Genomic DNA, 57,671 nt, shown 5'->3' with positions numbered 1-57,671 from the left:
GGCCTGAATCCATAAGAGTTCGGATCGGCGGTGGTTTCCGCTATTGGTTCCAGAGCCAGTAAATGAAGCGCCTGCATGGCCCGGCATTTCATCGCGGGAATTCCGAGAGGTCTAGTCTTGCCGTTTTTCTTCGGAATGAGGACTCTCCGAAGCGGGAGCGACGAGTAACCTCGCCGCGTCAACGACTCTATCGCGCCGAGCTTGGCCCTAGGCGTATTCCTAGTAACCTTGTCCACGCCGGGGGTATTTTTGCCTTTGTTTTCAGACACCCGTTTCACGGCAAATGCCTTGCCGCTGAACGAGTGAGTCAGCAGCCATTGCAGGGCTTTCACCTTGTTATGTCTGCCATCTTGTACAGCCTTCACAATACGCGCTTGCAGCCCTCTGACACGACGTTGTACGGCGATCCAATCGATGCAGTCCCACGACGTGCCGGAAGGTGCACACGCCAATGCTGCTGCGTTCATTTGCTCTCCTTCCGTTGAAAGGGTTCTACCTACTCTCGTGTGAAGAGAGACCATGAGGACGTCTGCCCGCTTTCGCGTGAAGTGATATTTCAACCTCTATCCAACCCATTACAGGACGGCGTTCGCTTTTTCCTCGTTCCTTCGCCCGCACCGCCATGGGCAGTTTTTACAAACGGCTTTCCCTGACGGGAGCGATACGGGATTTCCACGTTCCGCCTACTGAAGTGCGTCGGGTTAGGTGCCTGCTATCGACCGGGAGGCATGTGGGTCACGAGTGCGTAGTCGAAAGACGCAATTCCCACCCCCATTACCGTTTTGGTTCGAGCGTGTAAGCCATTTCCGCTCGTTCAACTTAACGATCGTTGCGCAGATTCACATGTGTTCACCATACCGACTATCTAGCACTTGTCCGGCTATGGCTGCCAGAAGGGTACGCCTCTCACGATTAGTACCCCGCACCTGCGGTGCCTCGTTCCATTGTCGAAGGCGCTCTTGATTCAGCCTTCTAGATTCACCCGGTGACACGGGTGGTTCCCTCCAAGGGGAACAACTTCTGTAAGCGACTTCGTGTCGCACCTCGACGTGGTTGTTGTCGATGGGCAAGGCACCGTCGTCCAGGTAGCGCGTCAGCGCTACCCAGCGTTTCAGGCTGTAATCGAGAGCCTTAGCGATGGCCGAGCCTTCGGGCACCAGCTCGCGCTGGGTCAGCATCCAGTCATGCAGTTTTTCAGCGATGGGAACCGCATCCCGCTGACGTATTCGCCGGCGGTCTTCTTCGCGCATGTCCTTGGCCTGCCGTTCGACCTCGTAGAGCGCACCAATCGTTAGAAGCGCCTGCTCGGCCAACTGACTCTTGTTCGCCGCATGCAAGTCAAAGAACTTGCGGCGCGCATGTGTTCGTGACACACGATGGTCGGCGAACTTCGCAATCATGACGTGGGCCAACAAACCAGCAGTCGGGATGCCCTTGTCGATCACCTGCGCCGGCACCGGGGTCTGGATCAGCGTTTCGCAACTGTCGCAGACCCACTTGCCACGAATATGGCGCTCCACGGTGAATACGCCCGGTGTGTAATCAAGCTTCTCGCTGACATCTTCACCGATACGTTTGAGTGCGCAGCCACAAGTGCAATCGGTATTGTCCGGTTCATGATGAATCAGCGTGCGGGGAAACTCGGGCGGTAAGGCACGACGTTTAGGCTTCTGCTTTTCTTGGCCGGGTGCCGGAGTGACCCGCAGCGACTCCAGTTCCGCTTCGATGGCGGCGATATCGGTATCGATAAGGTCATCGAGCAAGCTGGCCTGCTCAGGGCTCATTTGCTCGCTACGCTTGGCGAACTTGAAGCGCTTGAGCTGGGCGATCTCGTGGCTGAGTTTTTCGATCAGCGTTTTGTCGTGATGGATCTTCTTGTCCATGACCTGAACGGTCTTGCCCATCGTCTCGACTTGCTCGTCGAGCGCCGAGACACGTTGTAGCAACTGCGCCGCCAGAGCGCGCAGTTGTTCGGGTTCAGTTGGTCGAGGTCGGGGATCGAAGTCATGCCGCCGATCTTGCCAGATCAGCGTAAACAGGACGACAGACTGATCGGACAATTGCACTGCCGGATGGGGCATGACTTGGCTTAGAGGATGGAAATGGCGTTTCCAGGGCCAACTCTTTGCCAAGGCAGCCCCAGTATCAAGGCATGATGGGCCAGAAATGGTGTCCACTAAAATTAGGTGGACACCATCGCCTTCCGCGGTTGCGGCAGGAAGATGTGTTGGCCGGACGGATACAGTACAAGGGCCGCACGGCGCTAAACCCGGTAGTAGTAGCGACTACAAAGAAATTGATGGCGGATGGGATGGCCAAGCCTCCTGTTGCCTACACTCTATAAGTATCTAGCTGCTTGGCGCCCATTGAGCGCTCGGATGGCTGAGATAACGCTACAGAAACTACACACCGGAGCAAGCGAGGTCGTGAAGATGGTTGATAATCAGATCGAGGAGTTCCCCAGAGAGATTCAGGAGGCGGCAGAGCAAGCGGTCGCGGTTGCCGGTATTGAGGTGCGAGATATGTGTGCAGCCCTGTATCGGGAAATAGTGGTGGCAGTGGCGAACAGCAGGAGGCAAGAGAAGCTAGAGCGAATAGCCCTGGGAATTGCACGGGCCAAAGCGCTAGGTAAGTACAAAGGCAGGCAGCCAAATAAGCTTTTACACCAGAGGATTCTGGAGTGCCTTAATAGCGGTAAGACTATTCGACGCACCGCAAAAGAGGTGAATTGCGCCAAGTCCACCGTGCAGAGGGTCAAAGATGCGCACGGACTCGAAATCAAGACTCCTTCATCGACTACGGTAGAACCCAAGCAGGATAAGGTTAGTGCGGGGCTAAGAGCTCTTGGACATTACTGAGCGGCGTATCCCTGCACCACCAACAGAGAGGCCCTGGAGGGAGTCCAACGGGGCCCAGGTATCTCTGGGGGGCAGGCTTCCTGCAGCGTCCCTGGTATCTACGCCAGTGCCTGAGACGTCAAGCCCCTCCGCGAACGCGGGGAGAATTCAGTCAACTACTCAATCAGCCCCAAACCCAACGGTCTTCCCTCCGCGCCTCCCTCAGAATCAAGCGCTTACCACCAGTTCTCCGATTCCACTCAGGGCATCGGCAAGGCGGCATGTGCCGCGCTTGGCATTTGACCTCGTACAAACCGCCAATTGAGTGCAGTGCCTGTTCGGCCAACTGTAAGCGTTTGCTAATCACACCTTGCGACTTTAGCTGGCGCTACGCCTTGGATAAAAATCGTTCGGTGATCATCGCCACCGCCTGTTCCGGAGACGTCAGGGCTGTGTCTATATTAAACGGAGCGCTTTCCCACGCGTAAGCGTCCGGCGAACTCACCTTCCGAACTCCAGCATTAAGGGCGATGGTGTCCGCGTATTTTTAAGCGGACGCGATCACCCTTATCGCCAGGATTTCTATGCGCCAACGAAGCTCTTATCCGAAACCGTTCAAAGCCCAGGTCGTTCAGGAATGCCTGCAACCTGGCGCAACCGTGTCCAGTGTCGCCATCAACCACGGCATCAATGCCAACGTCATCCGCAAATGGCTGCCGCTCTATCGAGATCAGCCCGCAGCGGCTTCACTACCAGCTTTCGTCCCGCTAAAAGCCGCACCTAAACGGCCAGTCGAAGCGTCAGTGATCATCGAGTTGCCCGTGGCCGGGCAAGTGATCACGGTGAAATGGCCAGCCTCGGATCCCGAGGGTTGTGCGCAATTTATTCGGGCTTTCGCTCAATGATCCGCATCGATGCCATCTGGCTGGCCACCGAGCCGATGGACATGCGCGCTGGCACCGAGACAGCATTAGCTCGGGTGATTGCGGTGTTCGGTGCGGCGAAGCCGCACTGCGCTTATCTGTTCGCCAATCGCCAGGCTAACCGGATGAAAGTGCTGGTGCACGATGGCGTCGGTGTCTGGCTGGCAGCGCGTCGACTGAACCAAGGCAAGTTCCACTGGCCCGGCATTCGCCACGGCTGCGAGGTCGAACTCGACAGCGAACAACTCCAGGCGTTGGTGCTGGGCCTGCCGTGGCAGCGCGTCGGTGCAGGCGGTGTGATTAGCATGCTGTAAACGCCGGCCATTTGGCCGGTCTACTTGTCGTCGCCCCGCGCCTGCTCTGGCACAATCGGCGGCATGACTTTCTCGCCCAACCTCGACCAGATGACCCCGGAACAGCTTCGTGCCTTGGCGGCACAGGCGTTGCAATTGCAATCCCAGGTCGAGGCGATGAGCAGGAAGATTCAGAACGATGAAATCCTCATCGAACAGTTCAAGTTCGAAATCGCCCTGCTCAAACGGCACAAGTTTGCCAAGCGCAGCGAGCAAATCAGCCCGGCGCAAAGCAGCTTGCTGGATGACCTGCTCGACACAGACCTTGAAGCTATCGAGGCCGAGCTAAAACAGCTTCTCCCAGATGCGCCACAGGCCGAACCACGACAATCCCCGAAACGTGCGCCTTTGCCGCCGCAGTTTCCACGCACGGTGATTCGTCACGAACCCGAAAACACCCAGTGCGTCTGTGGCTGCCAACTTCAACGCATCGGCGAAGACGTCAGCGAGAAGCTGGATTACACGCCGGGCGTGTTTACCGTCGAGCAACATGTGCGGGGCAAATGGGCCTGTCGCCAGTGCGAAACCCTGATCCAGGCCCCGGTGCCAGCCCAGGTTATCGACAAAGGTATCCCGACCACAGGTTTGTTGGCCCACGTGATGGTGGCCAAGTTTGCCGATCACTTGCCGCTGTACCGGCAGGAGAAAATCTTTGGCCGTGCCGGGCTGGCAATTGCTCGCTCGACCCTGGCGCAGTGGGTCGGACAAACCGGCGTGCGGCTTCAGCCACTGGTCGATGCACTGCGTGAAGCCGTGCTGAACCAGGGCGTGATCCACGCTGATGAGACACCGGTGCAAATGCTTGCGCCAGGCGAGAAGAAAACCCACCGGGCCTATGTCTGGGCGTACAGCACGACGCCGTTTTCAGGGCTCAACGCGGTGGTTTACGACTTCAGCCCAAGCCGTGCTGGCGAACATGCGCGCAACTTCCTGGGTGACTGGAACGGCAAGTTGGTCTGCGACGACTTCGCTGGCTACAAAGCCGGTTTCGAACAAGGCATCACTGAAATCGGCTGCATGGCCCACGCCCGGCGCAAGTTCTTTGATTTGCACGTGGCGAACAAAAGTCAGCTGGCTGAACAGGCCCTGCACTCGATCAGCGGCTTGTACGAGGTCGAACGTCAGGCGCGGGACATGAGTGATGAAGAGCGCTGGCGAATACGACAAGAATTGGCGGTGCCGATCCTCAAAACACTGCATGACTGGATGTTGGCCCAGCGCGACTTGGTGCCCAACGGATCAGCCACGGCCAAAGCCCTCGATTACAGCCTGAAACGCTGGGTAGCGCTGACCCGCTACCTGGATGATGGGGCTGTGCCCATCGACAACAACCAGGTCGAAAACCAGATACGGCCATGGGCACTCGGGCGCTCGAACTGGTTATTTGCGGGATCCCTGCGCAGCGGTAAGCGGGCTGCGGCAATCATGAGTTTGATCCAGTCGGCGCGCATGAATGGGCATGATCCGTATGCCTATCTCAAAGATGTGCTGACGCGGCTGCCGACCCAACGGGCCAGTGAGATCGGACAGTTGCTGCCGCATCAGTGGGTGCCGGCCTGACTTACGCAAGGTGAGTTCGCCGGACGCTTACTCCCACGCCTCGTATTCATGATCCAGTACAGACTGCCAGGTTGGTGGAGTCAGCCCAGGAATATCAATCTTTCTGGTTTCTACCCGGCGCTGATGTTCATGCTTATCAGAGCAGAGCACTTGGATATTCACTAATGGAGCACCAGAGCGTGTGGCGATATCGCTCCAAGCCTTTCGGCTTTCGATTACTGGGTTAACACAGTCAACTATGACCGTGCTGCCAAAACGAAGATTGCTCAGAGCAAGCTCATTGGCGACCATGTAACCGCTCCGCCCTACGTCTTGTGCAAGAGCACCGGAGTCTCGAATAGCTTGCTCAATCGTATCGATCCGCAGATACACGGCACCTGTTCTGGTGGCAAGGTCACTTGCGATAGTCGTTTTTCCGGTACCTGGAAGGCCGCTGAAGACAATGAGCATTCTATGTCCTTAGGTTAGTGTCTTAACCCAGTTTAGGCGGCTGCCAGTTATGCAGCAGCAACTGGTCGATTTTACTCGCCCGCTGTGTCGGCAGCCGCGTGAGAACATCCTTCAAATAAGCATACGGATCATGCCCATTCATACGCGCCGATTGGATCAAACTCATGATCGCCGCCGCCCGTTTACCGCTGCGAAGCGACCCGGCAAACAACCAGTTGGAACGTCCAAGCGCCCATGGCCTGATCTGATTGTCGGGTAGTCAGACGCGGTTACCCGCGTCCAACCCCCTAAGAACCGTGCATGCGAGTTTCCCAGCACACGGCTCATGCTGCCCGCCTCGCGTGTTAGTACCCATAAGCTACCAAGGTTTTGAAGCCATCACTGCCCTAGACTGACTAACTGCTTCAGTCACTGCCAACTAACCCCAACAGGATCTGTTCCAAACGATCCGCCTCGGAAGCTACAGAGCAAGCGATAAATTCAAGCTCCTCGTTATTCAGATGGGCTATCGGATGACATGCCCTCACTGCCAACTGGCCATGCTCATCAATGTGAAAATCCACCAAATCGAACGCCAGATTACGCCTCAGCGTGTGTGTTATCAGAGGGCAGCCTGCGATGGATTTATCCACCTGTGCGAGTGCCAAGGTTTTATGCTTATCGAGCACGACTGAAGAGAAAACCACATGCGAGCCGCTCAGGCACCAGTCGACCGGCTGCTTTCGGCCTTCGTGATGGAAAGTAAACAAAAGACGGCTATCGGCCTCTTCGTAGATGCTGACTCGACCATTTACCTTGCAAAGTGCTTTGACCTTTTGCCGAATCCCATCCCATTGTTGACTGGGAGAGTCATTTTCAGCTACAGCCCCCAATACTCGCTGGTAGATGTCATCCACTTCGATGCTGATCAGCACCTCTTCACCGCCCGCATAGACCTCTGTGTTGCGTTTGAGCTTCGCCGCCCCAGTGGCAGAGTCATAGCTGTCCCATTGCAAACGAACCAGCGGGGCTTTTTGCAATTCACGTAGCCAGTTCACTCGACTGGACGCGTGCAATTCGCTGTACGAGCAATCAATAGCTGCAAGGGATGTTGCCGATATCAGAAGCCTGGCTAGCCCCTTGGCGCTGCGCACTTGGAAAGCAACAGGCGCCGCCCCATTGCCATCCCAACCCCACCCATTGGTTGTCTCTTGCAGACGTACTGGCGTGGTCGAATCGTCAAGCAACTGGCTCAGGCAGTGCTCGACCTGACTGCGGACATGAGCTAACCGGCGAACCACCCCACCCTGTTCTGTTTGGAGCAAAGAGCGGAAGTCCTCACCAATTAGATCCTCCGTACTGATCTTAAAAAGGCTCTCAAGCGGCTCGGTGATTTGGGGTTCAATGGCGCTCGACTTAGCCAGTTGTTCGCGCATGTCAATGCTTTGCTGGATGGTCGCGCTGCCATCCCCAAGCCTATGGAGTGAGCGCTGAAAGGCATTCAAGTTAGCTGCGGCCTGCCGCACCTGGAAAAACTCAAGGCTCTCTCGAATATGGGGATAGCCCACCTGGATGAAGTGCTGTCCATATAGCTCACCGGCACTCCCCATGCGTCGATGTGCCATGGATGCAATGCGGTCAACCCGACCTACCTTTTGCTCCAAGGCTATTGGGCTGGCTGAGATACCGTAGTGCTGGATGCTGTCGCAGAAGGTGTGGAGATCCTCTCCTTCCTGAAAGACATCCGTTGAGATCAAAACGCGTGGGTAGCCAGGCATTCTGAATTTTCGGGCCAAGGGTGAGCGGTTGGTGCTGTTCTCACCTGTAGCCCCGCTGACTGGTGACAACGGATTGAGCTGGGCTGTTAGGTAGCGGGTCAGCTTGTCTGCCGAGGTATGGTACGCATCGGCAAAGTTGAGCTTGATGAGCAGGTCTAAGTTACAAGCAAGGTCATACAGGATTTGAAAGGAGCTGAAGCCTGCACCGGAGCTACGTTGTTTCATGAGTAGCTCGACAAAGCCGGTGATCAAATTGCTGTCGGCATCCGTCTCGGTGTCCCCTCTGCGTGCGCTGCGCAATGAGTAGAGATCAATGAATGGATGGTCGACTCGACACGCCACAGCCAATAACTCGGTATGCGTCAGAATCCGGCGTACGGCACGTTCTGCGACCAGCTCATCCTGGGTTGCTAATAGCTGGAAAGTCTCATTACTCCAGGCAGGCGCTATGCTGGCCAGCTCCGATAAAGAGTGCGTTACGTCCCAGAATGTTTTGCGCTCCAGTTCAGCATGGAGAGCGGTCAAGTCTGCCAGGTCAACCTCTGCTTTGAAGCCTTCAAATGCGGTCGACAGAATGCGTCCAGCTGCAATTTTGGCCTGAACCCCGCCTTGCGCTTGAACCGTCTTGAGATAGGCATACTGCGCTAAACGGAAACGCAGCTGCGGTGTGGGCTTTGTCTTTCCATTGCTGTGAATCCATTCCTGCCATTGAATTTGGCAGTCAGCCACGCTTGGCATGCCTTCCAGCGTGGCCCAGTTTGGCTCGAACATGTAGCTGTTCTGCGCCAAGGCATTCCTGAAGTTGAATGGCAATTGCATCAGTTGCTCTGCACCTAGCTCCAGCTCGGCATTTTTACCCCTGTAGAACCAGGTGAAGAAATTCTCGCTACTAGCCCTGGCCTCCCCGTCCTCGCCAACCTCATCAGTTAATGCCTGGTTTCGATCACGAACCTGGGCGCTGTACTTGTCAAACCAGTGGGCGACAGCAGAGTCACTTCGTATGTAGTCCCCCAGCCATGCATCATAAGCACGTTCCAGCTTGAACTTGAGCTCAGAAACACTCCTGACCCGACGTACGAATATCAGCTGCTTCTTGCCCTTCCCGAAGCTAAGCTCATGCGTCTTATCTGCCACCCAGTCCATCTTGGGGTGTGGTGGGGTGGTCTTGAACTCCTGATTGAAATCGTCGATCAGGCTTTCAACCACATGACGATCTTGAGCATCACGTTTATTGCCTTCAATCGGCTGGTCATCCTGGCCATCGAACTCAATGGCTTTGTTTTTTTCGCCTGGCAGGTAGCTTTCGAACGAGGCCAGCATGCCAAGCTCAAAGCGTCCTGCGCAGTTCTCCTGCAAGTACTCACTGACCTTCTTCTGCATCAGGGCAGCAAAAAGGTGCTGCTCAATGGTCATCTGTACTTCAGCAGACGTACCAGTTCGATGCTCTTGGCGGTACATGTTGCGGGTGTGGATCTTGCCACCTAACTCAATGGCATTGAGTCGGCGGACGATTAGCCTCCCCAATGCTGCTTGGGCCGAGTCAGAGGTACAGTCGTTGCCGGAGGGTAAAGCTGCTTCACGGGAAAGGCCGAAAAGGTTCAGTTGATTGTGTAGGTGATTCAGTTGCCGGTCGAACGGTGTAGCCGACAGCAATAGCAACCGCCCAACGCGATTGGTGTGTTCTGAGTCAGCACCCAGAAGCATGGCTAGCAACTGGTTGCGGTCACTGGTGTCTCGCCCCTTCTTCAGGTTGTGTGCTTCATCGACTACGACAAGATCGAAGCGTGGAAGGATGTCGTTTAAGGCCTTTGCCCAAGCAGCTTTCACTTTGTTCTTCAGCTTTGAAAACTCAGATCCCGATAACCCATCGTGGAGTTCAGCCCGCAGCTTGTTGGCTGCCTCCATGTGTTGTGGCAGCAGTCGAGCGAACTGACTCAATGATGCTCTTAGGTCAGCGACGGTATTGCCCAGCGCAAAACTGAATGCTGACGTACAGATGAAGTAGTCACGGTTACTGCTGGTAGCAACGGCCTGAATCAGCTCCGGTAAACCAAGGCATACTAGATAAGGTGCAACGGGTTGGTTGCCGAGCCCCTTTACCGAAAGGTCACGTGGGACATAGTTGTACTCGACGAAGCTCCTGTAGTCCTTGACCCATTTGTCGCGTACATTGTTCTTGGGCAATAGGTAAAGCACGCGTAATGAGGGGTTAAAGCGCCTCATCAACGCAGCTACTCCCAGGGCGATATATGTTTTACCCATGCCGACCTCATCAGCAAGGTAGGCTACCCGGTGATCTGCCAGTCGATTATGCAGGGCGACAGTCCCTTCAAGCTGCTGCACTGCAAGTTGCTCTAGTTCTTGCTTGCCAGCAGAAAAATCAATCAGGCTCGCAGCCGTGGCTTGGTTAATCCTTTGCAAAGCAATCCCCTTCCCTGCTTGGGCGCGTCATCGTCGCAACAGGCTCAAAAAACTTGGCTTTAAACCAGCGTAAAAATTGTTCGCCCTTTTCTTCGTCGAGCTGAGGCAGAAGCTCTCCCTGCTCCAAGGTCAGGAGTGCTGTTTCTGCATCTTCGAGCAATGACGCATCCGCATGCTTGTTAAAGCGCTTCAGTAGATCAGAAACGCTCAGTAACGTCAGGTAACGTACGATCAACGATGGAGACTGTTTGCCGGGGGGCTTAGTAATGGTCTCAAGCAACTTCCTTAAGGAATCAGGTTGTTGGCCGCGCAGGTAGTACGTCAAGGTCTGTGTGTCACCGCCCTGCTCAGCTTTTTGTAAGCGGCCTGCGAGCTCCCAAAATGCCCCGTTAACCTGGGAAAATTCGGAGAAGAAGCTCTCATAGGATCCCTCAGACGTGAGCTCAGGTAGAAACTCATCCTTAAGGCCCTCCTCTTGACTGGCATGAAGCAGCCGGACAGCCAAGTCACCAAATAGCTCCAGGCGACGCGCCTCATGCATGCCTATGAAAATCCTGAGCAGTGCCTGCAAGTCCAGAGGGGGCAGATGAGTCGGCCTACAGAAGAGATTACGTTGCGAGATCAATATCGTGCCGATGGCATGCTTTCCATCCGAGTGCCAGCGCGCCTGGATCAGTGATGATCCTTGAAGGTGCTGCTTCAGCTGTGAGGCTGGAATAGCTTGGTCTTCCTGGGCATTGAGCCGTACGTCGAGTAATACGTCCAATGCACTGCTGAGTAATGTGAGCGAGCCCGGTTTAGCGGTCGTCAGATGAAGGGTTTCGCTCTGCCAGTCAAACAGCGCATGGATGGCTGGCATTTCCTCGCTGCTAAGGTTGCTCTGACTTTGGGCCTCAGGCTCTACCTTAAACTTGTCTGGTGGTGCCTGAAGTGGCGCGAGCAAGCACTTTGTTGCATGCCCACGAAGTAAGAAGCCGGCTTCCACATTTTGGCGAAAGGCTTTGAAACTCAGGTTAACTGAGCCCACGAATGCCCAAGGATCGCTCCCCAGAGACTGGTAGATTTTGGCATGGAGCTTTCGGTGACCGGCTTTAGGGTCGAGGTGATTCTTGCGAATGGATTCAGTCCAGCGCCCCCAACTGATCGTCTCGTTGGATAAAGCCTCGTAAACCGACTCTCGATCAACCAAAGCCTGACCATGCTCATCTAGTGGTAACAGCACAGTGGTTGATGGGTGGCGCTTGAGTAGGTTTATGATGACCTGATTGTCACCTTCGGCAGCAAAGAACGGACTGATCACTTCTAGCGGCGCATCAGCGTTGGTCTGCTCGATGATGAATGCGTCGAATTGAGTTCGCCCTTCGCCACTACTTGAGAAGTAGAAAGCACAGCTGGGGTCGGCAGCAGTGGACTCGAAGGATCGCGCCACATCAAGGATGGCCTCCAGCACAGGCGCAGGTGTCTGAGCCTGGAAGAAATGCAGCGCATCCAGCAATGGCTTATGGATGTTGCTGGGGGCAAAGCCTTGGCTCAGTTCGACCCAATGGCCGACCTCAAGATTTTCCCACCAGCCCGCCTTGGTCAGATTGAAAGAGCCAGCCCCTAAAACGATGCTCAGTTGCTCGGATTTGCGTTCACGAACGACAAGCACCATGAGTTTGGCATGTTGGCAGGCACCTCCTACTCGCATCGGCAAGTAGTCAACCTCAAGTCGAGGCGCCAGCTGGGGATCAAATACGTCCAGGTCGTACACAACTGCCAAGCGCCCAGTGTGTTTGCGCATCAGGCTCTGCAACTGGTAGTAACGGATAGTTTCGTTGCTGGAAAGGGCTGGACTTCCCAATAGTAGGGGTAGGACTTCGAGCTCAAAAAAATCTGGCTCAAAGCTGTACGTGCTGAAGAATGCCTGCATGACCTCCCGCTCGCCAATGGTTGCGCGGAAAGCTTCACTTATGGTCATGGCCTTCATTGCACGGCCTGCCTGGCAATCTGTAGAAACGAGCCAATGAAATAGGTATTCCGCCACGTACCTTGGCAGTACGTACTTAGGGATGCCGGGATAGATGCACGATCATTGGCGACGCGCACTCTCAAGACATCACCCTGCCATTCAAGCCACGCAGCTCCGCCCCGCTGCTGCATGACTAGCTTGTTTTGCTCCAACACGCAGTTGATCAGGGCATCAGCATCAGGCGCGTTAGCTGCCTCGAAAAGCCGCATCAGGAATGCTCGATGCGGAAGCTTTGCTACTGCCTGCCAGACATTAGTGAACCCCAAGCCTTCATCCAGGCGTGGCTGAAGAATATCCAGTAGAGCCGCACGGTCAGAGCCTTTCTGGCCCTGTAACCAGTCCATGAGTGTGCCCGCAAGCACAAGCATTGGCTCTAGGGACTGAATCTGAAGGATTGTTTCTCGCAGATCACCACTCGTTTTCGAGGAGTCGCTCAGCCACCTACAGAAAACCGGAACACTGATCTCGCCATTGAAATGGCTGAGGTAATCCGTTGCTCTGCTGTACAGCTCCATCTGCAATGGTTTTGCTGATTGCCAGTTGAGCAGTGCCTGCACCACCGTGCGGCGCAGTTGTCTGTCTCGAAGCATGCGATGAAACGCAGTAGCAAGGACATCGAGATCAGACACGCTGAGTTGACTATGTTGAGCAAGGGAATTGAAGGCGTTCCATTGATCTTCACCCAAGCACAGAACCATCTCGGTTACGAGTGCCCGCCCCTGGTCAGTCAACCGTCGCTCTGCCCCCGAGATCAGACCTGCTACCTGCATGGCTGTCGAGTACAACCCCCATAGGCCGTAACTCAGCTGGTTGCTCAGGATCTGTGCCGACTCAGCCTTGCCAAGAGACAGTTGGCCGTTCTTGAAATTGGCCTTTGCCCGAGTGATGCCCAGAAAGTTTTCATTCCCAACAGCAAGGCGCAGATATGCCGCTAGCTGTTCAGCACGCAGAAATTTCGTTTGGATCTGTTCGAGTTGATCTGTTGAAGCGTTTGCCTGTGCACAGCATAGCAAACTGACCATGAAGTTATCGAGGTTGCTCGTGACAGTGGTAAGGTTGCCGACCACCTTACGCCCGATATAGCTCCAGATTGCCTCAATCCCCAAAGGGTCTCGCGACCCCTTGGGCCGTGAGCGCTCATCCATGAGTGACAGCACTGTAAGCATTTGATTTTTCCCAAGCATGGCCGATGTAGCCACGTACATGATGTCAATCTGCCCATATTAAGCCGGCAAATCAACAAGGGCAGACACTCCGTCTTGTACCGCGTCTTTATGTCTGAGATGGGGCAAAGTCCTTTGCACAGAAACTGGGAGATCTCAGCTGTGTCCGGTGCGCGAGCACCGGGCGGAGCAGGAAAGGCCAAAAGCCGTAACCCTGCTGCCCACGCCGCTGAGAAGTCGGATACGTCCGTAGTACCTGAGAAGCCATTGAACAAAGGGCCTGGCACTGCGGAGATAGTAGAGGAAAGGGACGTAGCCAAGGGAAACACCGACAGACCTCCCGCGCCCCGGACACAGAGCCGGATCAGTTACGAGTCGATGGGACTTGAAGGTGTACGTGAAGCAGCCAGAAGGAACGAGGGCATGCAGTTCACGCCATTGTTGCACCGCATCACACCACAGTTATTGGCGCAGAGCTTTTATGCCCTGCGCCGCGATGCTGCGGTGGGCGTGGACGGCATGTCGTGGCGAGACTATAAGGAAGGTCTTCTCCAGCGTGTATTTCAACAAAGGTCTGGTTGCCTTGCCGGCCTACGTACTGGGCGTCAGAGAAGGTCATCTGCTTCATCGGGAAATTCGGGCATCAGCATCGGCATATCCCATCAGACTCGGCGGATCTTCTTCAGGATTTCCCTGAGTGCAGTTTTTCTGGCTATATGCCACTATTCGGATCTTTGTTCGGTTTCCAACATAACCAACACAAGACGTCAACACGTTTGCTGTGCTGACGATGACGACATGACGGAAAGAATGATGGAAAGCTAGGATAGCTTCCTTCAAGGAGATGAAATGCACGAAAGCACCATTGAACTGTTTCGCGATGAATCCCTTCGATTGCTGCAAGTGGAGATCGACCTGCTGCAGCGCATGAAGGATGCGAAAGGTGTTGTTGTCGAAGAGCACGCCGAGGAGCACCAGACCTTCTCGTCAGCCAGTATCGACAAAGATTTGAAAATGCTCAGTGGCGAGATGAGCAAGCTGGAGCGCCTGGAAATGGTACTGGCTGTTGTCGGTACCATGAAGGCCGGTAAGTCCACGACCATCAATGCCATCGTTGGCACTGAAGTGCTACCCAATCGCAACCGCCCCATGACGGCGTTGCCAACGCGGATTCGCCATACGCCAGGTGTCAAAGAGCCCGTTCTGTTGTTGGAAAACAATGGCCCGATCAATGCGCTGGTGGACAAGCTGCGGAAGGTTATTTCCAAATCGGGTGGTAAAGAAATTCTGGCGGCCAACGCGCACGATAAAGACATGACGGCGCTGCTGCAATTTATCCTCAGCAAGCAACCCTTCGAGCATCGTCATGAAGGCCCGGAAGCCATCTTTTGGTTCCTCAGGAGCCTGAACGACCTAGTTCGACTGTCTCAAGCACTAGAGGTTGAGTTCCCGTTCGACTGCTATGCCAGCATCGATGACATTCCGGTTATCGACGTGGAGTTCGCACACCTGGCGCATCTGCCGGGCAGCGTGGGCAGTCTCACACTGCTCGATACTCCCGGCCCGAATGAGGCCGGCCAGGTTCATTTGCGTCATATGCTGCATGAGCAATTGAAAAATGCCTCGGCAGTATTGGCTGTTCTCGACTTTACCCAGCTCAAGTCAGATGCTGACCATCAGGTGCGCGAAGCGCTTGAGGAAATTGCCGACGTTGCGCAAGGACGCATGTTTGCCCTGGTCAACAAGTTCGATGAAAAAGATCGCAACAGTGACAATGCTGAGCAAACCCAAAACCTGGTTGCCGAGTCCTTGCTCAAGGGGCGCCTGGACGTTTCGCAGGTTTTCCCAGTGTCGTCGAAGCTGGGCGATCTGGCCAACCGGGCCAAGCGTGAACTGGATATAAACGGCTGTCTTCCGCCGATCAACGGCGAAATCAACGCTTGGGTCGAAGACTTTGGGAAAGCTGCTTTCGGCGCGATGTGGGAGATGCAAATTGAAGATCCAGGCACGGTAAGGAAGACCGCCGACCTGTTGTGGAAAGCGTCGAAATTCTCCGAGCCGCTGGACAACGTTATCCGCAAAGCCCACAGCCAGGCGGCGATGCTGGCGATTTCCTCGGCCGCCGCCAAGCTGGTGGACATTTCCAGCAAGCTGAATAATTTTCTGGACGTTCGCGAGGTGGCGCTGGGAAAGAGCGCAGAAGAGTTGGTCGGGCAAATCAACTCTTTGCTCAGTGATATTGAGCGAATCAGTGACCTTGAACGTCAAACCCATGCCGACACGAAAAAGGCTCTCAAAAATATCAAGGTGAGGATGGAGCGCGCGTTTGACGCGATTCGCAGCGACATCAACGATGAGATTTCTGAAGGTTTCATCGCCGCGAAGAAAACAGAAGAGCAACAGTCTATCGAGACTGCAATCGCTAGCTCTATGGGGTCATTACGTGGGTTCTTGGGGGTATGGGATGCACTCAAGAGGCAGACTGCTGGTCAAACAAAGCAAGCATCACGTAAATCGGGTAGCAAATTTGGTCGAGAGTTCGATGAAGATAATCCGATCATCAGCCTGAACTCTCGAGAGGACGCAGAAAAAGTTGTCAAGGATATTGAAGAGGGTGTTCAGCAAATCATCGACTCAAATGAGTCGCGCCTGATCAAAGACTCTGATCAAATCCTCAAGGATTTTCGTATCACCTTCGAGCAGGATATCTCGACTCAAGCCAGCTCCATCATCGGTGAGCTTAATCAACGGCTCAACGGCTGTGGCTTTTCGATCGAAATCAAGATGCCCTATACACCCGCACTGTCTATGCGCGAAGGCCGTGGCGAATTATTGCGTGGCGTCATCGAAAGCAAGCAGCGTGCAGTAACCAAGCGTCGTCGCACCACCAGCTTGTGGGGGCGCTTGTGCGAAGTGTTCGATACCGACGACTGGGGTTGGGAGACTTATTCTACGACGGTTGGTTACTACGAAGTGGACATCGACAAGGTCAAGGGCTCTATCGACAAAACCATTGATACGCTGTTCGCCGCGTTGGCTACTGCGATGCTTGAGACGATCGAGAAGCCCCTGGAAGAAAGCGTCAAGCAGTTCTTCGATGAGCTCAAGCTGGCCGTGGAGTCGCTGCGCAGTGACCTGGCACAAAGCATTCGTGACAAACAAACCAGCCAGGAACAGCAGAAGGCACTCGCTGAGCGCCTGGCCGAATTCAAGCGTCAGGTGCCGGGGCTTCAGCAGGACAGCGCGGCGCTCAAGCGAGACGTTCAACCGCAAGAAAGTGAGGTCATGGCATGAGTGAGTCAAATGCCATACCGCCGAATGCTGAAGTTTGCCAACTAATGACCTGCCTGCCGGAAAAGTTCGTCGTGGATTTTGCCAATGGCATCGATGTGGCCCGCGAGCGTCAGCGTCACATGGCTACGCGAACCGGTTTTTTCTCGCGGTTATATGATGGGTTTACTGGGCAGGGGACTCGTCATCAGGCCGAGATCAACGCCAGCCTGACCGACGGCATTGAAGGTTCGCTGATTTGGTTGCAAGACCTCTCTGAGTCCTTGGCGCGTAGTAATCATGCGATTGTCCAGATTCAGTCCCGGGTGAATGGGATGAAGCACGATATGGCGCATCTCATTGACTATTCAGTAACCACTCGGCAAGCACTCAACGAGCTTTCACAGCGACTGGATGAGCGCTGTTATGCATTGGAGCAGCAGGTCGCTCGCATCGATATCCTGCAGCAGGCCCACCTACACCTCGATGGTGTGTTCAGCAAGTGGGGGGCGGGGCGCTTCAATGGCCTGAGTTTCTCTGGCCGCTGCTATGCCGCCTTGGAAGAGCTGCGCTGGGGAGCGTTTGGCAATTACTGCCAGACTGTGTCGGGACATGAACGTCAGCAGCAACTGGAGCGCCTGGCCAACCTGGCCATCATCCAGTTGAACCAAGATGCCAGGCTTACCCCGGGCGAACGTATTGCCACCCGTGAGCGCTGGCTAGCTAGACCGGCAGCCAACACTGCCTGGCTTGATGGTGAACAAGCGGTTAGTTACCTCGGCGACTGGGCTGATCCGTATTTGGCACCGTTCTCGTATGCAGTATCGCAGACACCTGACGAGTTGCCCCTGCATTTGCCTCGGTTAGGCTCAGCTCAGCGCATGACTGAAGGCATGATCAGTGAGCTGTTCATGGAGGTTTCGTCATGACCGAAGCGATGAAAGTTGGCCTGGTGTTATCGGGTGGCGGCGCTAAGGGCGCCTACCAGGTAGGCGTGCTCAAGGCTTTGAGCGAGCTGGGAACGCAGATCGACGCCGTATCGGGGGCGAGTATTGGAGCCCTGAACGGTGGTGTTTTGGCCTCGGCCCCTTCGCTGGATGTGGCCATCGAACGCTTGGAGCGGCTGTGGGGGCGCCTGGCCATGGACTCACCGTTGAGCATGAAAGTGCCAGGTTATCTGACTCTCCTTGTGGCTGCGGGCTTGCGCGTGCAGGGAGCGGGTATCGCCCTGGGCGTTCTGCACGCGGTACAAGGTATTGCTCAACGGCTGGATTTGGCGTTGCCGAGCTGGCTCGATGGGGCTGACGCAGGTGTTCTCGATGATCAACCATTGAAGGCACTGATGGATGAGTTTCTGGTCAGCAAAGATCTCGAACGAGGTCTGCCGTTATACGTATCCTCATATCGAAGCGGTGGTGGACTACGGGACATGGCGCGGGCGCTGAGTGCTGAGTTTGGGCTTACTGATACGCCGGATTCCGAGTTTCTGCACATCCAGTCCCTTGACGAGAAGGTTCGCAAGGACGTGTTGTTGGCCTCGGCAGCCATCCCATTGTTGTTTGCACCACGTCGTATTGAGGGGCAACGTTACTCGGACGGAGGTCAGGGTGGCTGGCAGACCATGCAGGGGAATACACCGATTACTCCATTGCTCGAGGCTGGCTGCAACCTGGTGATCGTTACCCATTTAAGTGATGGCTCGTTATGGAGCCGGCAACGTTTTCCTGGCGCCACCATCCTTGAAATCCGTCCGGGGCAAAGTCTTAACCGCGCCACCGGCCCGCTTGGTGGTGCGCGCGACCTATTGGGGTTCGATGCCGAAAAAATCCCGTCCTGGATTGAACAAGGCTATAACGACACCCTGCACTGTGTCGGGCGAGTCATGGCTGCTCAAAAGAGTCGCAACGCATTACGTGCATCTGAGACAGCATTGTCCGCGATCCAGAAAGATTCGCTGCAGGCTGACAAAGTACTGTCTGATGCAATGGAGCGACTGAAGTAGGTGCGTGCCTGGGTGGCAAGGAGGGCCGACGTAATTATGTCGCGCCTCCCTGTCACGCCGGCAGGTATTCCATCCTGGGGTGACTTTCATGCCTGTGCCTATGCGACCCTATACCCACTACTGCAGCTCATGCAGCTGGAGCCATACGGTTATTCCGCTGAGCGATGTACTATTTCCAGGGGACTGGCTCGACCAGTGTCCGACCTGCGGTGCTGCGCCCTTGCAGCTCCGCGCAGCGACTCCTGTGGAATTGCTTGCCGCCCGTCTCAAGCAACTATTGAAGTACCGACGGTGATGTTGCCTAGCTTGAGTCATTGTCAGAGACATACTTGGCGCTCGCCCATGTTGGCTTGACGCGACCATTTTGGCTGCGTGGCGAATGGCCACTCTATTGAGCAGCTTGCGCACCCTGAATTCAGAGATCATCTACGCGGCTTACTGATGCCCTTGGCCGGCTGGAAGCGCTCGATAGCGCGTGATTATTCCAAGCGCATCCTGGATTTCTTGCTGAAAAGCTGATGTGTCACTGACTATGCCGGTATTGAACTACGGACAATCAGCTATCGAGTGGTATTTCCAGCTCGAAACCTACCGTATTCCCCGTCTGCTATCTTTGTTTTGGTGCGGATAGTTTATCTGTTGGAAAGGTGAAGGCCCGACGGGCGACGGGCGATCGCACGTTCGGCAGCGTTAGCTGCACACGGCTGAGTAGGCTTTAAGCTGTATGTCATCGAACGCGAACTCAAGGATGCCAGCAATGAAGAGCGGTTTATCGGTCGTCAGGAAAGAAGCTTGCCGATCCTCGGCCAGTTGAAAAGCTGGCTGGATAAAACGCAGCCCCAAGTCACACCGCAAAGTGTGTTGGGAAAGGCAGTGCACTATCTGGCGAATAACTGGAGCCGGTTGGAGCGCTACGTCGAGGCCGGCCATTTGCCGATCGACAACAATCTTGCGGAGCGTGCGATAAAGCCGTTTGTCATTGGGCGTAAGGCGTGGCTCTTCAGTGACACGCCTAAGGGCGCCACGGCCAGTGCGCAGCTCTACAGCCTGCTCGAGACCGCCAAGGTCAACGGCCAGGAACCCTATACATGGCTGCGCCATGTACTTGAGCGGCTGCCTCACGCCTCATCGATAGCAGACTACGAAGCCCTGCTGCCGTGGAATTGCTTGCCAGAGATGCCACGGTAACCCGCTAACCAAGTGCTGGGCAGGTGGGGTTCATGGATCGCACTCAGTGCAAGGTGCCTGGTGGCCCAGTCCAATCACCGGCCTTACAAGCCAACATTGCGCTTTGTTGCGATCCCCAAACACCCTTTCCGCGACCGAAAGAATTTGTTCGTATCGTCCCAGGAAGCACCGATGCTCTGCGCTGCCAAGGGTGGCGAGCCACCGTATCCCACGGAGCTGCTGATCCACCTGCTGGTGCTCCTTAAAGATTTAAAAATTTAGCCGCCATCAGATAGCGAAAGCGGTGCTTACATCGCTTCCGGATAATATACCGACGATTGGACAATCGCCTACTTACTCGGAGGTTATTCGTATGACGGCTTGTAGGGCGGTTCCGAATAGAAGGTAAACAGCACCAGCTTCTCGACGGGCTCATAAAACATGATGACTTTTTCCGGGCCACCTACTTGATAAGAGCCCGAAGACACCGTTGCAACATGATAGAACGGGTGCCCGGAGGGGCCCTTGGGATACACGGGCGTAATTCCGTTACACTCCTCAGCATAGTACAGCGGCATGCCACGCATCCCTACCAGCCAGAGATCCACATCGCCGCCGATTTGTTCTACAAAGGGATACCGATCCCGGCCTTCCACGCCCCTTCCGGGATGAAGCCAGTAAGGGTCATAAAGATATCCTGTCTTGCGGTAGCCGTCACGAACAACCACAAAAGAGGAACTGCAGTCCTTGTAGCATTCAATCAACTCGGATCGAGCATACGGATAGGGGTCTGAAAGGTCTGCATTTTCTGCATGAAGGAAGAAATAACGAGGATCACCCATCAGGCGGTAACGACCGTCTTCGATTTTGAATCCGATCCAGTTTGTTTGCAGCAAGGCGGAATGATAGTCCGTATGCTCGGTAGCATAACCGACCAGACGATCTTCGCCCGGTTCAAGCGGACACAGCATATGCGCGTAACCAGACCACTCCCGATTAACCGTACTCAGATCAATACTGAAAAGCGGGTGCAGATGTGTGGCAAGGTCGGTTTGATCGGGAACAAAAACGAACTCAGGCTCTGGAAACATGTAAAAATCGGAAGGCTCCTGCGTGTAGTCAGGGCGTCGCGCGATCATCTCCCGGCATACATTTTTGAACGGATCACTATCTCGCCCCTCCTCCCTGAAATTCTTCGCAAGCTCGATAAAAATATTAAAATGGGCATCACTGAGGCTGGAAAGCTCTTTGGCAGAAAATTTGTAATTGTTGCTGTCATGCATCGACAGAACGAAGGATTGCAAATACTGTGCGGAGGCATCCCGCCCGTTGATCAATAAATCGGCATGTGTCTGAAAAGGCGATTCATACATGGCGTTACCGTCCGAGATATTTTAGGTAACCATCTGGAAAGACCTGGCAGGCCAATCGGAGCATTCCGATTGAACTACCAGACATAAACGACTTTAAACCGTTCCTGGATGTCAGTCCTGATTGATATGCGCCATCATGCCATTGACATCGACTGCACGTATGTACCGTGCTGGGTTGGCGTCATTGACGACTTCCTCAAAATGCTTTTCACCACAGAGGATTTTGGCACCCTCGACGTGGCGCAGATCGCCCCACCAGGTGCTGCCTTTGGTTTCCACGACGAAGTACAGTCTTTCCTTGCCTTCGTCATCGACGACCACCGCCCAGTCCGGGTTATAGGTGCCCAGCGGCGTTGGAATTTTGAACCAGGACGGCAGCTTCGCATAGACTTTCACGTCTTCGTTGCTTTCCAGCTGTACGGCAAAGTTTCTCTCTACGCCCGCCGAGTCATAGACGACATGCGTATAGACAGACTTTTGCGTTTCGAGGGTATTTTTCAAATAGCCCTTCAGCTCCTCCTGCTGGAAAAGCTCCTGTGCATAGAAGTGCTCGTCACCAATTTTGCTGTACTTAATGCCATCGACCAGCGCCAGACGTTTGGTGCGGTTGATGGCCTCTGAAGCAAAGTCGATGAACTGCTGCGGGTTGCGGGCGAAGTCCTGCAGGCGGCGGCTCTCGGTGAGGATTTTGACGATGCTGCTGCGGGTCAGTTGCGTCTTGTCCTGCAAATCCGTGATGATGTCAGGAAGCTCAATGTCATTCTCATGGATCGTCGTGAATTGAGAGGCGCCAGTTTCCTTGGTTGTCACGCCGCCTTTGCCTATCGCAATGTCAGCTTTCCGGAATTGCGCCCTGGTTTTGAGGATGGGTGGGCAATCCAGAATGGCTTTGGCACAATCAGCAATGAGCTTGTCATTGTTGAAATCGACCCGGTAGGTCGTCTTGTACTTGATACGCTCCCAGAGCGCCTTGAACTCCTCACTCTGAAGAACGGCCTCGCGGGTACGGATGGTTCTGCGGTCGTCCGCATTCTTGATATCGAGCTTGCCCGCGAGCTTCTTCAAAATGCGCAGGATGTCTTCTTCAGCTTCATCCGCCTTGCACCCAAGCTCGGCTTTAATATCGTCCGGCAGCTTGAAGCTGCCGTCTTTCAGAGCCGATCGAAGGCTGTCCTGGATCTTGCCTTTGGCATCAACAAAATCTTCGCTCTTTAGGAATTTCCGGATTTTGTCAGACTGCTCTACACCAAGCGGCGCTGCTTCGCCTTTATCGTTGACGATCAGCACCGTCGCGAACTGGTGAGACTCTACGATGCCAAAGCGGATGCCGGTATCTTCTTCAATCTCCTTCTGAAGGTTTTCAGCAAACTCTTCATAGCTCTCGGTGGCGATCACGGTGAGCGTGTTGATGTCAGAGCCACGCAGGCGCTGCCCTTCCTGGTTGACGCAGAGGCGCAAGCCCCGCCCGATGGTCTGGCGACGCTCCCGCTCAGTCCCCATTTCACGCAGGGCGCAAATCTGGAAAACGTTCGGGTTGTCCCAGCCCTCTTTCAGGGCTGAGTGGGAGAAGATGAATTTGAGCTTGGTGCTAAAGCTCAGCAGCTTTTCCTTCTCCTGCATAATCAGGTTATAGGCGCGCTCGGAGTTGTCGCGACCGGCTTGCGTGTTTTCCGCTGTCTCGACAAGCCTTGCCTTCTTGTCGATGGAGAAATAACCGTTGTGGACTTCGGCGGCATTTGTCTCCAGGTCGATTTCGTTGAAGAGGCTTCGATACTTTTCAGACTTCGCGAGCTTGGTATATTCCTCTTCAAACATCTTGGCATATTTGCCTTTGACCGCATTGCCGTCTTCGTCGTACTGACGGTAGTGCTCGACGCTATCGATGAAGAACAGGCTCAACACCTTGATAGGCTGCTTGTTGGCGGCAAAGGTCAGCTCTTTGTCGAGGTGCTCTTTGATTGTGCGGCGGATCATCAACCGCTTGATCTCATCCGGGTTGACACCGCCAATGGCCTCACCAGGAGTCAGGGTTTCGTCAAGCCCCGGCCCCTTGATCTGAACGGACTCGTTGTTTTTGCCACAGGTGATCGTGCCGATCTGCATGTTTTCGTAAATGGCGCGGTTAGCGATCTGCTCCAGATCGTCGCCATCTTCAACGGTGAGGATCTCGCGGCTGATTTTTTTGCCGCGCTGCACGTCGATCTCGACCTTTGCCGTAATCGAGCCTTTACGGTTGTGCGTGGATTCAAGTCTGACATAAGGCTTATTGTTAGCGCCCTCGATCTGAAGCGAGGCCACTTCAATTTGCTTCACCAGGCCGCGATCATAAGCATCGACAGCGTCAAGACGATAAACCATGTGGTGTTTATCGACGTGCGTTGCTGAGTAACGCAGGGTGCAGAGCGGGTTCATGGCATCCAGTGCCTTCTTGCCCTGCCCTTGCAGACCGCCATCCACGCTTTGCGGCTCGTCCACGATGATGATCGGACTGGTGGCCTTGATCAGGTCAATGGGGCGCTCACCGCCCGTGCTCTCATTTTCTTTATAGAGGTTGTTAACGTCTTTCTTGTTAATAGCCCCTACCGTCGTCACCATGATCTGGACGTTCGAGCTGGTGGCGAAATTGCGGACTTGCCCAAGCTTGGAGGAATCGTACAGAAAGTACTCGTAACCCTTGGCCTTTGGATACAAACCTTCAAAATGCTCACTCGTAATTTGGAGAGTCTTATAAGTACCTTCTTTAATCGCTACTGAAGGCACCACAATCACAAACTTGGTAAAGCCGTAGTTCTTATTCAGCTCAAATATCGTGCGCAGATAGACATAGGTTTTCCCTGTGCCGGTTTCCATTTCGACGGTAAAATCACCGCTCGTGAGATCACCAGCAGGACGCAATCCGTTATCGAGTTGGATAGTATGCAAATTATCGAGAATATCATCATCGAGCAGTTGCAGACGGTTGCCAACACCGAGCTCGCTTTCCGCCAGACCAAGCGAGGCCTGCGGCCCCGCATCTGGACGGTGGGTCACAGTGAATTCAGATCGCGAGACTTCTTGACCTTTAAAAAGTCCGATAACAGACGCAATCGCCGCCATCTGGTATTCAAGATTGTCTTCAAAATGCAGCTTCATCAGAGAAACTCCTTACAAGCTGCGCACGTGAGAAATGCCATTTTGTTCTAGAATGGCGGCCATATTTGTCTTCGCAATGTCATCGCTGAATGCGCTGTCACGGAAGAAAACATGTGTATCCGAGATCGGGTTCAATTCTCCATGCCACTTGAGAATCCCTTGTGCAACATTTTCAACATCCGCCCCGGTTATTGAGTGATCAAGACACGCGAACAGCACGCCGTAGCCGATACTAAAAATTTCTTTCCCGGATACAAGCCGACTTTTGACAGGAACAGCCAAATCGATACCGCGCTTAACTAGAAGCTCGTAGAGAACATCTTGCTCAGTACGCCCATCAATCAAATGTTCCTGATGAGACAGCAGAGTCTGCTCAAGGTCATTACGGTCTGGACTCCATGCCCGAATATTGGAGTTAGCAAGTTTAAAGACTTTAAACCCGGAATTTGGATGAGTCTTACCAGCAGTGCACCGTCTTAGCCTTTCCTTCGTAACATCAGATATGTTTAGCAAACCCAGCTTTCGAGCTGTAATTCCATGAGGCTTGCTCTCGTCGATAGCTTCTGGCAACTGCACCAGTATGAATCTAGGCTGTTCAAGATCAAGAACAGCTGCGCCGGTACTTCCAGACCCTGCAAAAAAATCTAGAACAATATCATCGGCATTGACACCAGACACCTTCATCATTCGCTTTATCAGCTCTGTAGGTTTGACTGTATCAAATGGAACCTCGCCATCGAACGTGACCTTTAACTCTTTTACACCAGACCTTGTAGTCCCAGAGTCTTTTGCGAACCAAATTGTTTCTGGTGTACGCCCGTCAAGATCAGCAAGGTATATTTTCCTGATAATCCTTGTTTCATCTTCACTGAAAAATATTTCCCCAGTATCAATTTTGCTACCAAGGGTCTCCTTACTCCACCGCCACCCGTTATCAGGCGGATTAATTACTTTCCCTGACGGAGTTGTAATTGGGTATTTCAGGTTTTTTCGATACAGTGCATTCCTGACGTCGCCTGTCCGCCAGTCACCCTTGGGATCATTATCTGGATTGGAGTAGGCTTTATTGTCCTCATCTGTTCTCTCAAGCGACATGAGCTCGAAATCTTCAGATTTTCTATACATCAAAATATGGTTATGATGCACAGAAAATATTCCAGAATATCCTTTCGGCTGGACACTATGCTGCCATATGATATTTGTGATGAAATTTTCCTCACCGAAAATTTCATCACAAAGCATTCTCAGTCTCGGCGCTTCATTATCATCAATAGATATAAATATTGCACCATCATTCCTCAACAATGACTTCGCCAACTTTAGCCTTGGATACATCATATTGAGCCAGTTCGTATGGAATCGACCAGAGCCCTCAGTATTACTGGACAGCTTCAAACCCTCACTACTCTTTTGCCCAGTGTATTGCAGATACGTATCTAAATTATCCTGATATTTGTCCGGATAAATGAATTCATTTCCGGTATTGTATGGCGGATCAATGAATATCATTTTGACCTTTCCAGCGTAGCTCTTTTGCAAGAGCTTCAACACTTCAAGGTTATCGCCTTCAACAAAGATATTTTTTGTCGTATTCCAATCGATACTCTCTTCCGGGCAAGGCAGCAGAGTTCCCGTCGATGGCGTTAGCGCTATCTGACGTGCTTTCTTCTTTCCATGCCAGTTCAGGCCGTACTTTTCTTCACTCTCATCAACGGCTCCGGCGTCACCCAGAAGCTGCCGCAGCGTATCAAAATTTACACCACCTTCTCCGAAGGCCTCAGGAAACAAGCTTTTGAGCTGCTCAATATTTTCACTGACGATGTTTGCAGTCTCACCGTCCTGTAGGGTAACTAATTCCATAGCGGCCTTACTCATCAGATGCTCTCTCTAATTTTTTCAATTACGTCATTGATCTGTTTGATCTTGGTATTCAGCTCAACCTGCCGCCCCATCTGCTTCTCTTTTTTCAGCTTGTTGGCGATCTCTGTCTTTTGCAGGTTGAGCTTTTCAAGCTCACGGAGCCGCTCAAGACGGCTCTCATTGGGTTTATTTTCTATATTGTCGGTCACGTCTCGTTCATAGCGTCCGCTATGGGCGGCACAGTTAATAGCTATGACACGTTCGGTCAGGCTTTTATAGAAACTAAGGAAATTGGCGAAGGAAAAACTGTTGATATGACAGTCTTCCAAAAATCCTGCCTGTGCCGCTGTTGGCGCGGCCAGGTCGATCCAATCCGTGTAAAGGGGGTCTTCGACCACCCATTTTTCCTTGTCCGCCTGGTTGATGCGCTTGTCGGACACGCTGAGACAAATCTGGTTGCCTTGCGTGAACAGCAGAATGAGCGGATATGGGATCGACCGCTGCATGAAGTTCGCGATCCGCTTCAGCCGCTTGGCCGAAGTCAGATCGACCTGAAGCATCGCGATTTCAGAGAAGTCGCGTTCGCTATCAACATAGGCCGCGATATTGATCGTGGCGGCTTTCAGGGTGTAGAGCCAACGGATCTTATCAACGTCGTCCTTCAGGGCCGTTTTATCGGCGATGTCCAGCACCCCGTTTTCAAGAAAGAGCTTCTTGAAAACAGGCTTGTTCAATTCACAAGACCTGGGAATTGAAAGATGGTCGATGAAGGCTTCCAGAGTACCTGGCGTCATAGCGTGTGCTTGCCTTACGGAGCGTCCGTGATGATGAGGTAGGTTACAACAGCAAAGTCCTCAATGCCCTGGCTGCTGATCGCGGTCAGCACCGTACCGCCTTTCGTGAAGAGGCTTTGTACGCCCTTTTCTTCGCTCTTGCCTGCAATGCTATCCACCGCGACGGCGATTAGCTGCTGGTAGTGCGCCATGTCGGAACCATTCCTTGTACGGTCGTTTACCTGCCCGGCCGCCTCCTCATCAACAGCTGTCGCCGAGAGACCGTGTTTCTTCAGAAGGTCGAGTACCTTCTTGCTTTGCGTGAAGTTGAGCTCGACGACGGCTTCGTCCGTGACATAGACCAGGAAGAACGGCGCAAGCGGATAGTTCTCGTCCACCTGGACGGCGCGATGACCATCCCTGATGCTCTTCAAGCAGAAGATGACGCCGGGCTTGAGGCCGTCAGCTTTGAGATCGGCATCAATGGTGACTGCCGCATAGAGGCCGTGGGGAGCCTGCGCCAGCTGGTGCAACCCCTTCTTCATGTAGCCCGAAAGATCCATGCGGAAGTCGTTCAGGGTTAAGTCGGTGATGGAGACGCCACCCGCCATGTCTTCCAGATCGACCACGGCATCTTTGAGTTGCTGAAGCTGCCTGCGTCGATATTCCAGGTCGTTCATTTCCTGGGCGTTGGCGTCGATGACGTTTTCCTCGCCCGTGGCCGAGACATCCAGAAGCATCATGCGGCCTGCCACCCGTGCTTCCAGATTGATGTATTCGTCCAGCTCCATATTCGGCCAGAAGTTGATGAGTTGGATTCTGGTATTTTTCGAGCCCAAGCGATCAACGCGACCAAAGCGCTGGATGATCCTGACCGGGTTCCAGTGAATGTCGTAGTTGATGAGCGTGTCGCAATCCTGAAGGTTTTGACCCTCGCTGATGCAATCAGTGGCAATCAGCAGGTCAATCTCAGCCTTCGCGTCGGGATCAATCTTTCCGCGCTCCTTAGACACAGGGGAGAAAGCTGTCAGGAGGTTGTTCAGATCCGAGCCTGCTCCGGCAAGGGTCGTCTTGTTGGTGCCGCCCCCCGTGATGAGGGCACTGTGGATACCTAGTTCGTCCCGCGCCCAATCGACAAGATGGGTATAGAGGTACTTCGCGGTATCGGCAAAGGCCGTGAAGACGATGACCTTCTTGTTTCCCGGATTAAGGGGCTCTCGGACTTTTTGGGCAATGACCTCTTTAAGCCTTTCGAGCTTTGCATCGCGTGGCGCACCCACGGTTTGCGCGGATTCGACGATAGTGGTCAGGAAGATCCTGTCCGCCTCCAGCTCCTGCCGGAACCGGATGAGATCCATGTCCTGGAGCAGGACGCGGGTTTTATTGCCGATCATGAAGGGCTCAAGTTCCGGCGAGTCCATTTCAAAGTCGTGAATATCCTCGATATTCAGTGCTTCGATGTCGCCGCTTTCATGGGCGTCGATTTTCTGCAGCAGCGCTACCACCTGCGCCAGCAGTTTTTGGGAGGTGAGCGTGAACGAGCTGATCGAGCTCTCCATGCGCTTGAGCAGGTTCACCCGCATCAGGTGGATCAGGCTCTCTTCCCGGTCGACCTGCTTGAACACGCCCTTGCCATCGCCCACAGCGTTGTCATAGCGCCGCGCGTACTCATCCTTCTTGTCAGTCCGAACGAACTTCATCGGCGAGTAGCCTGCGAGCGACAGCCTGCGGATTGTCTTGTTCACTTCCTTGAGCGGCGGAAATTCGTGGGTGGCATCGATGTCCGCATAGATGTTCTGCGGTGGCAATCGCACGGGGAACTGGCCGATATCTGCCGTGCCGTAGTATTTCTGAATATGCTTGCGGGAGCGCGCGATGGTGACGATATCGAGCAGCTTGAAATAGTCAAAGCTCATCGTATCCAGCAAGGACTCGACGCTACGGCTTTCAGGCGGTTGCTTGACCCACTGGTTGAACTGCTTCTGAGCCAGGCGCAGTGTGCTTTCCACATTTTTAATGCCGACATCGCTGAAGGCGTCATCACGCCCCTCGGTGATGAAGGCGACCTGATTCTTCAGGTCGTTCATGCGGTTGTTTACCGGCGTGGCGGAGAGCATCAGCACCCTGGTCTTCACACCTGACTGGATGATGTCCTCCATCAGGCGGCTATAGCGGTTTTTGGTGCCTTTGGTGGGGTTGTTGTTGCGGAAGTTGTGCGACTCGTCGATGACGACAAGGTCGTAATTTCCCCAGTTCAGGGTTTCGAGATTGATCTCGCCGGAGCTGCCTTTCGTGCGCGACAGGTCGGTATGGTTCAGGACGTCATAGTTGAAGCGATCCTGGGCCAGCAGGTTGCGCTTGTCGTTAATGGTGTAGATCGTCCAGTTGTCCCGGAGCTTTTTCGGGCATAGCACCAGCACACGGTCATTACGCAGCTCGTAGTACTTGATGACGGCCAGCGCCTCAAAGGTTTTGCCCAAACCGACACTGTCGGCGATGATGCAGCCATTGTGCTTTTCGAGCTTGTCGATAGCCCCCAGTACGCCGTCCTTCTGAAACTTGTAAAGCTTGTTCCAGACAAGGGTGTCCTTGAATCCGGTCTTGGTCTTGATGATGCTGTCTTCATCGATGTCATCGAGGAAGTCTTTGAAAATGTTGTAGAGCGTCAGGAAGTAAATGAAGTCGCCCGGCTGGTCGGCGGCGATGAACTCCAGCTTCTCAAGGAGCTCATCCTTGATGTCGCGCGCTTTAGGGGCGTCCGACCAGACAGAGTTAAACCAGGACAGAAGCTGCTTGGTCGTTTCCGGCTCGTTGATACCGGTATTCATCAGCGGGGTGTCAACCTGAACTTCACCCAGACCTGCAGGAGTGAAGGCAGAACTGCCGTGGATGGCAAAACTCCCCTGACTACCGTTTTCGACAAGAAACATGTTCTGGGCCGCATTGGCTGACCGCACATCGGCCTTGCTGGCGAGCCATTTAGCGCACTCTCTGGCGATGCGTTTCTGATCAAGCTGGTTCACAAGGCGCAGGTCAGCATCCGACCCGATGAGCGCCTGAAGCGGCGAGCCTTCCCAGTCAGACAGTAGTAGCCTTGCCCCATCGATGCGGGAAAGCTCCTTTTTGAGCGCCGAGAAGCCATAGATGGTGAATAGGCCTGAAAGCACGGATAGCTTCGATCCTGCGGTAAGGTGATCGCGCAGCGTGTTCCCAACATGACCGTTATTTCTGTTGTCCAGTAACAAAGCTTGTCCACCCTAGTTCAAGTGCGATTTTTGGTCGTTTGCTGGTCGATCCAGTCTTCTATAGCGTTTTTTCGAAACCGCCAGCTTCCCCCGACCTTGAAGCCAGGGATTTTCCCTTTGGCGGCCAGACGATAGGCTGTCTTCTCCGCCAGCTTCAGGTACCCGGCCACTTCCTTCAGGGTCATTATGTCTTCAGGCATTTCACCGCCCCCTATTTTGAGCTTGAGAGAATAGGGGAAAATCGGGGAATCAACAATCGCGACCTGACCTCACGACAGTGAGGCTAGAACGCCTTTCGCGTACTTCACCTCAGCCGAATTGAACATGAGAGATCAGCTTCGCCTGCGCGGTGAGCCCTACCCTCTTCCATGGCTGGGTCGCTCAACGAGAATCAGTTCTGCAGCAGGTGAATGCGCAGCATGGTTTCCAGTGGATACGGCTTGCGACCACCGCCAACCTTTGGGTAATGCGGCTCGATCAATGCCACCAAACCGCTCCACGGCACCACCTGCTCCATCTCGGCCAGGAAACGCTCGCGACGGGTTTGCTTGCGCTTACCGGCGTACTCGGAATCGGAGAAGCTCATCTGACTCATGGGATGGAGGGCTTGTAGAGGGCAGTTGGACGGAGGGCTATTTCAGCACAGGTCAGATGACTTGTGCTGACTTGATCGGAGAATCCTTAGTTCGCAAATCTTCAGAAATTTGAGCTGCACTGCCTGTGCTACTGATCCAGCGCACCGACTCCACCCCCGGTTCCTTGCAATTATCATATCGTTCAAGATGAGCAATGAATGCGCGTCGCGCTTGGTCATAATTGCTACGCTCTTGATTGAGATTCCATGTCACCACATAGACAGCCATTACGTTACTCCTGTTAGCGTTGTTGTTGGCTGCTTGAGATTGAGCGATTGCCCACCATCACTTCAATAGCGCAGAGTGTTTTCTGGGGGGGGGGGGGGCGATATTTTGGCGACAACAATCGATACATTTGCATGCATCCTACACGCGGTGCTTGGACGAGACAGGACTATTTTCATTCGCCCACGGTTTTGCATCAAAAAAAATATTGCTGCTTATAGAAAAATTATAAATCCAAGAGTGCAGCAGTAGCCAACACTACTTCAGGATGGATTAAGCCCCGTTCGCACACCACGGGAAAGGGCCTTTCCGCCCCTTCCCGACACGACGTTTAATCAGAGATCAGCGTATGCAACCAATTTTAGCAGCAGCGCCTATTAGCTTGTCGGTAATGATAATAACGCGGATATTCTCGTCCATATTCTTGTTAGCTGCGTAACCGTAAGCCTGAACAACCAGATTGTCACACATGCCCCCAGCGCGCGACATATCGTCCATGGCCAATGCCGCTCTCTCAGCATCATCACTGCCGGAGGCCATCGAAGCATGATGGGTTTTTCGAAGCTGAGCGGGGCTATGGGCAAACCGGTACTCCTGGAGTGGGCCGGAGATCTTGTTCCGCAGTTCAACAGTTTCAGTCGAGGTGCCTCTGGCTTGCTCAACCTGATTCAGCAATCTTTCAGCCATATCCAGCGATTTAATATCGCTCAGATCCGCTGCATTGGCGGTTGCCAACGCCAACTTGGCGTCCATGTTGCCCAGCTCACTGGATTGTTGAAGGAGGCTGAGATACATGGTTCTCGACTCATCCGTTAGCTCATTCGCCACCCGCAGGGTTTGTGACTGAGTGTACAGGTCAGCCCCCAATTGAACGTCAGTCTTAATGGGCGTTCGCGCGCGCTCGGCCTCATTCTTTCTGAGCTGCACGAATGCGCACCGATAAAATATTTCCGAGCTTTGCTGTTCCGACTCATCAGGTGACTTGCCGGCAGCTTGGGCCTTGTTGCAGATACCGTAATACTGACTGTTAAAACTTTCATGCTTACTCACAATTTCTTGAGTACGCGATTTTGACACGCCGGCCAGCGACGCTTTGAAGCTGGTTGTATGGCGGATTTGTTCAGCATTCAGGGCATTCGACATACACTGATTTTTTTGAAGCGCCGTTGGATCGCTCTTGTAATCCATGCAAGCCGCATAGGGATCGGCAATTTTTAGCCCTATCGAAGACAGCTCGGTGAGCATGTTATTTCGACGCTCCAACGACCGCTCACCTGCAACCACAAGCTGATCGGAGGCCGCTTTCTCAGCGAGAATTTTATCGTCCCTAACCTTGCTGATAGGCAGACCTTGATTGAGGAGATACGGCATTTCTCCGTCAATCCGCTTCAAGAACGCATCATAAGCCCTAGCAACCTCCCTGTACCGCCACGTGTCACACAATGTGGCGAGTGCCTGCCTGGCAGGAAGGATTAGCCCTGCTGCAGTGGACGCCGCTTCTATGGCAGCTTGGTCAGACAGTCCTGGGTTAACCCATTTCGGCCCACGGCTACGCAGGTACTGCGCCAATATACCGCTGTACAAATGTGCGACACCAATTCCGCAGGACTTCTCATCAGCCTTAAAGTTTTTATCACCTATCACACTGGTTAGATAGCTTTTAAACATCTCACGAGCTTGCTGGGGATCGGTCGCCAGGCGTGTATACGGCACATTCACACCCTGCTTAGCTATGGTGGCTGCAATCACAGCGCTGTTGCGATAGACGTCGTGCGGGACACCCTGCTCAACACCTGGGTCGAGCGTACCGAGTGAGCGCCAAGCCGCAGGCTCCGTGAGAAAACTGACAAAAGATGCCATTTCTTCTTCGCCTTTTGCCACGGCTTGCTGTATAGCTACCAAAGTAAAAGCGGCCAGCAAAATCTTACGGATCAATTCATTCTTCCTTGGGCTGAATGAGCTTTTTAGTTGACGTCGACGTCACACATTACTCGACGGTGGCATCTCTTGAATGCCTTGTGAACTCGACAAAGGTGTCGGCAGGATTATCAACAAATTGAGGGGTTAAGCAAATAAGCCCTTACTGGGCGCCTGGACGCACCTTCCCCCAGAAATGGCAACGCTCACGAACCATGTCAAGCAAAGGCCTCAAGGCGACCCGGATTAGTCGAAAAACGCAAACACTCAGGTCGCTCAAAACATAATTGTTCGCGGATCTAGCGGCGCGTAACCTCACCTCCAAGCCTCCCGTCAATTGAGTCGGTGAGCGCCAACACTCAGCAGCCTCGCCCGAAATAAAAATAAAAGGAAGCAGGTATGTCCACACATGGGTTTAAGAATGCAGCGCTTCGTCTCGCCCCCATTTTGACAATCGGAGTCCTTTGCTCTGCGGGTGCGCTCGCAGCAGAAGATCCTTTGGGCAGCCTGGTCGGTAGTGCCGCACTGGGGAAACAGTTGAAGGAGGACTATGGCGTCAAGGTTTACGGTTGGGCACAAGCAGGCCTGATCTACAACAACAACTCCACCGACGACGTCAGCAAGCAGGCTTTTTTCAACACGGATAAAGGCTTCAACCTCAACCAGTTGGCCTTAGGAATCCAGCGCTCCCCCGTCAGCAACGTCCAAGGGCGCATCGGCCCGTTCCGGCCCAATGCCGCAGGAAGCCGACTAGGGTTTCAACGTCACGACGGTCTATGGCAAAGACGCCCGTTACTTCAAGACCTGCGGCTGGGATGAAGACCTCGGGGTCAACCGGAACAACAAGCCCGAGGACGAGGCGTTCACCATCGCTCAGGCCTACCTGGAGTTCTACTTCCCTGTGCTCAGTGGCTCGGACTTGATGCTTGGCATCTTTCATACCCCGCTGGAGAATGAGATTGGCTTCCCGCTGCCATCCCCAGCGCCACAGACTTCTACAGCCACACCTATTCCTTCATGCATGGGCCAGCCAAGCATGCCGGTGCCCTGTACTCCTTCAAGCGGCCGTCGGCACCGGGCGATAGTATGCTCGGTTTTGAGGTCGGCGTCGTTCAGGGATGGAACAACCTGCAGAGCGAGAACCACGACCCGCATGTCATCGCCAACGTCCGCTGGCGGTCTGCCGACTTCGGCACCTGGGTGGACTGGGAGAACATCTACGGCAACGGCGCGGGCGACAGCTTCGCCAACTGCGCCTGTGGCTCGCCCATGCCCGCTGGCAATAAAGACGACACAGCCCAGCGCTACGAGACCTACCTGACCGTATCGCACCAGCTCGATCCGACCAATCGAATTGCTGTTGAGACCTCGTACGGCAAGCAAAAGAACGGTGCGCTCGCGGGCTTTGCCAACAAAACCGATGCCACCTGGTACGGCGCCAACTTCAACTTCCACCATCAGTTGAGCGAGAACCTGAGCTGGAACAACCGCGCAGAGTGGTTCTACACCGATGCGCCGGTACATGTGGTAATGGCCAATATCGACTCGCGCACCGATATCCCTGACCCCAGCTGGGGCAGCTTCTACGCGGTCACCACCAACCTTTCCTGGCTGCCGACGCCGAACCTGCGCCTGCGCCCCGAGGCGCGTTACGACATCCACTCTGGGCCTGGGCGAGATGCTTTCGGCGATGGAAATCGGGATGCACAACTGGTGCTGTCGTTCGACGCCACCGTCTTCTTCTAAACCCTGTCCGCCACCTGACCTGGTTCAGGTGGGCGGCCAGACCTGGCCTTCACCCCAACGTCGGAGCTGACCATGCGAGACGACAACAATAAAAAACCTCGTCGGTGGTTTACCGGTAACGCGGCGCAACTTCCTGCGCGCCACTGGCATCGTGGCGGGTACCGCTGCACTCGCCACCATGCCCTTCGGGCCACTGCTGGCGGCTGAGCGTACCATCAAGATTGGCTACGTCAGCCCGCAAACAGGGCCGCTCGCCCCCTTCGCTGCAGCTGACCAGTACATCCTCCAATCGCTGCAGCGCGTGATGAGCAACACCATTGGCATTGGCGGCAAGACCTACAAGTTCGAGGTCGTGGTCAAGGACAGCCAATCGAACCCGAACCGGGCAGCGGAAGTTGCCAGCGAGCTGATTCTGTCTGACAAGGTTGACCTGATGCTGGTGTCTTCCACATCCGAGACGACCACCGATGACTTCTCGGCGCAGCTGTCGGCATTCAAGAAGGCCAACACCGAAATCGTCACAGGGGTGGTCATCCCGCCCGACCTCACGACCTTCTGGACGCAGGCGCGCCAGCAGAACTTCGAGCCCAAGATCGTCTCGGTCGGTAAAGCGCTGTTGTTCCCGAGCGCAGTCGAGACACTCGGCAAATCAGGGCACAACCTCTCGACCGAGGTCTGGTGGAGCCCCAATCATCCGTTCAGCTCCTCCCTCACGGGTGCATCATCGAGCCAGTTGGCCAACGAGTTCACCCAGGCCACCGGCAAGCAATGGACGCAACCGCTGGGCTTCGTTCACGCGCTCTTCGAGCTGGCCGTCGACATCCTCAAACGAACTGAGGAAGTCGGTAATCCTGAAGCGGTTCGAGACGCGCTGCGCAAGACACGCCTGAATACCGTGGTGGGGCCGGTGAACTGGAGCGACAGCCCGAGCAAGAACGTAGCGAAGACGCCTCTGGTTGGCGGTCAGTGGCGCATGCAGGGCAGCGGCAAGTTCGATCTGGTCATCACCAGCAACGCCAGTGCTGCCGTTATTCCCGTTGGCGGCGAAATGCAGCAGATTGTTTACCGGTGAGGAGGTTGTGATGGAGCAGCTACTCGCACTGGAAAATGTGCATAAGAGCTATGGTTCATTCAAGGTAACCGAAGGCGTCGACCTCTGCCTCGGGCAGGGCGAGGCGCTCGGCATCATTGGGCCCAACGGAGCAGGCAAGAGCACTCTGTTCAACCTCATCGCGGGAGGCGTTATGTCTACTCAAAAAGGCCAACCGGCCGGCTGGTTCGCTGACGCTTCTAGATCGCAAACGGCTCGAAATGGCACGTATGTGAAAACCGAGGATGACTTGGGCTCAGTCTTTACGCCAGAGTGTTGCCGCGACCTCGCCAACAACCTTCACACGATCTTTCGCAACTGGGTGGCGAGCTTGGGGGCGTTCAGAAGGGAAACCTTAGGCCTTCGCTAAGTACTCACTGCTGAGCAAAGCTCCATGCAAGCAGAGCTCGCAGGCCGGCACGGCCGAAGAGCGTGAGGATGGAAGCCCGCAGGGCCGAGACACAATGTGGCTCGGTTCACGACAGCCGTCCGCGGATGCGGCACGCCCAGAAATCCCCGGACACAACGTACACAACCACTTGCCAAAAACCTGTTTGCCTGGAGTGTCGCAAGCCTCGGTGCCCAATGAAAGCTGGGAGGCAACACTCACCCTACCATGTAGCCCACCCCGAATTTCGACTGAATCTACGTAAGAGTCACCGGCGCTGCCCCAGGAAGCCGAACTGCCAACGTCATGAATATCACCTCGCTCGAAGGGCTTTACGCCTTGGCCATCTGCAGGAAATCCCGAAGTGAGTTTCGACCGCCTTCTCGGCGAAACGCAGCCATCACATAGCGGCTACCTTCCACCGTGGTCAGCACCCAAAACCGCCCTTCCTTCTCAACCCGATTGACCTTTGCCGTCTGAACGACACGACCATCAGCATAACGGCCTGCAGGGTCGTCACCTTCAAACCCAAACATCACACCTCCTCCGACTCGAGACATGATGAAAGCATCTGTTAGGTAGGCGGTAACAGGCTCATCGAACCCTTGCTCCATCGCCCGGGCGATTCGCCTCAAATCGAAGTCAGTGTGCCGCTTGCTGAGAAAGTCGAGATTGATGGAGGTGGTCATTGAGTATCCTTACAACATGAAGCGCCGGCGGGTAGGCCGCTAAAGGCCTCAGCTTTGGAAGCAGCGACGCGATTCTTAAAAGAAAGAGAAGATGGTTTTGAGGCTGGCCTTCTGACGACGTCCGGGGCCTAGCAGCACGTAGACAGTGTTCCTCGTTGCAGCGAAAACCCCATCCACGAATGAGGCACACATCGTCGACCGAACCCAGCCACCAGGTGGGAAACGCCCTTCACTGTCGTCAACAACGCAATGGGCAAAAACGATCAGAGGCAACAGGCCTACGGCGTTGACCTTGGCAAGCTCTTCCTCGGTTAGGTCAGGCTCGAACAGCGTCCAGTTCTCGACGATGCAGTACGACCTACGTGGGAAACGCTCGACAACCAGAGCACGAGCAGCTTCAACAGAGAGCTCAAGGCCGGCAGCCGGGACATGGTTATCTAGTAGGAGCTCGCTGTCGACTGAGCCTTCGAGCTTACCTTCGCTCATTGCAAGCTCCTTTTCGCGCTCAGGGAATCGTACAAAACCCGCATGTTGGTGAGCGACGCCACATCTAGATTCGAACGATACGAGTCGTGATAAACAGCTCCACTATCAACCGTGACTACACAAACGGCATCACGAGCCTGGTCATCTCCGATCGCCAGGCTCTTCACCTTCTCCATCCGCCATGCACCGCTACCATTCATGTTCGCTGGGGTGACAACCTGGATCTCTTTGACGTAAACCGCCTCGTCCTGAGCCTGGAGGACTTGCTGCAATTTCAGCTCGTCATTGACCATGAGCTCAAACTCATGACCCTTGCCCTGCGCGACCATCACAACCGAGAGATGGAACCAGTGCTTTCGGAGCATTCGCGTCACGGCATGCCAATGAGCAAGCCCCTCACCAAACATCCCTGGGAGGCCTGCCATATCATTGTCGTCTGTTCTGAACATCGATCATCTCGGTGAAGCCATCGCTTGGGCGACGCATTGAAAATTTCGGGTTGTTGCCCTACCGCGGCCCTGCGTGGCGGCTCCGACTAATCCGTATCAGAGGTGAACGTGCACGGCACACATGGCACTGCTGCGAACCCGTGTCCCCGAGAGCCTTAACCCTAGTCGATCGGTGCATACAGGGCCGTGTGAGCCTGTCGTAAAGGTTTTCCATAAATTGGCGATGAGCACTGAGCTCGAGATCAAACGTCCGGCTCCGCCTCGCTCGACCAATCAGGCGCCCCGTGCAGAACAGGGAATATATTCCATGGATTGAATTTAATCAATGTGGCTCTATCCTCAGCTTTGAGGAGCCGTCATGCCACTGAGAGAGTCATTAGCCGCAGTCCTTCGGCTCGTGAGGACTTCGCGCGGCCTCAGCAAGGATGACTTCCAGGGTCTGGTTGACCCCAAGCACGTGTACAACCTCGAAACCGCCAAAAGCGGCGTAACCCTCGATACGCTGGAAGCATTGGCCTCAGTGCTTCAGGTCGATGCCCTCACCCTCCTCACCGTCGCAGCGAGCCTTGATCGAGGCCAATCTCACAGTGAGTTGCTCCTGCACCTCCGACTGGACGCCCAGCGACTGGCGGAATTAGGTGTGATAGCAAGATGGCCTGGAGAATTTCAGGAAGGATCACTTGTAAAGACCAAGCCCGGTCGGAGGACGCCTCCGGACACAGTAGAGGCTATTCTGGCTTGCCGCGATCGAGGGTTGAGCCGAAAAGAGACTGCAGATGAAGTGGGAGTGCATCAGTCTACTGTCGGCAGGATCTGGAAAAGAGTACAAGCTTTATAGCCTTGACGGGCTAAGCATACGTAAGTGGTGTGGTTCAGATGTCGGTGGAAAAGCCTGCTGCTCGCCAAGCAGTCATCTTAAGGACAACAACACAGCGTTGAGCCCATCCATAAACTCGGCGATATTCTCGGTCTCATACTTTCTGAGGGCTTTCAGCTGGTGGGCTATCAACTCACCCTCTTCCCTACTTGTGCAGACTCGTGCAGCTAAAGAACCAAGCATGCGTGGATTTTTGGGCAATGAACGCCGCACCATGCGATTTCCATGAATGGCATTATTGATATCCTTGGCTGGATAGAGGCCTAAGAGCCACCCCATTAACAGCATTGCACCCCCTCGCTGAACCCCGTTGGCAGAGTGCATTCCGAAATCCAGTCGGTCTTGCACATTCAGACACCAGCGATATGGAGATCTTGGTGGATGACCAAAACCAGATGCTGCTACTCCTTCAACTGCATGGAGCGTACGCCTACTTAGGAGAAGTCCATATAAACTATGGAGTACGTCAGACTCCAACGGATGAGTTGCGACACGTTTTTGTATCCAAGCTTGAGCCTTTCCAGCCAACAACGCCAATCGTCTTTCCTCAGGCTTCGCTGGACTACGCCCTCGCCACAAATTGTGCAGATAGCAATCCCACATACGGCTTTCGATTGGCGGGAGCGTTGGTGGACATGTAAGTAACCTCTGGTGTTCAGGGCAATATGCAGATGTGAGATAACACCAGTCTTTCTTCCAGACAGGGAAACGAAATGAGAAAAAGCTGTGAGCAAGACAGTCCTCACAGGATAGGTTTCTGTAGTGCAAATTTGTTAATGGCAACCCACTACTGCGAAAGTAACCTCCAATAAAGGTAGTGCACTCATCGTAGGTGTCTTGGAGCACAGAGATCAGTTCACTGGACTCATCAAACTCCACATCAGAGTCATAGGTTTGCGGCCATTCAGAAATCAAACCAACTTCAAGAGAGCCTGGGGTAGAGTACCTCTGAATGGCCATGCGAAATAGGTGCGGATTCTCTAGCTGCTCCAAGGAAAGCCCCCGGCATACCCATGACAGAATGGTTTCACCTGTAACAATTTTAGGATGCCCAATGCCGCTATGAATATTCAACATTTAAAATCTCCAAAGGTGTGAAATATGCCTGGGAGTTGCAACTTGACCTTTGGTCAAGACGCCACTCATTGCCAAAACTTTCATTGTCTGTATTACAGATCCGGTAGCACCACATGTAGAGCAATGGAGAAATGTCAAGAAATCCTCCCCGATCACTTGGCGTCTCTCAATGTTACAAGCCCTTGCCACATAGACCACAAATTGTTGAAATTCACTTCCGCTTGACCAGCACCGCAACTCTAAAACGCAATTCCGGCTGAATCGGAAGTCCCTAGCCAGGGTCGCGACGCTGTTAAAGTTTGTTAAAGCCACTACCACTTTAAGGAACTTTATTTCATTCCTCAAAAAAAGAATAAATTCACAAAGTTCAGGATGCTTTGATCTAGGCCCGCTCACAAAAGTATCAATATCGTCAATCACTAACACCACAGATAGCCCACTGCTGTTAATTTCACGCAGGAGGTTTAGCAGTGCTCCAGGTGAATCGTTGGCAATCCAATGTGGTAGCCCTAGCGCGCTTACGAGTGATTGCTTTAGTGAGCCACATAGATGCGCGTGGGAAGAGCGAATGACTATCGGCCATATTTTTCGAGCGCTATCAATCCGCGAGAACAGGAACGATAGCAATGTGCTTTTTCCGCAAAGTGGTTTACCTTGCAAAAAAACCAGGTCATTCAGGTGGAGAGCGCTGATGACCTGCTTCTTCGCCTGCATCTGAAGTTGGCACTTAAGGATTTTCATCTCAACTCATTCAGCCGGAAGCTCTTGAAGCCACTTAGATTTTCCCGCCTGCTTGAGAATTTCCATTGTGATCTTCTCTGTGCCGGACGATATAGCATAAGCTCCCGCGGCCTTAAGCAGGTCGCATATTCGACCGATAACACCTTCCGTTTTCAAATAGATATCGGTATTCAGTTCAGCAGAAGATAAGCGCGACGGAAATGCCAGCGGCATGATGCTTTCCCAAGTGTCGAGAAAATTCAGATATTCCGAGTCGCTCTGCTGCCACCTGGTCACCTCGTACTTTTCAAAGCGCCGTTCGTACTGAGGGTCAAAGCTGAGAGCATTAAGTGCCTCGGACACGCCAAAAACAAAAAAGCTCATGTAAAGCGGAGGGCCACACATGCCTCGAAGCATTGACAAAAATGCCAATTGTTCTTGGTTGGACAATTGCAGTACGGAATCCTGAAACTCATCCATGAAAATAGCTCTGACATCATTTGCCAAGCAATAATCCGTGATGATTTTGATGTCAACGCCAGCTTTACCAGGATCAAGGCCCAATGCGCCCATCAATTTCTCGCCGGGACGGGGGCGTACCCTTGTATTTTTTGTGTCGCGCACAAAATTTACATAGCGGATTTTACGGCACCATTCCTGATCCAACCCTCTCACTGCATTGCAGATCGTGGACTTTCCATAGTTGCTGCTCGCAGTCACTATAAGACAAGGTGCTTCCATGCATCCCCTTGGGATGTGAATCATATTATAAGCTATCGTCTGAACATTTCTCAGGTGCTCAGTAGAAATAACAACATCCTTTCGCATGAAGTCCATGCGGTCTCGGTCAGATAGTTCCATTGCAAAGCGTCGACTTTCCTCCAAGTGCTCGTACGGCATTACTCACCCCTTTCAATCGTTTTTATTATTACAAAACAAGGCGACTCCATTCATCATCATGGAAGGCGTCGCCTAGTGGTTAATCAAGTCAACGGCAGGGGTGATACATCACCCTTTCCAGTCAAGCTTTTTGCGAGTTTGATCAGAGGCAAGCGGCTTCAAATCAGTGTCAGCGGGCAAATCTTTCTCAATCGACTGCATTGATTGAGAAATCTGGGATTTCTTCGCATTACTCTGCCGGATTCTTTTGGTTTCCTTGACGGCGTTATCAACATCGTCAAGAGACTGAAGCCTTAGCTTATGGAGGTCAGGAGATGCAAGCTCACCGCGCCGACGCCTACCAGACTTAGTGCGAGCCACGTACTCGCTCATTGAGATAGGCTCTTTGGTTACATCGGCGTATGGGATATCATAGTATTTCCCATCCAATCGCAGCCAGATTTTGCCGAGATTAAGCGGGTTATACTTAAAAACGAGTCTCTGTCCGACCAGTTTGCGAACCACTAATGAAACATAGAACTCGCCATTGAATTCTACGCCCTTGGTCTGGACGGTTCTTGAGATAGACGGGAAAAAATCCAGCAAAAAAGTTCGAAAATCACCCGGCACCGGAGGTACATAATTTTGGCCAAGCTTGGCCATCTCCTCATCCCACACCTCGGATGGAGTCTTGCGTCGCAGCCCCTCGTGAGCTCGACCATGATAGATAGCCACTTGATCAGCAAACCATCTACATAGCTGCTTGTAGGTTAGAGCCGACTCTTTGGCAGAGTCATATTCCGCTTTAGTCAGCACATTTGAATACGTCGTTCCCGGCAGCATGTGTGCTTTGCCCATCAAGGTACCGATTAACCTCTCGACATGCCCACCGTAATGCTTTTTGCCAATAGGTCTAAGAAGCAAATCGATTCTGTAGTAATTCAAAGTTGCTTCGAAAGCGTCTGAAGTAAACTCTGCAGCGTTATCAGCACCTACTGCTGCTGGCGTGCCCCAATAGCGATGCATGGTGCCTTGCCCACCACCCATCATTAATGGTTGCTCTGTCTTTGGATAACAAGCAGAAAGTAGTGCCATCGCAACACTCACTGCGCTCGGCGCATGCAGCGCCAAGTAATACCCAAGAACTATGCGGCTTTTAAGGTCAATAACCACAGTCAACCAAGGTCGCATTAGGGGAAGGCCCTTGGCATCTGTAATTATTACGTCCACTCTTGTATGATCAATTTGCACCATCGACAAAATGGTTTCGACATCAACAGAGCCTGGCTTCATGACAAACTTCTGCAGCATCTGCTCTCGACCATGACGCAACGAGTAGGCAGCGCGTTCACCAAATGCATCAAGTCTCTTCTTGAGCGTATTGGCGCTCGGTGGTTTAAGCCCGGACACCTCACATTTCGACTCAATATACTCATACAGCTCTGAAAAAGTGCTGAGTTTTTTTGTTTGCTTGAGATACCGCGCGATCCCGTCGTCGATGATCTGTTCATGAAGATCGCTCAACATCCGAGTAGCCGCTTTCCTACCTCGCACACTTCTCATCAGCGAGACCGCACCCAACTCTGGGTCATACCTTCTGAGCAGACGTGTTAGTGTTGCTTCGGAAACCTCGATTTCAAGCAGCAATGCAGCGCGCGCGAGTTTGCCTGAGCGATATCTCTCAATGCCCTCTGCGCGCCTCATTGCAACTTGCATCTCTTTAGGGTTGCTTTTTGATTGCTCAAGCCAAGCCAGTCGACGCTCGTCAATGTAGTTCTTGCGTTCGTTATCGACCTCTAACAACGCGACCTCAGTGAAAGGAACACTAAAAGAATTGTTCAGCTCCAGATTTTGAAGTGTGACAGAACCGTCTGGAGAGATCCCTACCACTCGGAAAGTTTTCTCGTCATGTGTTACCAGGCAACCTTCTTTTACCGGTCTTTTCATTTTCAACTCCAGCAATTCAATGCACGCTGAAGTTAAACCAACGAATCAACAACGTCAAAGCCCGACGGAAAGCGACTCTTCTTAAAATAATTATTGAATATTGACAGCGAGTCCCCCCATTAAAAGCCAAGCAAATTTCAGGCCACTATCTAAGTGGCTCTTTCATAACAAAAAAAATCAATCTGTCAATATATGCAAAATAAAACAATTTTTACTATATTACCTATAAACACGAGCACGACTAATGCGCAGGTGATATTGCATGAAAAAAAATCAAGTAATCCAGCCGAAGTTTTAGGTCGCACGCAACGCCCGAGGAGCTCCTTGAATATTGATGAGGGTTAAAAAAGACTGATTTAAGCTCAAGTGAAAGTGATTGTTTGCTACCGGCAAACCCTCGTTAGCGCGGAAAACCATTCAGTATTTTCATGGGGTTACGAAATGATCATCTTTGAGCGCACGCGCAAAATCGCTGCAAGTGTTATTTTTCTTGGCCTCAAGCAATGTCACGCCTGAAGATGATCATATGCTCTATAGAAGCCCTGTTAATGATCACCTTCAGATGATGAGAACGCTGAAAACCTTGAACTAGACGGGGTTGAGGGTACGGTCATTTTCTCTTGAGCGTCACAACGCTGCAGCTCACGGTGTGCATCTCTAATGAGCGTGGGCTCCAGGTCATACGTTTCATTGACCTGGCCATGGTGGCCATCGGGCACGGCAACAAAGCTTTTAAGCAGAGTTTCCATGCCAATTGCTGCATTTATTTGGGCAATTGCCATCATGTCGTGACCGGTAAGCAGGTGCTTTGCAGCCTCGCAATAGCGGTACGCGCTTTCAACCATCCAGGGTGTGAGATGCGGTTGCATCAAGATTCTCCAAGAGCAGCGGCCCAGGAATTGAGCTTTCCCTGGTTCAGCAGATGAGCTACCCTGCCCTTAGAATATTCGTTTCAGGAATAACTACACTAAATGACTATTTAGTGGAGTTATAAGCCAGCCTTTCCCCAAATGCACTCATTCTCCCCCTTCAATCTAGGGCTGGCACGTTTTCCGCACCTCCCTGAACGCTTCGCTCTGTTCCAATGCAGAACTGGGGCGGTCGCCCAGATCTATTAATGCATCGAGTATCCGGAGCAGGCCGAGTGATTGTTCCTGAGCGAGAGGATAACGCCTGTCCGCTAGACGCTGTACTACGACTGCAATGCGCGCTGGATGCGTGGTGCTCGCCCAGCTCCCCTGTGCCAATTGTAGGGATTCCATTGCAGTGCCTACTTGATGGATGAACGCATCCAGTGGATAAGCATCTGCAGCCCGTTCGCAGAGGGTGAGGAATTTGCCCATCACGAACGATGACCAGCCGACGGAGTTCATGATGCGGGAAATCAGGGGCATGATTATCGCGATTTCTGACCAGTCGCCATTTGCAAATCGCTTGGCGCCTGGAGCCCCTGTTATCTCTACGAAAAGCTAGGCAGAGATCAGACGGGACAATGCGTTGTCATGCACCGAGCCGTCATTGTGCCCGGAGAATGCCCTATCGTTGATGAGTCTTTCAGCACACAACTCCAACTGCGAAAGCGTGCTTGGAGGAATGCATTCGGCGTCGATAACATGACGAACAGTCAAGGACTGAGCAATGCGGCTCAGCATGTGCAGTGCATTGCGCTCCGGCACCAGAAATGGCTCTTGGCAAACATCGGTGAACCATTGCTCGTCAACGTTGGGTGCTGATCGAGCACACAGATGCCCAAGCGAGTTGTACCAACCGTGTTCTTCTGGATGGCGCTTCCTGCCCGTAGCCTTAGGTGGCATCAATCGCGAGGCTGTCCATTCCACGAGGCTAGCAAGCGCTGATTGCCAAAGAGGCCGATATTGATCTGAAGCACACCACCGTTCGACAGGGAAAAACTTGAAAATGCTTGCGGCAAAGCGCTAATCGAAGAACGGATCAGGGTCCCGCAAAACCTCTTCACTCCCCTCCTCCAAGTGCATCGTCAACTGCTCCCAGGCCTTTGGTACGGCTGGGAACTGACTTGGCTGCTGCGCTATATCGAATGTCAAAGCCATCTGCAAAGACTGCTCGCGACTGATCTGGTCTGTCGTATGATCGTGACCACTGTCCGGCGACCAAACAGAGCGGCGCCGAATCGCCATCCGCATCGCCAACTGAGCTGCCACCCAGGTGATGGCAAGATCGTCGTCCCGAAGCAGTCCAGCAAATGCCAGAGCCGAGATGCCCTCCAATGGATGATCTGTAAGGTTGATTAAAGCAATGCATGCCTGAGCGTCTGAGTCTTCAGTGCTCCGTTGATGCACCAACGCCACAATCAGGTGGTTAAAAGACGGTTTCCAGGCACGCCCTTTGCCAGTGCTTGGCCTGCGCTTCGCCGACCCGGCGAGCACGTGGGTATATCTGGACCCGGCCAGCGGCGAGGTGGTGGCCAGCTCCGACCGCACGCAACGGGTCGGGCGCTGGTTGTTCAACCTGCTGCACAGCTGGGATTGGCAACCCCTGCTGACCAGGCCGCTGCTGCGCGAAAGCCTGCTCATCGCCATGAGCATTGGTGGCCTGGTAATCGCGCTCAGTGGAGTCGTACTGGGATGGCGACGTCTGCTCAGGGTTTTCAAGTAACCGTTACGCTGATTGCGTGCTTGGCGAACAGCGCTGCAGTGTTCACACTGCAGCGCTTTTTGCTGCCCTGAAGGGTTGATCATGCTCTACATCGTCATGCTCGGCGGTCGCCACCCTCGAGCTCGTATCGAAGTCCACGATGTGGTCTTCGCCCAAGCGGACACGCTGGAACAACTCCATCCCCAGTTGCGCGAAGCCTGGTTCGGCAGCGCCGAAGGCCTGCACATCGACTCCTGGCTGGAAGTCGCCGGGGTCGATGGCTATCGCGTCGAACTGAGCCAGATGGCTCCGGGCCCTGACGCCATGCGCCTGTTCTTCCTGAACCTGGGCGGCTATGAACGGCAGGTATTCGGTGAAGCGCATCGGTACCTGCTGGTAGCGGCTACCGACAAGGCCGAGGCCAAGCGCTTGGGCAAGCAACGCATGGCATCTGATTGGCTCAAGCCGCATACCGACGCTGTGCTCGACGTCGACGATTGCCTGCCGGTCGACTTGGTGGCGGGACGCTATGTACATCTGGTCAAGGGCGAGCACGCGGGTATTCGCCAGTTCAGTGATTACATCCTGCTCTGAAGACCATGAACCGAGGCAAGAACCAAGCCGGGGCTGGTGACCAGCCCCGGCCTTTTTTCGGCCCGGTGAAAACCCTGCCAAGAGCAAAACACCGGGCCAATTTCAAATTAGCACGGCACTCGACCACCCTCGACCTGCGGCATCCTGCCGCACCATTGATAGCGATGCCGCCGCCACAGTCGATGCGCCAGGCCTGAGTCAAACTGTCGCACCTGACAGCTACCGACACTTACATAGACTCCGGCTTCGAATAAAAAACCTGAGAGGTCGGTCATGAAAAAAACATTGGCAATGCTTACCTGCCTGGCACTCGCCAGCGTGGCCCAGGCGGCCCAGGAGCCAGAGGCGGTGTTCAACCGCGCCTGCCAGATGTGCCACAACGGCCAACTGCCCATGGCGCCGAAAAAGGGCGACCAAGACGCCTGGAAGCCTCGCCTGGCCAAGGGCAACGACGTACTGGTCAAGCATGTCACCGAAGGCTTCAACGCCATGCCACCGCGAGGCCTGTGCATGGACTGCACCGCCGAGGATTACCAGGCAGTGATCGACTACATGTCCAAGTGATGCGGCCACCCGTGCCGTGCCCGGCACCGCACGGGTAACACCCCTACCGGCGCTCCGCCCGGCGCCAGGCCCTTAGCCACAGGCACAGCAGCATCCCCAACAACAACGCCACGATCATCGTGTCCAAAACCAGGCCGTAGCCCCGGGCCCGCAGCAATGCGCCGAACATCGGCGGCCCCAGCGCGAAGCCCGCAAAGAACCCTACCGACAGCAGGCTCGCCGAAGCCGCCGGCACGCCGAATGCACGATCACGCAGGACCATGCTCATGGCCACCGCGTTGGTCGCCACCGCCGTCAACCCCATGCCGATGCTACCGACCCAGAGCCAGATCCAGGCTTGCGGCGTGGCCCGGCTCAGGCTGAATACCGCCAGCGCCGCCAACGTGCACAGCGCACCCAGCATCAGGCTCTCGTCGCGCATCCGCGCCGCCAGGGGTGTCAGCAACACACGCGCGACGATGCCCATCACGCCGAACACCGCCACCAACGAACCCGCCAGCACCGCCGGCACCTCCTGGGCACGGGCGAACACGCCGAGGTAGGTCACGAACGATGACAGGGCGATGGCCACGCTGCACTGCACGGCCATCAACAGCGCCAGCCCGGTCGAGGGCCGGCGCAGGGGGGTCGAGGCACCGCGAGCACTGGCCGGTAAGCTCGGTAGATGACGCAAGACCGTCCAGCCCAGCAGCAACGCCAACGGCGCGAACAGCACCAGCGCTACCCGCCAGCCCAGGTACTGGGCCAACAGCGGCAAGAGTAGCCCCGCGAACAGCGCCGACACTTGCACGCCGGCCTGTTTGAAACCCACGGTCGCGGCCCGCTCGGCCACGGGAAACTGTTCAGCGATCAGCAGGTTGGTGGCAGGGTTGGCCAAGGCCTGGGCCACGCCACACACGGCCAGCGCCAGCACCAGCCCGAGAAACCCCGGCAATACGCCAGCCAAGGTGTAGGCCACGGCGCAGCAGCCGAACAACAGCCCCAGCGCCCGACGCCCGCCCAGCCGTTCGACGATGGCCCCGGCGCCTAACGACAGCAACGCAGCCAGGCCAAAAGCGCTCATGGTCAGGTAACCCAGCCAGTGTTCGGGTACCTGCAGGTCAGCAACCAGGAAAGGCCCCAGCGCGCCGATGGCATAGAACACCAGCATGGGCAGCGCCATGGCCGCGCCCAGCAAGCTGCGCAACAGCCAGGTGGAAGGCTGGCTGGTCAGCACGTGATCAGTCTGCATGGGGGCCGTCCTCGTCCACTGAACCTGTCCAGTTCATGGGAGACGAAGAAGGCGCGGCAAAATTCACCCCGCCTCCTTCTTGATAGGCGCCGATCAGCTGTCGCCCCAGGGCACTGACCAGCGCATCGTCGGTGCCATCCATGAAGTGGGTGGCGCGGGCGTGCCGGTAAATCCCCGAGAGTGGCGTACCGTCGGTCAAGCCTTCGGCGCCGTGGATCTGGATCGCCGAATCGACGTTCAGGCTCAAGGCCCGCGAAGCAGCCAGCTTGGCCAGGTTGGCCTCCACGTCATTGCTCTGGCCCTGGTCAAACCGGGTCGCGGCATCGTGCAGCAACGACCGCGCGGCATGGATGGCCTGGTACGCCTCGACCATGCGCAGGCGCACCAGTTGCTTGTCCGCCAGTCGCGCCAAGGCGCCACGGGGCGAGACGATGCGCGCCCCCATCAGGTCGTAGCAGCGCTGGGCCATGCCCAGCCAGTGCGCCGCACGCAGCAGCCGCCCCAGGGCAAGGCGCTCCTGGATCAGCGCAAATCCCTGGCCCACCTGGCCGAGCACCTGATCCTCTGCGAGCCGGACCGCGTTCAGGCGTACCGGCGCTTGCCCCTGATAGCGCCCCAGCACCTTCATCCGCTCACCAACCTCCACCCCCGGTGTACTGGCAGGCACCACGAACAGGCTCAGCGCTCGCTCCACCGGCCCTTCGGCGGTACGCGCCACCACGGTGATGAAAGCCGCCTGCTCGGCGCGGCAGATGAACCACTTCTCGCCGTCCAGTTGCCAGTGGTCACCGCACCAACGGGCGCGGGTGGTCAGCGACGCGGGTATCGAACCGATGCTGTTTGGCTCGGACATGCCGTAGCTGGCAAGCGCCTCCCCTGCCAGCACGGGCGCAAGCACCTCGCGCTGCAGACGTGGGTTGCCGTGACGTAGCATGTAACCGTCCAGCACGGCTTCGGCGCCGAACACGGCCGGCCCGTATTCAGACCTGCCTTCCTGCTCGGCCAAGGGCAGGTAGTCGAGCAGCCGGCCTGGCGCCAGGCCGTTGGCCTGCCCCCACAAGCCGGCATCGCGAGCCGCCTGCTGCAGTTGCGCCAGGCAGTCCTCGGCCCTGGCATCGCCTGCGTCCAGGCATGGCTCCAGCGGTAACAGCCGCTGGTCCACGAACCGGCGAATGCGCCGGGCCACGGGATGAAGTTGATCATGCTCAAGCATGCGCGCTCCTCAGCAGGCAATGTTCAGGGTGCGTTGCAGGAACGCCAGGTCGGTGGCCAACGCTTTCTTGTCCACCTTGCCGGCGGGGCTCAGGGGCAATTCGCGGTAGAAGCGCAGATACTCCGGCCATTTGTTCTTCTCCAGGCCCCGGTCGCCCAGGTAGTCGGTCAGGTGTTTCAGGGCAAAACGCCGGGCGCCCTCGCGCAGGGTCAGGCAGATGCACACGCGCTGGCCCAGTTCGGCATCGGCCACCGCCACGCAGGCGGCACTGACAACGTCCGGATGCGCGGTGACCAGCCGCTCGATCTGTGCCGGGCTGATATTGGCGCCGCCGCGAATAATCACGTCCTTTTTGCGCCCGGCCAGCACCAGGTGTCCTTCCCCATCGATCAGCCCCAGGTCGCCGGTACACACCCAACCCTGTGCATCGCGATAGCGCTGATCGAGCTCGGGCGCGTTGACATACTGCATCGGGCTCAAGGGGCCGCGGGCCTTGATCTCGCCGACTTCGCCCGCAGGCAGTTCGTGGCCATCGTCATCGACGATCTTGATCTGGCAGACGCTGGGGTTGGGCTTGCCAACGCTGTTCAACACTACATCCAGCGGGTCATCCGGCAGGTTGTGGCAGTTGACCCCGTCGGCCGAGCCATACAGGCTCACCAGTGCGCAGCCGAACGCCTCGACACAGCGGCGGATGCTCTGCCCGTCGATCAGTGCTCCGCCACTGACCAGCGCCACCAAACTACGGCGGTCGGCGTGGGCCAGTGCCGGCTCGGCGGCGATCCGCTGCAACATGGTCGGCACTGCGAAGACGTGAGTCGGGCGCAGCTGCTCGATGGCGCTGATGGCATCTGCCACTTCAAAGTGCGCCAGCACCGCCAACGAGCCGCCCAGCCAGGCCAGGCACCCGGCCGTGGCGGTGGAACCGAACGCCGAGCCCAGTGGCACCAGATACAGCCCGCGTAAAGCCTGCCCCTCTGGATGCAGGCGTTGCAGGAAGCGCCCGCGTCCACCGACCAGCGCATTATGCGAATAGGCCACCAGCTTTGGTTCGGACTCAGTGCCGGAAGACACCAGCAAGCGCGCTGGGCTGTCGGGGCATACCTGGGGGCGCTCGGCCGCCGTCAGTGGTTCCGACGCCAGCAACCCGCTCAAGGTCGACCAGCCCTGACGCTGGTCGCCGTCGACCACCAGCACGCGCAAGCCCAGCAAGGTAGGGCGCAGCGATTCCACCACTGCACACAGGTCGACCTCGCCCTGGCAAGGCGCGACGATCACCGCCCGTGCACAGCAGCGCTTTAGTAAGGCTTCGATATCCAGCCGCCCGCGCCCCGGTGGAAACGGCGCGACCACCGCGCCCAGCACGGCAGCGGCCAGGTCGATGGCGCAGCACTGCCAGCCGTTGCCGAGTTGATAGGCGACCACATCACCCGCCACCACGCCACGCTCACGCAGACCACGGGCCAGGCGGAGGGCCTGGTCGTGGAGCTGGCGGTAACTCACCTGCCCGTCCAGGGTCAGTACTGCCGGTTTCTCGGGCGCGGCCATCACGTGCGCCTCGAACAACTCGAACAATGGCCGGTCGGCGTACCAGCCGGCCTCGCGCCAGGCCTGCCTGGCAGTGACGGGGACCAGATCGATGATGCCGGATTCGTTCATGTGAACCTCCATGGGGAAAGCACGCGGGTATAACGGCCAGGCGCCAGCCAAGGCGCCAAGCGTGGGTCTTGTTGAAGTTCAGCAAGGTCCTGGCGGACGATCGCCACGGGCACACCTGCGGCCAGCAACCGCGCCTGCCAGTGGGCGGCCGGCTGCCGGGCCAGTTGCAGCGCCAACGGCTCGCGCAGGGTCTGCCACGCGCACGGCATGGGGAAGTCGAACAAGCGTGCGAGGGTTTCAAGGTGCTCAGGGGCGCAGCAGTCAATCGCCAGGCTGGCGTCCTGGCAGCGGAACACGCCCGCGCTTAGTGGGCGTATACGCGTCATCCGCGAGCGGCACAGCAGATCGGCGGCTCCGAGCAAAGAGCTGTCCACGCGCCCGGCATGGCCGTGCAGATGGCGGGCCAGCAGCGCGGCGACGATGCCCTGGGCGGCGATCACCCCGCCGAATACATCCAGTACGGTGAACAGCGAGCCGCCAGGGTTGCCCTCGCCCTGGCCGATCAGGTGGGCGATGCCCGACCAGGCCTGCACGGTGAAGTCGGTGCCCGGTAGCCCGACGGGCACCTGGGCATTGCCCCAACCACCGGCGTAGGCATAGGTCAACGCGGGATTGACCTGCGCCAGGTCCGCTTGATCGAGCGCGAGCTCCTCGGCCTTGCCAGGGGCCCAGTTGTGCAGGAACACATCCACCTCGGCGATGTTCCGACGCAGTTGCTCACGCTCGCTGGCCGACTTCAGGTCCAGTTCGACCACTGCCTTCAGGCCGTTGAGCGCATCGAAACGTACCGAACAGCCCTGCGCCAGCGGCGCCATGCCACGCAGCGGATCGCCGCCGGGCATTTCCAGGCGGGTTACCTGTGCCCCGAGCATCGCCAGCAAGTGGCCAGCCAACGGCCCCTGAATACGCCGGCACGACTCGATGACGCGCAAGCCGCTCAATGGCAGCGCCTGGTTGCATGGACGCGGCAGCACCGCCACCGGATGCAGCTTGAACGCCCAAGGCGTATCACCGACTGGCGTCAGGGTATTGCGCTGGCCGGGTTGATGGACTGGCGTGACGGCCATTCCCACCGCCGTGCAGTGCTCGACGACCTGCGCGTACGGCAGGTTCGCCAGCGTCCTACACAAAGTCTCTGGCATCGGTGCAATGGCGCGGGCATAGCGCAGCAGGAAGCCCTGCCAACCTTTGCTGCTGTCGGCCCGGGCAACGCCCAGGCCGTCCCAGAATGCCAGCCACGGGCCGGCGTCCAGGGTTTCCAGCTCGAAAACCACGCCATCGGCACTGACAAAGGGTGGCCGCAAGCGGGCAGACGAGCACCCCGCAGGCAATCGCTCGGCACCCTCCTCGGCCGTTGCTCCAGCCAGGTACTGGCTGATGCACTGCAGACCGGCGCCTGGCAGCGACACGCTGCAGTCCGTTACCTGGCCACCGCGCAGACGCGCCAACGCCGTCGCCATCAACCCGGTCAATGCCAGGCTCGCGACCACATGAGCGAGATAGTCGAGGTCGATGGCCTGGGCCTGCCCACTGGCCCGGCCGTGCACCGCCATCAGTCCGCAGGCAGCCTGGAGGGTGAATTCGCTGATGGCCCGAGGCGCTTCGTCGTCCCAGCCGGTGAGTCGGCAATGCGTGGGGGCCAGCCCCTGGCCTTGCAGGCAATAGAACTGTTCGCGTCCTGCGTCGGATACAGACTCGACGGCAATCCCCAGCGCCCTTGCCTGCATCGCCAGGGCTCGCTGCAACGGATCATGCTCATCGGCGAACGCACCGAGCAGGCGACAGCCGTGCAGCGGCGCCGCTTGATTCATCGTGCACCACCCGCGACAGCGGGCAGGATGGTGAGCTCATCGCGGTCGGCCACGACGGTGTCCAGGTTGTCGAGGAAGCGGATGTCCTCGTCGTTGAGGTACAGGTTGACGAAGCGGTGCAGTTGCTGCGCATCCATCAGCCGTGAGCGAATGCCCGGGTAGCGCCGTTCGAGGTCGTCGACGACCTCGCGCACCGTCGTGCCTTGCACTTCCACGCGTTTGCTTTCCTGGGTGTAGCTGCGCAACAGGGTCGGAACACTGACAATAACCGGCATGGCCTACTCCTCGGCCAATGGCCGATTTAATAAGGAAGAAGACGGCGCGGCTCAGGCCGCGCGGGTGTCGCTGTCGACGATGCGCAGGCTCTCTTCGATCACCCGGCCATTGGCGATGCGGTAACTGCGCACCGGGTATTCGCAACCGCTGGCGGTGGACAGGATCAGGTAGTGCGCGTGCGGCTCGTTGGCGAAGTCGATGTCGGCCCGGCTCGGGTAGGCATCGCTGGCCGTGTGTGAGTGATAGATCACCACCGGCTCTTCTTGCTGCGCGTCCATTTCGCGCCACACCCGCAACTGCTCGCGTGGCTCGAACTGGAAGAAGGTCTGCGACCCGGCATGGTTGACCATGGGCACCCAGCGCGAAGGCCGGTCAGTGCCTTGCCGGCCGGGCATCACGCCACAGGCTTCGAGGGGATGTTGCTGTTGTGCATGGGCCATGGCGGCATCGAGCAACGCCCTGGAAATGATCAGCATGGGAGGCTCCTTCCTTTCAGTACCGCGGCAGATCGGGTTCGACGTCATCGATCCAGGCCAGGATGCCGCCTTGCAGGTTCTGCACCTGGGTAAAATCCAGTGCCTGCAATTGCAGGACTACCGCCCGGGAACGGGCGCCGGACTTGCAATGCACGACCAGGGGCGTATCGCTGGCGTAAAGGGCCTTGAGCTGCCCGGCCAACTGGTCGGTCTTGGGCATCAGGCGTGCGCCCTGGATGTGTGCGATGTCCCATTCGGTCTGTTCACGCACATCGATCAGGACCACGGCCGGGTCTTCGCGCATCAGCCGGCTCAGTTCCATGGCACTGACCTGTGGCACCGTCACCGGGGCTTGCGGTACACCGCCGCAGAAGGCCTGGTAGTCCTCCAGTCGGGTAATGGCCCGCCGGTCCGGTGCGCGGCGCAGGCGGATCTGGCGGTAACTCATGTCCAGAGCGTCATAGACCATCAGGCGGCCCAGGAGCGTGTCGCCGATGCCAGTGATCAGCTTGATCGCCTCGGTGGCCATGATCGAGCCGATCGACGCGCAGAGGATGCCCAGCACCCCACCTTCCGAGCAGGACGGTGCCAACTCCGGTGGTGGCGGTTCAGGGTAAAGGTCGCGGTAATTGAGGCCCGCGCCGCCCGGCGCCTGTTCCCAGAACACCGAGACCTGGCCCTCGAAACGGAAGATCGAACCCCAGACATAGGGTTTGCCGGCCAGCACGCAGGCGTCGTTGACCAGATAACGGGTGGCGAAGTTATCGGTGCCGTCGAGGATCAGGTCGTACTCGGCGAACAACGCCAAGGCATTCTCCGGTTCCAGGCGCAGGGTGTGTCGGCGCACGTTGACGAAGGGGTTGAGGTCGTCGATGGCCTGGGCGGCGCTGTCGCTCTTGGCCTGGCCCAGGGTGGACTGGCGGTGGATCACCTGGCGTTGGAGGTTGGACGCCTCGACCACGTCGAAATCGACGATACCGAGCGTGCCGACGCCAGCGGCCGCCAGGTACAGCAAAGTCGGCGAGCCAAGCCCGCCGGCGCCGATGACCAGCACCTTGCTGCTCTTGAGTCGGCGCTGGCCGTCGAGCCCGACGTCGGGAATCAAAAGGTGGCGGCTGTAGCGGGAAATCTCTTCGCTGCTCAGTTGGGCGCAGGCATCAACCAGTGCGGGAAGTATCATCATGAAGCTCCTTGGCTTAGGGCCTGCCCATTGTTCGCCAGCCCACCTGGCGCGCCCAACCGTTGGCGGCTTGGATTCATATGAATTGCGTTCTGATACGTATGGATTACGTCGGCACGGCGCCGCGCTTGCCGACCTCCTTGGGCGCAAAGCCGAAATAGCCACTGAAGGCCGCGCTGAAATTGCTGGGGTGGCTGTAGCCAACCCGATAAGCCACCTGGGCGACCTGGCAGCCCTCTTGGAGCAAGATGTACGCACGCTGCATACGCAGTGCCAGCAGCATGCGATAAGGCGTGGTGTCGAACAGCGCATGAAAGCCCTGCTTGAGCTTCGCCGCACTGAGGCCGACACGGCGACACAGCAACGCAACGGTCAGGGGCTGGTCGAGTTCGTCGTGCAACAGTTGCCGGGCTTGCTCCAGGCGCTTGACCTGAGCAGCAGGCAACAGCAGCGTGGCCTGCGACGACACGGCCAGCTGGCGCAGGGGATGGCTCAACAGGTTCAGCACATGCAAGTGGGTGTCCAGTGGCGCGCAGTGCCCCTGCGCCAGGCGCGTGGCCAGGGCCTGGACGTGGCTACACGCATCACGGCTGGTAGCATGCTGCAGCAGCGGCGCCTCGCCCTGGCAATGCAGCAGGCGCCAGGCCTGCTGCTCACCCAAGTAACGGCGCAAGGTGTGTTCACCGACGAGCAGGTGCAGACCACAAGCGCCCCTGCCGAACTGAAAGCGACTGGCCTGCGGTGGCGCGTGCAGCAACTGGGCGATGCTCTGCCCCGCCTCGAAACGCCAACAGCGGCCTTTGCGGTCGGCGTACTGCACATGGCCCTGCTCCAGGAACGTCAGGCACAGCAGCGGCCCGCCGAGCAGTTCGCAGGTGCGCTGCACGCCGGTGCCCGAGTGGCTGGCATCGAGGCGCAACAGCAGCAGGTCGTCCTCGATGGCCAGTGTTCGTGGCGCGCTCGCCGGCACGGCGCGCAGGCGCTGCAACGGGGCATCCGGGGCAACGCGGCACAGCTCGACGCTAGCGTATGCCACGCGTTTCATTCGCCACTTGCAAGGTAGCGTCCATCGCCGGCACTCCTCCATGAAGCGACGTGCGACCTTGCTGGCCCGCCACCCGCTCCGCTGGCTAACGGCTTGCGCGTTAAGCCCGCAAGCCACCTCTTCGGCCCTGTACCCTTTGCCATGGGCCGCAGACGCGCACACGGCCACAGGTCCGTGCGGCGCAGTGAGGTTCAGCGGGGAGAGGCGCGAGGATTGGAGGACGGCCAGCAATAGCGAGGCGGCGCATGCCCGAGGGGCGCGCGGGCGAAAGCGCGCCGGTCGATGTTCGACAGCAGCCAGGCCAGTGCAACCAGGAACACTAGGTGGATGAAGCCCGCCGCGCAGAGCGGGCAGCTGAACGGCGTTGCCAGCCCACTGTCGGGCAAGGCCGAAAGGTCCTTGGCGGCCAGCGCCGAGGTGTCGCTGCCGAGCGAGCAGAACTGCCCGCCGATGCCGTTGAGCGCCAACCCGAGCATCTGCCCATGGCCCAAGCCACAGGAGAACACGTTGAACAGCACACTGAAGTACAAGGCCCAGGCAATGAAAGCGCGTCGTGTCGGGGGGTGGTTCATGCACCGGATCCGTGGCGTTGGAGGTGGGCGGATACCGACTGCCATTCTGGCCTGGCAATCCGCACAAGGCTCTCTAGACTCTTCTGCGACAATCCGCCACACCCATTGCCAGGCGGTGACGAAACAATAGTCACCTCGGCAGGGCGTGGCAGACTGTCGCACCCTGCGCAATCGAGCAGCGTTGCTAGACTCGCGCTTCGCCCATTCAACCGTAGCGGCCATCGAGCAAAGGATATGCACCGAGCAGCAGGACGTCGCCACGCCTTTGCCTGGATACTCTACGCCAGCGTGCTGTTCGCCGTGCTGCACTGTGGCATCGGCCACGGTCAGGCCACCGGTTTGGCGCTCAATGGCGCCGGCAGCGCCTTCTGCGGCCACGCTGGTGCGCCGCCTGGCCCCATCGGTTTCGAACAATGGCTAGGCGAGAACCTGGCCTCCAATACCACGCTCGATTGTCCACTGTGCAGCCACGCGGGCCTGGCGTTCACGCCCCTGCTGCCAGACCTGCCGTTCGCACACGCTGCGCTCGATGACCGCCTGCCCGCTGCCCCGGCAGCCTGGCCCCGGCGCCTGTGGCCCGCAGCCAACCCCCGCGCCTCGCCTGCTCTGGCCTGATCCGTTGTCCCTGACCCGCCCCACGCCCTTGGCTCTATGCACCTGGGGATGCCGCCATGCGCGCGGGGCTGGCCCGCCTCGACTTATCGCAACAGGAACACCCAGAGCATGAAGAACAAGACGCTTTGCTGCGCCGCCGCACTTGCCTTTTCCAGTGGTACCGCACTGGCCCAGACCGACAGCGTGGAGCTGCCCGAAACCACGGTGGTCGGCACTTCGGTCATCGACCAGAACAACGTTGACATCTTCGGCAGCCTGACCACCGTGGTCGGCCAGGCGCAGATTCGCGACCTCAACGCCCTTGACCTGTCCTCCGCCCTGCGCCGCACCCCTGGCGTGGTCGTATCGCGCTTCAACCCGGTCGGTTCGTTCGGCGGCGCCGAAGGTGGCGCCGTGTACA

The 57,671-nt window shown here is 56.0% G+C and carries 48 protein-coding genes and 7 pseudogenes (2 of these 55 cut by a window edge); 19 read left to right on the top strand and 36 right to left on the bottom strand.

The window, feature by feature from the left end; translation table 11 throughout:
* Together ltrA and FPB55_RS12105 are read right to left on the bottom strand one after the other, a co-directional pair.
* Window positions 1–467, bottom strand: partial view of a group II intron reverse transcriptase/maturase gene (ltrA, locus tag FPB55_RS12110; protein WP_054890479.1) — the beginning only. 1,195 nt of this gene lie to the left of the window's left edge; the window shows 467 of its 1,662 coding nt (coding positions 1–467); its start codon is at window positions 465–467; its stop codon lies off the left edge, out of view.
* A 576-nt stretch (window positions 468–1,043) separates the two neighbouring features.
* Window positions 1,044–2,008, bottom strand: a pseudogene (locus tag FPB55_RS12105) (transposase); the annotation flags it as partial.
* Between the two features lie 370 nt (window positions 2,009–2,378).
* Between FPB55_RS12105 and FPB55_RS12100 the strand changes: the two are divergent.
* Window positions 2,379–2,858 carry a helix-turn-helix domain-containing protein gene (locus tag FPB55_RS12100; protein WP_054890481.1) on the top strand — a complete coding sequence of 160 codons (480 nt, stop codon included), beginning with the start codon at window positions 2,379–2,381 and terminating at the stop codon, window positions 2,856–2,858.
* A gap of 367 nt (window positions 2,859–3,225) precedes the next feature.
* Here the strand turns inward: FPB55_RS12100 and FPB55_RS26595 are convergent.
* A pseudogene (locus tag FPB55_RS26595) lies at window positions 3,226–3,321 on the bottom strand (kinase); the annotation flags it as partial.
* Between the two features lie 100 nt (window positions 3,322–3,421).
* Here FPB55_RS26595 and FPB55_RS12085 point away from each other — a divergent pair.
* The 3 genes from FPB55_RS12085 (at window position 3,422) to FPB55_RS12075 (ending at window position 5,673) form a co-directional block, all read left to right on the top strand.
* Window positions 3,422–3,742: a transposase gene (locus FPB55_RS12085; protein WP_010954361.1), complete on the top strand. Its 321-nt coding sequence runs from the start codon at window positions 3,422–3,424 to the stop codon at window positions 3,740–3,742.
* Entirely contained in the window at window positions 3,739–4,074 is a 336-nt protein-coding gene (gene tnpB, locus FPB55_RS26590; RefSeq protein WP_012312018.1) for an IS66 family insertion sequence element accessory protein TnpB, read from the top strand. Before FPB55_RS12085 ends, tnpB begins: the two co-directional genes overlap by 4 nt.
* Window positions 4,075–4,137: 63 nt before the next feature.
* Window positions 4,138–5,673, top strand: coding sequence for an IS66 family transposase (locus FPB55_RS12075; RefSeq protein WP_012312017.1), 1,536 nt, complete (start codon window positions 4,138–4,140; stop codon window positions 5,671–5,673).
* Window positions 5,674–5,703: 30 nt separating this feature from the next.
* Here FPB55_RS12075 and FPB55_RS12070 read toward each other — a convergent pair.
* From FPB55_RS12070 to FPB55_RS12050, 5 genes and pseudogenes are all read right to left on the bottom strand, one after another.
* Window positions 5,704–6,123: pseudogene (locus FPB55_RS12070) on the bottom strand (AAA family ATPase); the annotation flags it as partial.
* 22 nt (window positions 6,124–6,145) lie between these two features.
* Window positions 6,146–6,376: pseudogene (locus FPB55_RS12065) on the bottom strand (transposase domain-containing protein); the annotation flags it as partial.
* Window positions 6,377–6,527: 151 nt separating this feature from the next.
* Entirely contained in the window at window positions 6,528–10,301 is a 3,774-nt protein-coding gene (locus tag FPB55_RS12060; RefSeq protein WP_144188270.1) for a DEAD/DEAH box helicase family protein, read from the bottom strand.
* Window positions 10,288–12,270, bottom strand: coding sequence for a hypothetical protein (locus FPB55_RS12055; protein WP_104148361.1), 1,983 nt, complete (start codon window positions 12,268–12,270; stop codon window positions 10,288–10,290). The genes FPB55_RS12060 and FPB55_RS12055 overlap by 14 nt, the downstream gene beginning before the upstream one ends.
* The gene (locus FPB55_RS12050) at window positions 12,267–13,478 is read right to left on the bottom strand and encodes a hypothetical protein (protein ID WP_064314810.1); all 1,212 of its coding nucleotides are present in this window, start codon (window positions 13,476–13,478) and stop codon (window positions 12,267–12,269) included. Before FPB55_RS12050 ends, FPB55_RS12055 begins: the two co-directional genes overlap by 4 nt.
* Window positions 13,479–13,898: 420 nt before the next feature.
* Between FPB55_RS12050 and FPB55_RS26585 the strand changes: the two genes are divergently transcribed.
* The 6 genes and pseudogenes from FPB55_RS26585 (at window position 13,899) to FPB55_RS12015 (ending at window position 20,196) form a co-directional block, all read left to right on the top strand.
* Entirely contained in the window at window positions 13,899–14,300 is a 402-nt protein-coding gene (locus tag FPB55_RS26585) for a hypothetical protein (RefSeq protein WP_232892300.1), read from the top strand.
* A 24-nt stretch (window positions 14,301–14,324) separates the two neighbouring features.
* Window positions 14,325–16,769 carry a dynamin family protein gene (locus FPB55_RS12040; RefSeq protein ID WP_064314789.1) on the top strand — a complete coding sequence of 815 codons (2,445 nt, stop codon included), beginning with the start codon at window positions 14,325–14,327 and terminating at the stop codon, window positions 16,767–16,769.
* On the top strand, window positions 16,766–17,674 hold the full coding sequence (locus FPB55_RS12035) for a diguanylate cyclase regulator RdcB family protein (RefSeq protein WP_064314790.1): 909 nt from the start codon (window positions 16,766–16,768) through the stop codon (window positions 17,672–17,674). Before FPB55_RS12040 ends, FPB55_RS12035 begins: the two co-directional genes overlap by 4 nt.
* Window positions 17,671–18,747: a patatin-like phospholipase family protein gene (locus tag FPB55_RS12030; RefSeq protein WP_064314791.1), complete on the top strand. Its 1,077-nt coding sequence runs from the start codon at window positions 17,671–17,673 to the stop codon at window positions 18,745–18,747. Before FPB55_RS12035 ends, FPB55_RS12030 begins: the two co-directional genes overlap by 4 nt.
* Window positions 18,748–19,464: 717 nt before the next feature.
* Window positions 19,465–19,935 (top strand): annotated as a pseudogene (locus tag FPB55_RS12020) (transposase); the annotation flags it as partial.
* Between the two features lie 60 nt (window positions 19,936–19,995).
* Window positions 19,996–20,196, top strand: coding sequence for a hypothetical protein (locus FPB55_RS12015; RefSeq protein WP_144188268.1), 201 nt, complete (start codon window positions 19,996–19,998; stop codon window positions 20,194–20,196).
* Window positions 20,197–20,279: 83 nt separating this feature from the next.
* Here the strand turns inward: FPB55_RS12015 and FPB55_RS12010 are convergent, their stop codons facing one another.
* The 9 genes and pseudogenes from FPB55_RS12010 to FPB55_RS11970 form a co-directional block, all read right to left on the bottom strand.
* Window positions 20,280–21,287, bottom strand: a complete 1,008-nt coding sequence (locus FPB55_RS12010) for a hypothetical protein (protein WP_232892301.1) — start codon at window positions 21,285–21,287, stop codon at window positions 20,280–20,282.
* 111 nt (window positions 21,288–21,398) lie between these two features.
* Window positions 21,399–24,419: a DEAD/DEAH box helicase family protein gene (locus FPB55_RS12005; protein WP_054890530.1), complete on the bottom strand. Its 3,021-nt coding sequence runs from the start codon at window positions 24,417–24,419 to the stop codon at window positions 21,399–21,401.
* A gap of 12 nt (window positions 24,420–24,431) precedes the next feature.
* Entirely contained in the window at window positions 24,432–26,294 is a 1,863-nt protein-coding gene (locus tag FPB55_RS12000; RefSeq protein WP_232892302.1) for a site-specific DNA-methyltransferase, read from the bottom strand.
* Complete coding sequence (locus FPB55_RS11995) at window positions 26,294–27,073, bottom strand: DUF4391 domain-containing protein (RefSeq protein WP_054890531.1); 780 nt, start codon at window positions 27,071–27,073, stop codon at window positions 26,294–26,296. Before FPB55_RS11995 ends, FPB55_RS12000 begins: the two co-directional genes overlap by 1 nt.
* A gap of 14 nt (window positions 27,074–27,087) precedes the next feature.
* Window positions 27,088–30,297, bottom strand: a complete 3,210-nt coding sequence (locus FPB55_RS11990; protein WP_054890532.1) for a helicase-related protein — start codon at window positions 30,295–30,297, stop codon at window positions 27,088–27,090.
* Window positions 30,298–30,314: 17 nt separating this feature from the next.
* The gene (locus tag FPB55_RS11985; RefSeq protein WP_054890533.1) at window positions 30,315–30,497 is read right to left on the bottom strand and encodes a helix-turn-helix domain-containing protein; all 183 of its coding nucleotides are present in this window, start codon (window positions 30,495–30,497) and stop codon (window positions 30,315–30,317) included.
* Between the two features lie 194 nt (window positions 30,498–30,691).
* Window positions 30,692–30,892: pseudogene (locus FPB55_RS11980) on the bottom strand (IS5/IS1182 family transposase); the annotation flags it as partial.
* 52 nt (window positions 30,893–30,944) lie between these two features.
* Complete coding sequence (locus FPB55_RS11975; RefSeq protein WP_144188266.1) at window positions 30,945–31,160, bottom strand: hypothetical protein; 216 nt, start codon at window positions 31,158–31,160, stop codon at window positions 30,945–30,947.
* Window positions 31,161–31,499: 339 nt separating this feature from the next.
* Window positions 31,500–33,092 carry a hypothetical protein gene (locus FPB55_RS11970; protein ID WP_054890507.1) on the bottom strand — a complete coding sequence of 531 codons (1,593 nt, stop codon included), beginning with the start codon at window positions 33,090–33,092 and terminating at the stop codon, window positions 31,500–31,502.
* A 381-nt stretch (window positions 33,093–33,473) separates the two neighbouring features.
* On the opposite strand from FPB55_RS11970, the gene FPB55_RS26580 reads away from it, so the two are divergent.
* The 4 genes from FPB55_RS26580 to FPB55_RS26570 all read left to right on the top strand — a co-directional run bounded on the left by FPB55_RS26580 (window position 33,474) and on the right by FPB55_RS26570 (window position 36,280).
* On the top strand, window positions 33,474–33,893 hold the full coding sequence (locus tag FPB55_RS26580; protein ID WP_232892305.1) for a hypothetical protein: 420 nt from the start codon (window positions 33,474–33,476) through the stop codon (window positions 33,891–33,893).
* A gap of 156 nt (window positions 33,894–34,049) precedes the next feature.
* A complete protein-coding gene (locus FPB55_RS26575) occupies window positions 34,050–34,820 on the top strand; it encodes an outer membrane beta-barrel protein (RefSeq protein WP_256213927.1) in 771 nt (256 codons plus the stop codon).
* Window positions 34,821–34,908: 88 nt separating this feature from the next.
* Window positions 34,909–35,892 (top strand): ABC transporter substrate-binding protein, encoded by a 984-nt coding sequence (locus FPB55_RS11960; RefSeq protein ID WP_054890508.1) that lies wholly within the window; start codon window positions 34,909–34,911, stop codon window positions 35,890–35,892.
* 10 nt (window positions 35,893–35,902) lie between these two features.
* The gene (locus tag FPB55_RS26570) at window positions 35,903–36,280 is read left to right on the top strand and encodes an ATP-binding cassette domain-containing protein (protein ID WP_054890509.1); all 378 of its coding nucleotides are present in this window, start codon (window positions 35,903–35,905) and stop codon (window positions 36,278–36,280) included.
* Window positions 36,281–36,630: 350 nt separating this feature from the next.
* On the opposite strand, the gene FPB55_RS11950 is transcribed toward FPB55_RS26570, so the two are convergent.
* The 10 genes from FPB55_RS11950 to FPB55_RS11895 form a co-directional block, all read right to left on the bottom strand.
* On the bottom strand, window positions 36,631–36,987 hold the full coding sequence (locus tag FPB55_RS11950; RefSeq protein WP_064314793.1) for a hypothetical protein: 357 nt from the start codon (window positions 36,985–36,987) through the stop codon (window positions 36,631–36,633).
* A 75-nt stretch (window positions 36,988–37,062) separates the two neighbouring features.
* A complete protein-coding gene (locus FPB55_RS11945; protein WP_054890511.1) occupies window positions 37,063–37,473 on the bottom strand; it encodes a hypothetical protein in 411 nt (136 codons plus the stop codon).
* Window positions 37,470–37,922 carry a hypothetical protein gene (locus FPB55_RS11940; RefSeq protein WP_054890512.1) on the bottom strand — a complete coding sequence of 151 codons (453 nt, stop codon included), beginning with the start codon at window positions 37,920–37,922 and terminating at the stop codon, window positions 37,470–37,472. Before FPB55_RS11940 ends, FPB55_RS11945 begins: the two co-directional genes overlap by 4 nt.
* Before the next feature lie 910 nt (window positions 37,923–38,832).
* Complete coding sequence (locus tag FPB55_RS11930; RefSeq protein WP_144188264.1) at window positions 38,833–39,876, bottom strand: hypothetical protein; 1,044 nt, start codon at window positions 39,874–39,876, stop codon at window positions 38,833–38,835.
* Between the two features lie 747 nt (window positions 39,877–40,623).
* On the bottom strand, window positions 40,624–41,496 hold the full coding sequence (locus FPB55_RS11920; protein ID WP_054890516.1) for a TniB family NTP-binding protein: 873 nt from the start codon (window positions 41,494–41,496) through the stop codon (window positions 40,624–40,626).
* 108 nt (window positions 41,497–41,604) lie between these two features.
* Window positions 41,605–43,422 carry a Mu transposase C-terminal domain-containing protein gene (locus FPB55_RS11915; protein WP_054890517.1) on the bottom strand — a complete coding sequence of 606 codons (1,818 nt, stop codon included), beginning with the start codon at window positions 43,420–43,422 and terminating at the stop codon, window positions 41,605–41,607.
* A gap of 545 nt (window positions 43,423–43,967) precedes the next feature.
* Window positions 43,968–44,291, bottom strand: a complete 324-nt coding sequence (locus tag FPB55_RS11910) for a hypothetical protein (protein WP_238706632.1) — start codon at window positions 44,289–44,291, stop codon at window positions 43,968–43,970.
* A 165-nt stretch (window positions 44,292–44,456) separates the two neighbouring features.
* Window positions 44,457–44,816 (bottom strand): hypothetical protein, encoded by a 360-nt coding sequence (locus FPB55_RS11905; RefSeq protein ID WP_144188262.1) that lies wholly within the window; start codon window positions 44,814–44,816, stop codon window positions 44,457–44,459.
* Between the two features lie 75 nt (window positions 44,817–44,891).
* Window positions 44,892–45,239, bottom strand: a complete 348-nt coding sequence (locus FPB55_RS11900) for a hypothetical protein (RefSeq protein WP_144188260.1) — start codon at window positions 45,237–45,239, stop codon at window positions 44,892–44,894.
* 117 nt (window positions 45,240–45,356) lie between these two features.
* Window positions 45,357–45,740: a hypothetical protein gene (locus FPB55_RS11895; protein WP_144188258.1), complete on the bottom strand. Its 384-nt coding sequence runs from the start codon at window positions 45,738–45,740 to the stop codon at window positions 45,357–45,359.
* A 40-nt stretch (window positions 45,741–45,780) separates the two neighbouring features.
* On the opposite strand from FPB55_RS11895, the pseudogene FPB55_RS11890 reads away from it, so the two are divergent.
* From FPB55_RS11890 to FPB55_RS11880, 3 genes and pseudogenes are all read left to right on the top strand, one after another.
* Window positions 45,781–46,056: pseudogene (locus FPB55_RS11890) on the top strand (PepSY domain-containing protein); the annotation flags it as partial.
* Between the two features lie 81 nt (window positions 46,057–46,137).
* Window positions 46,138–46,629, top strand: a complete 492-nt coding sequence (locus tag FPB55_RS11885; RefSeq protein ID WP_009686835.1) for a DUF1543 domain-containing protein — start codon at window positions 46,138–46,140, stop codon at window positions 46,627–46,629.
* Window positions 46,630–46,902: 273 nt separating this feature from the next.
* Window positions 46,903–47,193, top strand: a complete 291-nt coding sequence (locus tag FPB55_RS11880) for a c-type cytochrome (protein ID WP_033691323.1) — start codon at window positions 46,903–46,905, stop codon at window positions 47,191–47,193.
* A 43-nt stretch (window positions 47,194–47,236) separates the two neighbouring features.
* Here FPB55_RS11880 and FPB55_RS11875 read toward each other — a convergent pair whose 3' ends face one another.
* From FPB55_RS11875 to FPB55_RS11835, 9 genes are all read right to left on the bottom strand, one after another.
* Window positions 47,237–48,424, bottom strand: a complete 1,188-nt coding sequence (locus tag FPB55_RS11875) for an MFS transporter (protein WP_144188256.1) — start codon at window positions 48,422–48,424, stop codon at window positions 47,237–47,239.
* Complete coding sequence (locus tag FPB55_RS11870; RefSeq protein ID WP_144188254.1) at window positions 48,414–49,637, bottom strand: acyl-CoA dehydrogenase; 1,224 nt, start codon at window positions 49,635–49,637, stop codon at window positions 48,414–48,416. The genes FPB55_RS11875 and FPB55_RS11870 overlap by 11 nt, the downstream gene beginning before the upstream one ends.
* 9 nt (window positions 49,638–49,646) lie before the next feature.
* Window positions 49,647–51,296 (bottom strand): class I adenylate-forming enzyme family protein, encoded by a 1,650-nt coding sequence (locus FPB55_RS11865; protein ID WP_144188252.1) that lies wholly within the window; start codon window positions 51,294–51,296, stop codon window positions 49,647–49,649.
* On the bottom strand, window positions 51,293–53,107 hold the full coding sequence (locus FPB55_RS11860; RefSeq protein ID WP_144188250.1) for a CoA transferase: 1,815 nt from the start codon (window positions 53,105–53,107) through the stop codon (window positions 51,293–51,295). Before FPB55_RS11860 ends, FPB55_RS11865 begins: the two co-directional genes overlap by 4 nt.
* The gene (locus FPB55_RS11855; RefSeq protein WP_009686843.1) at window positions 53,104–53,382 is read right to left on the bottom strand and encodes a MoaD/ThiS family protein; all 279 of its coding nucleotides are present in this window, start codon (window positions 53,380–53,382) and stop codon (window positions 53,104–53,106) included. Before FPB55_RS11855 ends, FPB55_RS11860 begins: the two co-directional genes overlap by 4 nt.
* Before the next feature lie 51 nt (window positions 53,383–53,433).
* On the bottom strand, window positions 53,434–53,859 hold the full coding sequence (locus FPB55_RS11850) for a M67 family metallopeptidase (protein ID WP_009686844.1): 426 nt from the start codon (window positions 53,857–53,859) through the stop codon (window positions 53,434–53,436).
* 16 nt (window positions 53,860–53,875) lie between these two features.
* The gene (gene moeB / locus FPB55_RS11845; RefSeq protein WP_009686845.1) at window positions 53,876–55,039 is read right to left on the bottom strand and encodes a molybdopterin-synthase adenylyltransferase MoeB; all 1,164 of its coding nucleotides are present in this window, start codon (window positions 55,037–55,039) and stop codon (window positions 53,876–53,878) included.
* A 106-nt stretch (window positions 55,040–55,145) separates the two neighbouring features.
* Window positions 55,146–56,075, bottom strand: coding sequence for an AraC family transcriptional regulator (locus tag FPB55_RS11840; RefSeq protein WP_178097501.1), 930 nt, complete (start codon window positions 56,073–56,075; stop codon window positions 55,146–55,148).
* A gap of 200 nt (window positions 56,076–56,275) precedes the next feature.
* A complete protein-coding gene (locus FPB55_RS11835; protein WP_009686847.1) occupies window positions 56,276–56,656 on the bottom strand; it encodes a DUF2946 domain-containing protein in 381 nt (126 codons plus the stop codon).
* A gap of 234 nt (window positions 56,657–56,890) precedes the next feature.
* On the opposite strand from FPB55_RS11835, the gene FPB55_RS11830 reads away from it, so the two are divergent.
* Both FPB55_RS11830 and FPB55_RS11825 read left to right on the top strand, forming a co-directional pair.
* Window positions 56,891–57,271: a DUF2946 family protein gene (locus FPB55_RS11830; protein WP_009686848.1), complete on the top strand. Its 381-nt coding sequence runs from the start codon at window positions 56,891–56,893 to the stop codon at window positions 57,269–57,271.
* Between the two features lie 108 nt (window positions 57,272–57,379).
* Window positions 57,380–57,671, top strand: partial view of a TonB-dependent receptor gene (locus tag FPB55_RS11825; RefSeq protein WP_144188246.1) — the 5' portion only. 1,625 nt of this gene lie beyond the right edge of the window; 292 of the gene's 1,917 nt are visible here — the first part of the coding sequence; its start codon is at window positions 57,380–57,382; its stop codon lies off the right edge, out of view.

This window comes from Pseudomonas sp. BJP69 (assembly GCF_007633355.1).
Taxonomy (GTDB): Bacteria; Pseudomonadota; Gammaproteobacteria; order Pseudomonadales; family Pseudomonadaceae; genus Aquipseudomonas; species Aquipseudomonas juntendi.
The sequence above is the reverse complement of the archived record's forward strand: the minus strand, read 5'-3'. Positions and strand labels throughout refer to the sequence as shown.

Coding starts and splice junctions, on each gene's coding strand:
- FPB55_RS12100 (WP_054890481.1), top strand. CDS start 2,379: ATGGCTGAGATAACGCTACAGAAACTACACACCGGAGCAAGCGAGGTC.
- FPB55_RS12085 (WP_010954361.1), top strand. CDS start 3,422: ATGCGCCAACGAAGCTCTTATCCGAAACCGTTCAAAGCCCAGGTCGTT.
- tnpB (WP_012312018.1), top strand. CDS start 3,739: ATGATCCGCATCGATGCCATCTGGCTGGCCACCGAGCCGATGGACATG.
- FPB55_RS12075 (WP_012312017.1), top strand. CDS start 4,138: ATGACTTTCTCGCCCAACCTCGACCAGATGACCCCGGAACAGCTTCGT.
- FPB55_RS12055 (WP_104148361.1), bottom strand. CDS start 12,270: ATGAAGGCCATGACCATAAGTGAAGCTTTCCGCGCAACCATTGGCGAG.
- FPB55_RS12050 (WP_064314810.1), bottom strand. CDS start 13,478: ATGCTTACAGTGCTGTCACTCATGGATGAGCGCTCACGGCCCAAGGGG.
- FPB55_RS26585 (WP_232892300.1), top strand. CDS start 13,899: ATGCAGTTCACGCCATTGTTGCACCGCATCACACCACAGTTATTGGCG.
- FPB55_RS12040 (WP_064314789.1), top strand. CDS start 14,325: ATGCACGAAAGCACCATTGAACTGTTTCGCGATGAATCCCTTCGATTG.
- FPB55_RS12035 (WP_064314790.1), top strand. CDS start 16,766: ATGAGTGAGTCAAATGCCATACCGCCGAATGCTGAAGTTTGCCAACTA.
- FPB55_RS12030 (WP_064314791.1), top strand. CDS start 17,671: ATGACCGAAGCGATGAAAGTTGGCCTGGTGTTATCGGGTGGCGGCGCT.
- FPB55_RS12010 (WP_232892301.1), bottom strand. CDS start 21,287: ATGTATGAATCGCCTTTTCAGACACATGCCGATTTATTGATCAACGGG.
- FPB55_RS12005 (WP_054890530.1), bottom strand. CDS start 24,419: ATGAAGCTGCATTTTGAAGACAATCTTGAATACCAGATGGCGGCGATT.
- FPB55_RS12000 (WP_232892302.1), bottom strand. CDS start 26,294: ATGAGTAAGGCCGCTATGGAATTAGTTACCCTACAGGACGGTGAGACT.
- FPB55_RS11995 (WP_054890531.1), bottom strand. CDS start 27,073: ATGACGCCAGGTACTCTGGAAGCCTTCATCGACCATCTTTCAATTCCC.
- FPB55_RS11985 (WP_054890533.1), bottom strand. CDS start 30,497: ATGCCTGAAGACATAATGACCCTGAAGGAAGTGGCCGGGTACCTGAAG.
- FPB55_RS11975 (WP_144188266.1), bottom strand. CDS start 31,160: ATGGCTGTCTATGTGGTGACATGGAATCTCAATCAAGAGCGTAGCAAT.
- FPB55_RS26580 (WP_232892305.1), top strand. CDS start 33,474: ATGTCCACACATGGGTTTAAGAATGCAGCGCTTCGTCTCGCCCCCATT.
- FPB55_RS26570 (WP_054890509.1), top strand. CDS start 35,903: ATGGAGCAGCTACTCGCACTGGAAAATGTGCATAAGAGCTATGGTTCA.
- FPB55_RS11950 (WP_064314793.1), bottom strand. CDS start 36,987: ATGACCACCTCCATCAATCTCGACTTTCTCAGCAAGCGGCACACTGAC.
- FPB55_RS11945 (WP_054890511.1), bottom strand. CDS start 37,473: ATGAGCGAAGGTAAGCTCGAAGGCTCAGTCGACAGCGAGCTCCTACTA.
- FPB55_RS11940 (WP_054890512.1), bottom strand. CDS start 37,922: ATGTTCAGAACAGACGACAATGATATGGCAGGCCTCCCAGGGATGTTT.
- FPB55_RS11930 (WP_144188264.1), bottom strand. CDS start 39,876: ATGTTGAATATTCATAGCGGCATTGGGCATCCTAAAATTGTTACAGGT.
- FPB55_RS11920 (WP_054890516.1), bottom strand. CDS start 41,496: ATGCCGTACGAGCACTTGGAGGAAAGTCGACGCTTTGCAATGGAACTA.
- FPB55_RS11915 (WP_054890517.1), bottom strand. CDS start 43,422: ATGAAAAGACCGGTAAAAGAAGGTTGCCTGGTAACACATGACGAGAAA.
- FPB55_RS11910 (WP_238706632.1), bottom strand. CDS start 44,291: ATGCAACCGCATCTCACACCCTGGATGGTTGAAAGCGCGTACCGCTAT.
- FPB55_RS11905 (WP_144188262.1), bottom strand. CDS start 44,816: ATGCCCCTGATTTCCCGCATCATGAACTCCGTCGGCTGGTCATCGTTC.
- FPB55_RS11885 (WP_009686835.1), top strand. CDS start 46,138: ATGCTCTACATCGTCATGCTCGGCGGTCGCCACCCTCGAGCTCGTATC.
- FPB55_RS11880 (WP_033691323.1), top strand. CDS start 46,903: ATGAAAAAAACATTGGCAATGCTTACCTGCCTGGCACTCGCCAGCGTG.
- FPB55_RS11875 (WP_144188256.1), bottom strand. CDS start 48,424: ATGCAGACTGATCACGTGCTGACCAGCCAGCCTTCCACCTGGCTGTTG.
- FPB55_RS11870 (WP_144188254.1), bottom strand. CDS start 49,637: ATGCTTGAGCATGATCAACTTCATCCCGTGGCCCGGCGCATTCGCCGG.
- FPB55_RS11865 (WP_144188252.1), bottom strand. CDS start 51,296: ATGAACGAATCCGGCATCATCGATCTGGTCCCCGTCACTGCCAGGCAG.
- FPB55_RS11860 (WP_144188250.1), bottom strand. CDS start 53,107: ATGAATCAAGCGGCGCCGCTGCACGGCTGTCGCCTGCTCGGTGCGTTC.
- FPB55_RS11855 (WP_009686843.1), bottom strand. CDS start 53,382: ATGCCGGTTATTGTCAGTGTTCCGACCCTGTTGCGCAGCTACACCCAG.
- FPB55_RS11850 (WP_009686844.1), bottom strand. CDS start 53,859: ATGCTGATCATTTCCAGGGCGTTGCTCGATGCCGCCATGGCCCATGCA.
- moeB (WP_009686845.1), bottom strand. CDS start 55,039: ATGATACTTCCCGCACTGGTTGATGCCTGCGCCCAACTGAGCAGCGAA.
- FPB55_RS11835 (WP_009686847.1), bottom strand. CDS start 56,656: ATGAACCACCCCCCGACACGACGCGCTTTCATTGCCTGGGCCTTGTAC.
- FPB55_RS11830 (WP_009686848.1), top strand. CDS start 56,891: ATGCACCGAGCAGCAGGACGTCGCCACGCCTTTGCCTGGATACTCTAC.